The organism is Streptomyces venetus (assembly GCF_039540295.1).
Taxonomy (GTDB): domain Bacteria; phylum Actinomycetota; class Actinomycetes; order Streptomycetales; family Streptomycetaceae; genus Streptomyces; species Streptomyces venetus.
Genome location: NZ_BAABET010000013.1, coordinates 57137 through 113567 on the forward strand (window position 1 = coordinate 57137; position 56431 = coordinate 113567).

General features: G+C 69.9%; 49 protein-coding genes, 2 pseudogenes and 1 riboswitch (2 of these 52 cut by a window edge). Of the genes and pseudogenes, 29 read left to right on the forward strand and 22 right to left on the reverse strand.

What is annotated here, in order from left to right; genetic code table 11:
* Both ABEA82_RS33835 and ABEA82_RS33840 read right to left on the reverse strand, forming a co-directional pair.
* Positions 1–514 carry the 5' portion of a bifunctional 5,10-methylenetetrahydrofolate dehydrogenase/5,10-methenyltetrahydrofolate cyclohydrolase gene (locus ABEA82_RS33835; protein WP_345665737.1) on the reverse strand. Its footprint begins 353 nt before the window's first position, so only the first 514 of its 867 coding nucleotides appear in the window; the start codon lies at positions 512–514; the stop codon falls past the left edge of the window.
* Between the two features lie 22 nt (positions 515–536).
* Positions 537–622: riboswitch (ZMP/ZTP riboswitch) on the reverse strand.
* Positions 623–809: 187 nt separating this feature from the next.
* Positions 810–1418 (reverse strand): TetR/AcrR family transcriptional regulator, encoded by a 609-nt coding sequence (locus ABEA82_RS33840; RefSeq protein ID WP_345665562.1) that lies wholly within the window; start codon positions 1416–1418, stop codon positions 810–812.
* A gap of 46 nt (positions 1419–1464) precedes the next feature.
* On the opposite strand from ABEA82_RS33840, the gene ABEA82_RS33845 reads away from it, so the two are divergent.
* Entirely contained in the window at positions 1465–1929 is a 465-nt protein-coding gene (locus tag ABEA82_RS33845; RefSeq protein ID WP_345665563.1) for an SRPBCC family protein, read from the forward strand.
* A gap of 638 nt (positions 1930–2567) precedes the next feature.
* A complete protein-coding gene (locus ABEA82_RS33850) occupies positions 2568–3119 on the forward strand; it encodes a phosphatase PAP2 family protein (protein WP_345665564.1) in 552 nt (183 codons plus the stop codon).
* A gap of 284 nt (positions 3120–3403) precedes the next feature.
* Here the strand turns inward: ABEA82_RS33850 and ABEA82_RS33855 are convergent, their stop codons facing one another.
* Together ABEA82_RS33855 and ABEA82_RS33860 are read right to left on the reverse strand one after the other, a co-directional pair.
* On the reverse strand, positions 3404–3523 hold the full coding sequence (locus tag ABEA82_RS33855) for a hypothetical protein (RefSeq protein ID WP_425588579.1): 120 nt from the start codon (positions 3521–3523) through the stop codon (positions 3404–3406).
* A 69-nt stretch (positions 3524–3592) separates the two neighbouring features.
* Entirely contained in the window at positions 3593–3961 is a 369-nt protein-coding gene (locus ABEA82_RS33860; RefSeq protein WP_345665565.1) for a gas vesicle structural protein GvpA, read from the reverse strand.
* A 398-nt stretch (positions 3962–4359) separates the two neighbouring features.
* Here ABEA82_RS33860 and ABEA82_RS33865 point away from each other — a divergent pair.
* The 4 genes and pseudogenes from ABEA82_RS33865 to ABEA82_RS33880 all read left to right on the forward strand — a co-directional run bounded on the left by ABEA82_RS33865 (position 4360) and on the right by ABEA82_RS33880 (position 6673).
* A pseudogene (locus ABEA82_RS33865) lies at positions 4360–5189 on the forward strand (DUF2382 domain-containing protein).
* 367 nt (positions 5190–5556) lie between these two features.
* Positions 5557–5928: a phage holin family protein gene (locus ABEA82_RS33870; RefSeq protein ID WP_345665566.1), complete on the forward strand. Its 372-nt coding sequence runs from the start codon at positions 5557–5559 to the stop codon at positions 5926–5928.
* Positions 5925–6407, forward strand: coding sequence for a DUF3618 domain-containing protein (locus tag ABEA82_RS33875; RefSeq protein WP_345665567.1), 483 nt, complete (start codon positions 5925–5927; stop codon positions 6405–6407). The genes ABEA82_RS33870 and ABEA82_RS33875 overlap by 4 nt, the downstream gene beginning before the upstream one ends.
* 14 nt (positions 6408–6421) lie before the next feature.
* Positions 6422–6673, forward strand: a complete 252-nt coding sequence (locus tag ABEA82_RS33880) for a DUF4235 domain-containing protein (RefSeq protein WP_425588580.1) — start codon at positions 6422–6424, stop codon at positions 6671–6673.
* A 288-nt stretch (positions 6674–6961) separates the two neighbouring features.
* Here ABEA82_RS33880 and ABEA82_RS33885 read toward each other — a convergent pair.
* Positions 6962–7077, reverse strand: a pseudogene (locus ABEA82_RS33885) (IS5/IS1182 family transposase); the annotation flags it as partial.
* 654 nt (positions 7078–7731) lie between these two features.
* Here ABEA82_RS33885 and ABEA82_RS33890 point away from each other — a divergent pair.
* Positions 7732–8583, forward strand: a complete 852-nt coding sequence (locus tag ABEA82_RS33890; RefSeq protein WP_345665568.1) for an RCC1 domain-containing protein — start codon at positions 7732–7734, stop codon at positions 8581–8583.
* A gap of 819 nt (positions 8584–9402) precedes the next feature.
* On the opposite strand, the gene ABEA82_RS33895 is transcribed toward ABEA82_RS33890, so the two are convergent.
* Both ABEA82_RS33895 and ABEA82_RS33900 read right to left on the reverse strand, forming a co-directional pair.
* Positions 9403–10251, reverse strand: coding sequence for an SDR family NAD(P)-dependent oxidoreductase (locus tag ABEA82_RS33895; protein WP_345665569.1), 849 nt, complete (start codon positions 10249–10251; stop codon positions 9403–9405).
* A 125-nt stretch (positions 10252–10376) separates the two neighbouring features.
* Entirely contained in the window at positions 10377–11816 is a 1440-nt protein-coding gene (locus ABEA82_RS33900; RefSeq protein WP_345665570.1) for a pyridoxal phosphate-dependent decarboxylase family protein, read from the reverse strand.
* Positions 11817–11989: 173 nt separating this feature from the next.
* On the opposite strand from ABEA82_RS33900, the gene ABEA82_RS33905 reads away from it, so the two are divergent.
* Complete coding sequence (locus ABEA82_RS33905; protein WP_345665571.1) at positions 11990–12478, forward strand: Lrp/AsnC family transcriptional regulator; 489 nt, start codon at positions 11990–11992, stop codon at positions 12476–12478.
* A 62-nt stretch (positions 12479–12540) separates the two neighbouring features.
* A complete protein-coding gene (locus ABEA82_RS33910; protein ID WP_345665738.1) occupies positions 12541–13356 on the forward strand; it encodes a phosphotransferase in 816 nt (271 codons plus the stop codon).
* Between the two features lie 84 nt (positions 13357–13440).
* On the opposite strand, the gene ABEA82_RS33915 is transcribed toward ABEA82_RS33910, so the two are convergent.
* A complete protein-coding gene (locus ABEA82_RS33915) occupies positions 13441–14892 on the reverse strand; it encodes an amidase (RefSeq protein WP_345665572.1) in 1452 nt (483 codons plus the stop codon).
* A 190-nt stretch (positions 14893–15082) separates the two neighbouring features.
* Between ABEA82_RS33915 and ABEA82_RS33920 the strand changes: the two genes are divergently transcribed.
* Both ABEA82_RS33920 and ABEA82_RS33925 read left to right on the forward strand, forming a co-directional pair.
* Entirely contained in the window at positions 15083–15979 is an 897-nt protein-coding gene (locus tag ABEA82_RS33920) for an aminoglycoside phosphotransferase family protein (RefSeq protein ID WP_345665573.1), read from the forward strand.
* A 533-nt stretch (positions 15980–16512) separates the two neighbouring features.
* Positions 16513–17424, forward strand: a complete 912-nt coding sequence (locus ABEA82_RS33925; RefSeq protein WP_345665574.1) for a hypothetical protein — start codon at positions 16513–16515, stop codon at positions 17422–17424.
* Between the two features lie 128 nt (positions 17425–17552).
* Here ABEA82_RS33925 and ABEA82_RS33930 read toward each other — a convergent pair whose 3' ends face one another.
* Complete coding sequence (locus ABEA82_RS33930; RefSeq protein WP_345665575.1) at positions 17553–18170, reverse strand: hypothetical protein; 618 nt, start codon at positions 18168–18170, stop codon at positions 17553–17555.
* A 422-nt stretch (positions 18171–18592) separates the two neighbouring features.
* On the opposite strand from ABEA82_RS33930, the gene ABEA82_RS33935 reads away from it, so the two are divergent.
* Positions 18593–19654, forward strand: coding sequence for a fatty acid desaturase family protein (locus ABEA82_RS33935; RefSeq protein WP_345665576.1), 1062 nt, complete (start codon positions 18593–18595; stop codon positions 19652–19654).
* Between the two features lie 101 nt (positions 19655–19755).
* On the opposite strand, the gene ABEA82_RS33940 is transcribed toward ABEA82_RS33935, so the two are convergent.
* The 3 genes from ABEA82_RS33940 to ABEA82_RS33950 form a co-directional block, all read right to left on the reverse strand.
* Positions 19756–20955 (reverse strand): S8 family peptidase, encoded by a 1200-nt coding sequence (locus ABEA82_RS33940; protein ID WP_425588581.1) that lies wholly within the window; start codon positions 20953–20955, stop codon positions 19756–19758.
* 562 nt (positions 20956–21517) lie between these two features.
* Complete coding sequence (locus tag ABEA82_RS33945; protein WP_345665577.1) at positions 21518–22834, reverse strand: phytase; 1317 nt, start codon at positions 22832–22834, stop codon at positions 21518–21520.
* A 225-nt stretch (positions 22835–23059) separates the two neighbouring features.
* On the reverse strand, positions 23060–24583 hold the full coding sequence (locus ABEA82_RS33950; RefSeq protein ID WP_345665578.1) for a PstS family phosphate ABC transporter substrate-binding protein: 1524 nt from the start codon (positions 24581–24583) through the stop codon (positions 23060–23062).
* Positions 24584–24734: 151 nt separating this feature from the next.
* Here ABEA82_RS33950 and ABEA82_RS33955 point away from each other — a divergent pair, with 151 nt between their 5' ends.
* Entirely contained in the window at positions 24735–26846 is a 2112-nt protein-coding gene (locus ABEA82_RS33955) for an acyltransferase family protein (RefSeq protein WP_345665579.1), read from the forward strand.
* A 7-nt stretch (positions 26847–26853) separates the two neighbouring features.
* On the opposite strand, the gene ABEA82_RS33960 is transcribed toward ABEA82_RS33955, so the two are convergent.
* Positions 26854–28107, reverse strand: coding sequence for an MFS transporter (locus ABEA82_RS33960; RefSeq protein WP_345665580.1), 1254 nt, complete (start codon positions 28105–28107; stop codon positions 26854–26856).
* A 135-nt stretch (positions 28108–28242) separates the two neighbouring features.
* Here ABEA82_RS33960 and ABEA82_RS33965 point away from each other — a divergent pair, with 135 nt between their 5' ends.
* A complete protein-coding gene (locus tag ABEA82_RS33965) occupies positions 28243–29160 on the forward strand; it encodes a helix-turn-helix transcriptional regulator (protein ID WP_345665581.1) in 918 nt (305 codons plus the stop codon).
* A gap of 40 nt (positions 29161–29200) precedes the next feature.
* On the opposite strand, the gene ABEA82_RS33970 is transcribed toward ABEA82_RS33965, so the two are convergent.
* Both ABEA82_RS33970 and ABEA82_RS33975 read right to left on the reverse strand, forming a co-directional pair.
* Positions 29201–29623, reverse strand: a complete 423-nt coding sequence (locus tag ABEA82_RS33970; RefSeq protein ID WP_345665582.1) for an SRPBCC family protein — start codon at positions 29621–29623, stop codon at positions 29201–29203.
* Between the two features lie 140 nt (positions 29624–29763).
* Entirely contained in the window at positions 29764–30300 is a 537-nt protein-coding gene (locus ABEA82_RS33975; protein WP_345665583.1) for a hypothetical protein, read from the reverse strand.
* Positions 30301–30573: 273 nt separating this feature from the next.
* On the opposite strand from ABEA82_RS33975, the gene ABEA82_RS33980 reads away from it, so the two are divergent.
* From ABEA82_RS33980 to rph, 4 genes are all read left to right on the forward strand, one after another.
* Positions 30574–30744: a hypothetical protein gene (locus ABEA82_RS33980; RefSeq protein ID WP_039931701.1), complete on the forward strand. Its 171-nt coding sequence runs from the start codon at positions 30574–30576 to the stop codon at positions 30742–30744.
* A 363-nt stretch (positions 30745–31107) separates the two neighbouring features.
* Entirely contained in the window at positions 31108–32229 is a 1122-nt protein-coding gene (locus ABEA82_RS33985) for an FAD-dependent oxidoreductase (RefSeq protein WP_345665584.1), read from the forward strand.
* Between the two features lie 265 nt (positions 32230–32494).
* Complete coding sequence (locus ABEA82_RS33990; RefSeq protein ID WP_345665585.1) at positions 32495–32986, forward strand: DUF2975 domain-containing protein; 492 nt, start codon at positions 32495–32497, stop codon at positions 32984–32986.
* Between the two features lie 341 nt (positions 32987–33327).
* The gene (gene rph / locus ABEA82_RS33995) at positions 33328–35922 is read left to right on the forward strand and encodes a rifamycin-inactivating phosphotransferase (RefSeq protein ID WP_425588582.1); all 2595 of its coding nucleotides are present in this window, start codon (positions 33328–33330) and stop codon (positions 35920–35922) included.
* Positions 35923–35975: 53 nt separating this feature from the next.
* On the opposite strand, the gene ABEA82_RS34000 is transcribed toward rph, so the two are convergent.
* The gene (locus ABEA82_RS34000; protein ID WP_345665587.1) at positions 35976–38987 is read right to left on the reverse strand and encodes an AfsR/SARP family transcriptional regulator; all 3012 of its coding nucleotides are present in this window, start codon (positions 38985–38987) and stop codon (positions 35976–35978) included.
* Positions 38988–39189: 202 nt separating this feature from the next.
* Here ABEA82_RS34000 and ABEA82_RS34005 point away from each other — a divergent pair, with 202 nt between their 5' ends.
* Positions 39190–39675, forward strand: coding sequence for a hypothetical protein (locus ABEA82_RS34005; protein WP_345665588.1), 486 nt, complete (start codon positions 39190–39192; stop codon positions 39673–39675).
* A 50-nt stretch (positions 39676–39725) separates the two neighbouring features.
* Here ABEA82_RS34005 and ABEA82_RS34010 read toward each other — a convergent pair whose 3' ends face one another.
* On the reverse strand, positions 39726–40442 hold the full coding sequence (locus ABEA82_RS34010; protein WP_345665589.1) for a TetR/AcrR family transcriptional regulator: 717 nt from the start codon (positions 40440–40442) through the stop codon (positions 39726–39728).
* 49 nt (positions 40443–40491) lie between these two features.
* Between ABEA82_RS34010 and ABEA82_RS34015 the strand changes: the two genes are divergently transcribed.
* Entirely contained in the window at positions 40492–41403 is a 912-nt protein-coding gene (locus tag ABEA82_RS34015; RefSeq protein ID WP_345665590.1) for an alpha/beta fold hydrolase, read from the forward strand.
* A 49-nt stretch (positions 41404–41452) separates the two neighbouring features.
* Here ABEA82_RS34015 and ABEA82_RS34020 read toward each other — a convergent pair whose 3' ends face one another.
* Entirely contained in the window at positions 41453–42772 is a 1320-nt protein-coding gene (locus ABEA82_RS34020; protein ID WP_425588583.1) for an MFS transporter, read from the reverse strand.
* A gap of 385 nt (positions 42773–43157) precedes the next feature.
* Here ABEA82_RS34020 and ABEA82_RS34025 point away from each other — a divergent pair, with 385 nt between their 5' ends.
* From ABEA82_RS34025 to ABEA82_RS34040, 4 genes are all read left to right on the forward strand, one after another.
* Positions 43158–44030, forward strand: a complete 873-nt coding sequence (locus ABEA82_RS34025; RefSeq protein WP_345665592.1) for a helix-turn-helix domain-containing protein — start codon at positions 43158–43160, stop codon at positions 44028–44030.
* A 234-nt stretch (positions 44031–44264) separates the two neighbouring features.
* The gene (locus tag ABEA82_RS34030; protein ID WP_345665593.1) at positions 44265–45371 is read left to right on the forward strand and encodes a DUF2235 domain-containing protein; all 1107 of its coding nucleotides are present in this window, start codon (positions 44265–44267) and stop codon (positions 45369–45371) included.
* 64 nt (positions 45372–45435) lie between these two features.
* Positions 45436–46305: a thermonuclease family protein gene (locus tag ABEA82_RS34035; protein ID WP_345665594.1), complete on the forward strand. Its 870-nt coding sequence runs from the start codon at positions 45436–45438 to the stop codon at positions 46303–46305.
* A gap of 29 nt (positions 46306–46334) precedes the next feature.
* Entirely contained in the window at positions 46335–47090 is a 756-nt protein-coding gene (locus tag ABEA82_RS34040) for a hypothetical protein (protein ID WP_345665595.1), read from the forward strand.
* 31 nt (positions 47091–47121) lie between these two features.
* Here ABEA82_RS34040 and ABEA82_RS34045 read toward each other — a convergent pair whose 3' ends face one another.
* The 3 genes from ABEA82_RS34045 to ABEA82_RS34055 all read right to left on the reverse strand — a co-directional run bounded on the left by ABEA82_RS34045 (position 47122) and on the right by ABEA82_RS34055 (position 49195).
* The gene (locus ABEA82_RS34045) at positions 47122–47358 is read right to left on the reverse strand and encodes a hypothetical protein (RefSeq protein ID WP_345665596.1); all 237 of its coding nucleotides are present in this window, start codon (positions 47356–47358) and stop codon (positions 47122–47124) included.
* A gap of 129 nt (positions 47359–47487) precedes the next feature.
* Positions 47488–48711 (reverse strand): acyltransferase family protein, encoded by a 1224-nt coding sequence (locus ABEA82_RS34050; RefSeq protein WP_345665597.1) that lies wholly within the window; start codon positions 48709–48711, stop codon positions 47488–47490.
* Between the two features lie 91 nt (positions 48712–48802).
* A complete protein-coding gene (locus ABEA82_RS34055; RefSeq protein ID WP_345665598.1) occupies positions 48803–49195 on the reverse strand; it encodes a zinc-binding dehydrogenase in 393 nt (130 codons plus the stop codon).
* A 447-nt stretch (positions 49196–49642) separates the two neighbouring features.
* Between ABEA82_RS34055 and ABEA82_RS34060 the strand changes: the two genes are divergently transcribed.
* From ABEA82_RS34060 to ABEA82_RS34080, 5 genes are all read left to right on the forward strand, one after another.
* Entirely contained in the window at positions 49643–51727 is a 2085-nt protein-coding gene (locus tag ABEA82_RS34060) for a SpoIIE family protein phosphatase (protein WP_345665740.1), read from the forward strand.
* Positions 51728–51769: 42 nt separating this feature from the next.
* The gene (locus ABEA82_RS34065; protein ID WP_345665599.1) at positions 51770–52168 is read left to right on the forward strand and encodes a nuclear transport factor 2 family protein; all 399 of its coding nucleotides are present in this window, start codon (positions 51770–51772) and stop codon (positions 52166–52168) included.
* A gap of 234 nt (positions 52169–52402) precedes the next feature.
* Positions 52403–52924 carry a DUF4232 domain-containing protein gene (locus tag ABEA82_RS34070; protein ID WP_345665600.1) on the forward strand — a complete coding sequence of 174 codons (522 nt, stop codon included), beginning with the start codon at positions 52403–52405 and terminating at the stop codon, positions 52922–52924.
* A 232-nt stretch (positions 52925–53156) separates the two neighbouring features.
* Complete coding sequence (locus ABEA82_RS34075) at positions 53157–53537, forward strand: hypothetical protein (RefSeq protein ID WP_345665601.1); 381 nt, start codon at positions 53157–53159, stop codon at positions 53535–53537.
* Between the two features lie 31 nt (positions 53538–53568).
* Positions 53569–56052: a tetratricopeptide repeat protein gene (locus tag ABEA82_RS34080; protein WP_345665602.1), complete on the forward strand. Its 2484-nt coding sequence runs from the start codon at positions 53569–53571 to the stop codon at positions 56050–56052.
* A gap of 40 nt (positions 56053–56092) precedes the next feature.
* Here the strand turns inward: ABEA82_RS34080 and ABEA82_RS34085 are convergent, their stop codons facing one another.
* Positions 56093–56431: the 3' portion of a 3-hydroxybutyrate oligomer hydrolase family protein gene (locus ABEA82_RS34085; RefSeq protein ID WP_345665603.1), read on the reverse strand. 1089 nt of this gene lie beyond the right edge of the window; only the last 339 of its 1428 coding nucleotides appear in the window; the start codon falls outside the window, past its right edge — the gene reads right to left on this strand; the stop codon is at positions 56093–56095.

Genomic DNA, 56431 nt, shown 5'->3' on the forward strand with positions numbered 1-56431 from the left:
TGCGACCCACCACGACGGCGTGCTTGCCTGCGAGTTCGACGTCGTACGCTTCCAGCAACCGCATGATCCCGCCCGGAGTGCAGGACACGAAGCCCGGCAGCGCGAAGCTCATCGCGGCGAAGGAATGCATCGTGACCCCGTCGACGTCCTTCTCCGGAGCGATGGCCTCGAACGCCGCTCGCTCGTCGATGTGCGGGCCGCAGGGGTGCTGGAGCAGGATGCCGTGCACTTCCGAATCGCTGGACAGGCCCGCGAGGGTGTCGATCAGTTCGGCGGTCGTGGTGGTGGCGGGCAGACCGATATGCCGGGACTTAATGCCCGCCTTCGCGCACCGCGCTCGTTTCATGCGGACGTACGTGGCCGACGCGGGATCCTCTCCTACCAGCACCGTCGCCAGACAGGGACGGGTCCCCGTGCGCCGTGAGATCTCCGCCGCCTTGGCAGCGGCCTCGTCGACGATGCGTTTGGCAAGGCTGGTGCCGTCCATGATCCGGGCCGTCTGAATCGGAGACATCGTTGCCCTCCAGGCGTTGCTGACCACTCGCCCAGGCGCACGGCATCGACGTCACGTCAGACCGCTCCCCGGTGGTGCTCCACCTCAGCGCCAGTCACGGCCCACGCTGCACTGTAGTAGACGCAGCATGCACACACCGATCAGCGCCCTCGGGTGGAAGCGACGCGCGAAGGGCCGCCCCTCCGCAATGACGCCAGATCACGTGAACACTCCTGACGCAGCCACACACGGCATCGACGCTGCGAAGCAGGTCGAGGGACGTCTGGCCCAGCCGCTTTGCCTGATCGGTGACTCGTCACTCCGAGCCGTAGTAGAGCCGGAGGAACTCCTCCATCGCCGCGTCGACGCCGGCGCGGTCACCGGTAGCGAGCAGGTCGAGCAGCAGACCGCGGACGGTGGCAAGTCCCAGCCTGGCCCGCTTCCGGGCCGCGTCAGGCTCCGCCCCCGCACCGACCTCAGCAGCTACGAGCGGCTCCAGCCAGTCCGTCACAAGGCCTTCGAGGACCGGGACGGCCTCGGGACGGCCGCGCAGCGCGTGCCCGCAGATTTCGAAGAAAAGCCGTTCCTGACCGGCCAGCCGAGGGTCCGTCAGTTGCCGCCACAGCAGCCGCGCGACATCGGCGGGCGAGAGACCGGGCTCCAGGCGCAGCCGGGACAGCACATCGCGCTGGCGCCGCTCCGACGTCCGGACGATCTCGACGAGCAACTGTTCCTTGGAGCCGAAGTAGTGGATCAGCATGCGGTGACTGACACCGATCGCGGCGCCCAGCCCGCGCAGGCTCAGGTCCGCGATGCCGTGTGCCGCGACGTGGTCGACAGCCGCGTCCACCAGTTGTGCGCGCCGATCCCCAAGCGCGCCTTGCTCAGCCTCGCCCTTGGGATGCGAGTCGTCCGTGGTCACCACGTCACGACTGTACCAATCGGTACATGCCGCATGTACCGTGTGGTACATGAAGCCTGTCACCGTGTCGATCGACGTGCCTCAGACTCCCGAGCAGGTCTACGGCTTCCTCGATGTCATGGCCCACCACGAGCGGTTCACCGACCACTACCTGACCAACTGGCGCTACAGCGGCCCCGCCCGGGGCATCGGATCGTGCGCCACGGTCACCGCTGCGCTGGGCGGCACGAAGACCGATGTCACTATCAAGGTCATCGAGGCCGAGGCGCCGCGGCGCATCGTCGAACACAACGTCAGCGCGGCCGGTCGGCGACTGGCTCACGGCACCTACGCCATCGAACCGCTGCGAACCGGTGGGACTCACATCTCGTTCACGTACACGTGGGTGCACGCCCCTCTCGCCGACCGGCTGCTGGCCCCCCTCGTGCGGAACACGATGCGGCACGCCAACCGCACGGTCATGCGACGCCTGGCCAGCGAGCTGGCTCGCCACGTGTCCGCCGCCGAATCCTGACGTCGACAGATGCTGCCCCTTCCCCCAGGCGCAGGCCTGACACACCCACGGGGCCCTGCCCTCGGGCACGGGCTCCTCTAGCCGGCACTGCGTCTTAACCAGTGCCGAGTGCGGGGCGGACGTCGCCCTCGGGGCGCTGGAATGAGGACGGATGTGCCCCGAGCGCTGACCGCCGCGGCGACGGTATCGACCGAGTACGGGACACACTGCTCGCGGCATGAGTGCGTGTTTCTGATCTGGGATGCTGCGGCAGGCAGTGGCTGATCGTCAGGGATAAGGTCGCCAGCAAGTCGAGAGCGCGTTCGGCGGATGGAGGCGGCGGGAACGTTCACTGCGTATGGCGGCCTTGACGGGAGTAGCGGTCACCGCGACGGGGTGCACGGGTCGTTCGCACGGGTGGGCCCGGGACACCACAAACAGCACCAGCCGCACGCCGAGCTCGTCCGCCACCCGGATCGATGCCAGCCTCTTACCGGTCCCCGTCGCCGACACGGACACCCCGCGTCCCCACACGCACCACCGACCAGCCCAAAAAGCTTCTGTCGCTGGTTGTTGGCAAAGTGCCGGTGTGGCAGGCCAGGAGAGGCTGATCCCGCCTCGCGCGGCTTACCTCGGCGCTCTTGGGAAACCTGCAGTTCATGAGGCTGATGACGGGATTGCGCGAAGCTGATCGAGTGGTGACGCAGAGGGTGGCCTTCCGCATCCCGCCCAGCGTCGGCAAGGTGCTTTCGGCAGTGGAGGAAACTGCTGAGAGCACCAAGCTGTGGTGCGGCGCCGCCGCCGCGATGGCGTCGCTGGGCGGGTGGCGCGGCCGTAAGGCGGCAGTCAATGGCCTGGCCGCTCTGGTTCTCGCACAGCTGATCTCGAACGGGCTGTGCAAGCAGGTGGCCGACCGGCCTCGGCCACCGAAAGAATGGTTCCCCCACGACGAGGTCGACGACCGCCCCGACTCCTCCTCCTTCCCCTCCGGGCACACCGCGGCCGCGGTGGCATTCACCGCTGCCGCGGCACCCGCATGGCCGGCCGCCGCCACGGCGTGCGCCCTGCCGACCGCCATGGTCGCCCTCGAGCGGGTGCAAAGCGGCTCCCACTACCCCACCGACGTTGCCGCCGGCGCCGCCATCGGCCTGGCCAGCGCCTGGCTCACCCGCCGTTCCCTGGGCCTGATCCTGCGCCGCTGGCTGATTTGAGCTGCGGGGAGTGGTCGCGGTTCCACAATCAGCAGACCGAGCATCCGGGAGCGCGTCAGCAAGTCGAACAGATGAGCCTCGTGATTGACGTCGCCGTAGAAACACGGTCTGTTTTCCCATCACCACAGCCTCCGGCTCGGGGAACGCTTCTGCGGCGGCCTCCGGGACGGGGCCGGCGACACGTAACTCATATCCGCGAGCCGTTGACACGCAGCTCGAGATGCGGGTGATCCTGGCGGATGTCGTCGACTGCTGCCAGGAACCGCTCCGCACGGCGGCGGCGATCATCTCCCCGAGCCGGATCTTCTGCGGAAGTGGTGCGCACGCTCGGTGAGCACCGTGGTCACCGTTTCCCCGTTCGGGGAGGCGCTGCCGAACCGCATCGGCAGGACCACAGCGCCCACTCCGGCTTCGTCCCGTACACGCTGGTGGGCGAGCAGATCACGGCGCTTGGCCGCATCTCCTCGGGGGCGTCACCGACGCTCCCGACCCTCGTCGCGTGACTTCTGGAAGGCATCCGAGATCGTCTCCGCTGCGCCGGACAGGGCCCCCTTGGTCTTGCCCCGGGCGCCGGACTCCGTGACCTGCCCCGTGAGCTCCGTGAGGCCGGCCGGCTTGCGCGGCCCCGCTTCCAGGTCGAGGCGGTTGCACGCCTCGGCGAAGCGAAGGTAGGTGTCCACGCTGGCAACCACGATCCGTATGTCGATCTTGAGGATCTCGATACCGACAAGGGAGACTCTCACGAACGCATCGATCACCAGCCCGCGGTCGAGAATGAGTTCCAGAACGTCGTAGAGGCCGCTGGAACCGCCCCCGCCACCCTGCTGCGTCGCCACCGTCATCGCGACCAACCCCTTGTTCGTCTGTCTCTGCGCGGTCCCGTCAGCGCTGCCCCTCGCTGCGACGCAGGCTTCCGGGTGCGAGTAGCCGCCACCGCCTTCGACCAAACGTACGTACGAGCTTGGCGAAGGCCTGCCGGACAGCCACACCGCAACCGCTACGAAGGCTTCGGCCCTGACCTGGCGGACGGCGCTCAGCCGCCCTTCCCTATGCCGCGCGATCACCGGCCCGGCTGCGGGGAGTGTTCCTGCACCACCAGCCGGTACGGTCCGGGGGACACGAAGACGCCCGAAATGCCCACTTCTTCATTAATTCACTGTCTTGTTCCGGTTTTGTGCGCAGTGGGGTGGTGAGCCGGAACAGAACGAGCCGCACGCGAGAGCGAGAGGGTGAGCAGTCAGTGATCACCCACGAGCAGATCCCCACCGTGCTCGACCACCCGGTCTACGACACGGACGGCAACAAGATCGGCGATGCCAAGCATGTTTCCTCGACGACACCACCGGCCAGCCCGAGTGGGTGAGTGTGAAGACCGGCCTCTTCGGCACCAGTGAGTCCTTCGTCCCCATCCACGACGCCAGCATCGTGGAAGACCACTTGGAGGTCCCCTACGCCAAGGACACGGTCAAAGACGCACCCAACGTCGACGTCGACGCAGGCGGGCACCTCTCCGAAGACGAGGAACACCTCCTCTACGAGCACTACCACATCGACTGGGACGCAGCCTGGCAACAGGCGAACCGGGCCGGCGAGGGCGGCTGGGCCCGCGCCGGCACGGGGACGTCAGTCCCCTCCGGCGACGAAACGGACGCCTTGGCGACGGCCGTGTCCGGCACCGCCCGCCCGGATGACGCCATGACGCGCTCGGAGGAGCGCATGCGCGTCGGCGTCGAGCGTCGTGAGGCCGGCCGGGCGCGGCTGCGCAAGTACGTCGTCACAGAAGAGGTGCAGCTGACGGTTCCTGTGCGCCATGAGGGAGTCCGTGTCGAGCGGGAGCCGATCACGGACGAAAACCGCGATGCCGCACTTTCCGGGCCGGAGATCAGCGACGCCGAACACGAGGTCATCCTCCATGAGGAACGCCCCGTGACGCAGACCGAGACCGTGCCGGTGGAGCGGGTACGCATGTCCACCGAGGAACACACCGAGGAGGAGACGGTGCGCGGCCAGGTCCGCAAGGAGCGGATCGACACCGAAGGCGTAGACGACGAAGGCGGGCGCGACACCTGACACAGCACCCACTTCGCGCTACGCAGGCCGGCCCGCTCGGAACCCGCTCGAGCGGGCCGGCCTTTGCCCGGCAGCCCCGACCACCAGGCGCACCCCGGGACAAGCCGGACAGGCCGCCGCACGCCGAGGCCGCGCCATACGGCTCACCCCTACATGCCCCGGTCAAACCCCGCAGACGTCCTGCTGGCCGGCAGGTCCCCTGCCCTGAACTCGTCTTTTCCGGGTACTCGCGCGCTCATCGGATGATCGGGCGCATGACGCAGCCCGGCTGCCAGAACTCACAGGGATAGGAGGTGACCGCCGTGTCGAGCAGGCAGCCGCACTATGCCGGATCCGACCGCACCACAGCCGCTCCGGGCTGGAGCCGGTGAGCGAGCTGGTGCAGCGGGCCTCGCAGCAACTGACCGAGGTGGTGCGCGGCGAGATGACACTGGCCCGAGCGGAGACGAAGGAGAAAGGCAAGCGCTACGGCAAAGGCGGTGGCCTGTTCGGCGGAGCCGGCATCGTCGGCTTCCTGATACTGCAGGCACTGGTCGCCACAGCGATCGCCGCGCCGGCGGTGCCGCTGCCGGTTTGGACGGCAGCCCTCATCGTCACCGCGGTGCCGGCCATGATCGCCGCGGGCATGGCCATGAGCGGAAAGAAGCCGGTCGAGCAAGCCACCACGCCCGCGCCCGAGCAGACGATCGAGAACGTGAAGGCCGACGTAGCCGAGATCAAGGGGAGTGCCCACCGATGACCCAGCCACCCCACGACGAGCCCACCGCCTCCAGCCCCGACGAGTTGCGCGAGCAGGTAGAGCAGACCCGCAACGAGCTCGGAGAGACGGCCGAGGCGCTCGCGGCCAAGACCGACATCAAGGCGCGCGCTCAGGACAAGACCGCCGCGGTCAAGGAACAGGCCGCCGCCAAGGCCGGCGAGCTGAAGGAGCAGGCCGCGGTGAAGGCCGGGGAACTGAAGACGAAGGCCGCTGACCTGGCGCACCATGCGCAGGACCGGCTGCCCGACCCGGTCAAGGACAAGGCCGCCCAGGCCGCCGGGCAGGCCCGGGCCACAGCCGCTCAGGCCGGTCAGCTGTGGCAGGACAAGGCGCCCGAACCGGTGCGGCAGAAGGCGGCCCAGGGGGCGCAACTGACGCGGGACAACCGCAAGGCGCTTCTGGCCGCGGCGGGGGTGGCCGCCGCGGTATGGCTGGCTTGCCGCCGCCGGAAGGGGTGAGCCGGCTTGTAGGCATGAGGATCGCCTCCGAGCCGGTCGGTCTGGACCTCGGCGCCGTAAGCGGCATGGCCGTGGGAGCGGTGTTCAAGCAGACCTGGAAGATGGTCGGCCATGACCAGGAGGCCCCGGACGGCACCGGCGAAGATCGGTCCTGGAGCGAGGTGCTGCTCGCCGCCGCGCTGCAGGGTGCGATCTTCGCCGGGTCAAAGGCGGCCGTCGACCGCGCCGGTGCCACAGCGAACTGCCGCCTGCCGCCCGCCGCTTGACAAGAACTTGGCCCGGCTGACGCGTATACGCAGGTGGAAGGCCGGTGCGAGACGGGCACCGGCCCTCCCGCTTCCCGACCAGTACCCGCACGAAGAGCCCTCGCAGCCGCCGCCGTCGGTGGGCTTCCCGTGCAGCCGCCCGTTCCGCTGACGCGCTGCTGGCCCGGGCCTTGACCAAGCGGCTCCGGAACCGGCTCCTGGTGCAGGCGACGCGTTGACCAAGGTCGCACTCCCGGTCATCGGGGTGTTGTTCGAGTACCTGGGCTGGCGAGGCGTCTCGGGACGCCGGGCGAGCCGTTCATAGTCCCGGGCATGCCGCGCCGGGCGTACAACATCCACTCGAGACTGCGCTCGACGACCCATCTGCGAGGGACCACGACGAGGCCGGAGAGGCCCTCATGTGCCGCCCCCGTCATCTCCCGGACCAGGGTGCCGACTTCGGAGAACGTGAGAAGTGGCAGACGCAACGTCAGCAGAGGAGACTTGAGCCCATGACATCACCATCCTCCACACGCGGAGAGCTGCTCCACGCGCCAGGCCCTCGCGACGCTCAACGCCCTCCGGTCATTTGACACCAGCGCCCTCGTGGATGTCCGTGTCGTCGGGGTCTACCGCGTCCTCGAGTGACCGACCGCCAGCGCAGACCCCGATCCTCACACCGTGCAGGAGAGGGGGCACGGATCGGACGTCATAGACGTGGCCGCATCGCCGCGCTCCAGGCCGGACGCGTCGCCGACGCTGCCGCCAAGCCGCAGTCCGCGCGTGGAAGTGTGTGAGGCGTTCGCCTCCCCGGTTTTTCGCCAGGGAGGCGCTGCGTGTTCGGGGTTCAGAAACAGGCTCCTGCTTCGCGCAGGGCGAGGGTAGGGCGGTGACGGGCGTCCGGCGGCGCGCGAAGGGTGTGAGTCGGCCGTGGTGTCCACGGTGACGGCCAGCCGGTAGCAGGTGGCCTGGGTACCGTGCCGTCATCTGCTGGCGAAGACTGAGGTCTCACTCTGATTCCAGTCCAAAGTAATGTGGAATTTCATGTCGCGAACTCGCGCCAAGGACAAGGAGGCGGCATGCTCGCTAACTCGTCGGCGCTGGCGGCCGGAAGGCGTCATTCGGTCGGACGACGCTGGGATGGAACCGTTCTTGCCGTGGGCCATGACGCAGCCGCTGAATGTCGTGTCGAGCGATGGGAAGACGTCGTCGCGGTGGCAGCCGGCAACGTCCATGCCGCGACGAACACGGGCAGGTCTCATACGGTGGGACTCCGGTCGGACGGCACGGTGCTGGCGACGGGGTGGAATGGCGATGGGCAGTGCGACGTCGCCGGATGGCGAGGCGTCACGGCTGTGGCCGCAGGCTGGCGCCGCACGCTCGGGCTACTCGCGAATGGCCGCGTGCTCGCGGTTGGCCGGAGTTCAGAAGGACAGTGCGACGTGCAGTCCTGGCGCGAGATGGTCGCCCTCTCGTGTGGTGACTGGCACTCGGTCGGCGTCCGGTCTGACGGTTCTGCACTGGCCGTGGGGAACAATCGACGACGGCAGTGTGCCGTTGAAGGGTGGCGTGATCTAGCCGCCGTTTCGGCCGGGTATCTCCATACCGTCGGCCTCAGAACCGACGGGCGGGCAGTAGCGACCGGAGACCGGGCAACCGGGGCGTGCGAGGTCGACACGTGGCAAGACGTGGTGGCGCTCGGCGCGGGCAGTTACCACACCGTCGGGGTCACCGCGTCCGGACGGGTCCTCGCAGTGGGAGACAACAGCAACGGACAGTGCGAAGTCGGTGATTGGCGCGACATCGTCGCCGTGGCGGCCGGTTCAACGCACACCCTTGGCCTGCGCGCCAACGGCACAGTCGTGACCGCAGGTAACAATGCCGACAGACAGTGCGAAGTCGATGACTGGTCCGGAGTCCAGCTTGCCTAGGCCTCCAGGAAATCGCGCCAACGCCAACTGACAAGCCGGTATTTAGGAGCCCCAGGGGTTTCATTCTGATTCCAGACCTTCGCGGCGGAAACGACAGGACCTGGGGCCGGGCCGTCCGGGGCATGAGTCGGACACCGAGCGCTCCGCCGCCCGGCGCCATTGGGTGTGGGGGAAGAATGGCTCCATCAGCAGTGGCAAGGCCGGGGTCTTCTACTCCAAGTAGGACCGCGCGCCGCCGACGCGGGCTCCTGCTGGGGCTGGCCGGCGCCGCCGGCCTGACCGGTCCGGCCGTGTGGTTTCTGCCCGGCGACGTCCTGCCCGGCGGCGTTTCCGAGGGGGGCTACCGGGTCGGCACGGCACTCGACGGTGACATCCAGGCCGGCATGGAGGTGACGAGCCCTCATGCGCAGATCGGGAAGGAGTGCTGGGTCGCCCTGCCCACGGCCGACAACATCTCCGATCGGCCGCTGACGCTGTTGCGCGGCGAGATCACGCGGATTCCCAAGGGGCTCAAGATCACGGGGTACAAGGCCCTCAGCCACGAAGACACCGACGGGCACCCGCTGCGCGCCTCCCCGGGTCGAAGGCTCACCCGGCATTCCGGACCTCACCACGCTGCCCGACCACTGCGTATCCAGGATCCGTCTCGGGCCGCCCCTGAAGGTCCAGGACTGAGGTCCTTCACGCCCCGGGCCCGCATCGCACGCCCTGTTCGGTGCCGGGCGCGGTGGTGGCCGGGCGTGGATCGAGCGTGGTCACCGTCGCGATGAGCCTGAAGTCGGCGCGGCTGAGCCGGGGTCGGCCCTGGCCGACTGCGGATTACTGCTGGGCGGCGTTCTGGTATCGCGGGGCGAGTGTGCTGGTGGACGAGGAGCGGAGTCCGAATTCCGCCGCGGCGATGCGCTCCACCGCGTCGCCGTCGACCAGTCCGGGCACGCACACGACCTCGCCGGTTTCCAAGGCCCTCAGCGAAGCGGTCACCACGTCCTCGACGGGCATGCCTCCGTCGTCGTGTACTCGCGCCACATCACCGGCCACCGGATCCTGGCCCTGGGTGAGATGGAACTCGGTTGCCGTCAGCCCGGGGCACAGGACCTGCACGCGGACCGGCGCACCCTCCAACTCCGCGGCGAGGGTTCGACTGAAGGTGACGACGTACCCCTTGGTCCCTCCGTAGACCGCCCGCACCGGCAGAGGGTCCGGCGGAAGCGAACCGGCGAAGGCAAGTGTGGACGCCACATTCACCACGGCGCCGTGGCCGCGTGCCAGCATGCCCGGCACGGCTGCCCGAGCGAGCCGGGTGAGCGCCACCACGTTCACGGCCAGCACCTTCTCCAACAGTGCTGTATCGGTCTCGGCGAAGGGGCCGTAGCCGTTGATGCCCGCGTTGTTCACCAGCAGTTCGACGTCGTCCTCGGCGGTTCGCCGGGCAACCCGGTCCAGGTCACCGGCATCGCCCAGATCCGCGACGACGGTTTCCACTCGTATGTCGTGCTGCCCGGTCAGCTCCGCGGCAAGTGCGCGCAGACGCTCTGCGCGACGCGCCACCAGCACCAGATCATGACCACTTGCAGCGAGCCGACGTGCGTAGGCCGCGCCGATGCCCGAGGAGGCACCGGTCACGACGGCTGTTCCCCTGGCGGGAACGGATTCGGGATGGATAGTCATGAAGTCCTCCTAAGTATTGGCGACTCGACGTATTCGCGATTCGACGTATTCGTCATTCGACGTATTCGTCATTCGACGGTGGCATCCCTCAGGTGGACGCCACCCGGGTCCAGGGCCGTCGCCGGCTACACGGCGGGGGCGTTCCTGGCTTCGCCAGTGATGATCTTCAAGGCCTCGGTGATGTGGTCGTGGTGGGTGCGGTGGGAGACCACGCAGACGCGCAGGGTGTAGCGGCCGTCGACCACCGTGCTGGAGAGCACGATGCGTTGGTGGCCGTTGATCCGCTCCAGCAGACGGCGGCTCGCCTCGTCGGCCCGCTCGGCGGCGGCCGGGCCGGGGGCAGAGGGACGAATGCGGAAGATCACGGTGGACAGGTCCGGGCGCTGCGGGACCTCCAGTTCCGCGACGCCGGACAGTGTGTCGTGGACCTGTTCGGCCAGGTCGAGCTTCTCGTCCAGAGCCGCGCGGAAGGCGTCCACCCCGTGCAGGTGCAGGGGAAGCCACGCCCGCACACCCCGGATCTCGTGGGTCAGCTCGGGCCCGAGCCGACCGGAGTCCGGGACGCTCCCCGCCGCCCCCATGTCCTGGAGGTAGCTGCCGGTGCCGTCGTGCGCGGCGTGCAGGGCGGTGACGTCGCGGACGACCAGGGCGCCGGTGCCGAACGGCATGAACAGGGTCTTGTGCGGGTCCAGGGTGATCGAATCGGCCTCCTCGAAACCGGTGAGGCGCTCCTCGCCGCGTGCGGTGAGCCGGAAGAAGCCTCCGTAGGCCGCGTCGATGTGGAACCACATGTCCTCTCGGCGGGCCAGGGCGGCCAACTGCGGCAGCGGGTCGATGGTGCCGGTGTCGGTGGTGCCTGCGGTGGCCACCAGCAGGAACGGCCGCAGCCCGGTTTCCCGGTCGGCGCGGATCATCGCGGCGGCGGCGTGAGGGTCCATCCGCAGGTCCGGGGTGTGCGGCACGGTTCGTATGTGAGCCGCGCGGATGCCCGCGAGGCGGGCGGCCTTGGCGACGGAGTGGTGGGCGAAGGCGGTCGTGTAGACAGTGCCGTCTGCGAGTTCCTCGCCGAGCCTGTCGTGGCGGGCGGCGATCGTCGCGGAGAACGTGGCCATCGAGCCGCCGCTCGTCAGCAGGCCGCCGCTGCCCTCCGGCAGGCCGCACACATCGCGGGCCATCCAGCGGATCACGCTCTCCTCCAGCGCGGCGAGGGCCGGGGCCACCGAGGCCAGACCGCCGTAGCGGTTGACGGCACGGTTGTAGAACTCGGCGAGCGCGGCCGCATACAGGCCGCTGCCCGGGATGTAGGCCAGGTGGCCCGGCCCGGCGGTCTCCAAAGCGCAGTCGGCGGCCTCATCCAGGCGTGCGAGCAGAGCCTTGATGTCGCCGCCCTGGTCGGGCGGTGGTGCCAGGAAGGACTCCACGAGCTCGGCCTCGGCCCGCGGAGACAGGGGGCTGGTCGCGGGGCGTGCCGCGAGGTTCTCAGTGCGGTCGACGACACGGTCCAGGACGAGGCGGCCCATTTCGGTCATCGTGGCGCGGTCGGGTTCCAGGGGGAAATGGCGCATGAGGCAATCCGAAAGATGTGAGGGGGTGGCAGTGCGTGTGTCCGGCGTCCGGCGTCCGGCCGGAGCATGTGACCAAGATGCGCCACCAAGTGCGGCATAGGATGGCGTATCCAGTAGCCAGTCGGGCCCGGAGCGCAGGATTGTTCGTCGGTCTGGCCGTTACGCTGCATTTCATGCCACGACCTTTGTACGACCGCATCGACCGGTCGATCCTTGACCATCTTCAGCGCCACGGACGCACCCCCAACGTCGACCTCGCCGACGCCGTACGGCTGTCGCCCTCGTCCTGCCTGCGGCGCACCAAGGCTCTGGAGGAGGACGGAGTCCTGGCCGGCTACCGGGCCGATCTGGACCGTGAGCGCCTCGGCCTCGGGCTGACGGTGTTTCTCTCCCTCAAGGTCGAGCACTCTCGCACCACCTCCCAGGTGGTCGAAGAGGCACTCAAGGCGATCGAGCATGTGGTCGCTTGCCACGTGGTCTCCGGTGACGCCGACTTCTTCGTCGAACTCGCCGTGCCGGACCTGCGCACCTTCGAGAGAGTGCTCACCGACCAGATTTTGGCCATCGGCCCTGTCCGCGACGCCCGCAGCACCTTCTGCATCCGCACCGTCATCGACCGCGGCCCGCTCCCCCTCACCTCCTGGCCTGCCCCACGCCCATGACCGCCCACACCTCGCTTCGGGACTGTTCCGAGCTCGGCCGACCTGACGGTAGCGTGATCGACATGACGGCTGGTGGCGAGGCAGCAGGGGGCGAAGCCCTGGTCGGGGGCATGGTGAACGCGGGCGCGGTCTTCCGCCACGGTGTCCTGGTGGAACGCCCAGCGCCGCGCACCGCACGCGCCCTGCACGCCCATCTCCTCGCGCTCGCGGAACACGGGTTCGACGCGGCTCCCAGGCCTGTCCGTCTCACCGAAGACGGCCGCGAGCAGCTGACCTTCATCCCCGGCGACGTCCCTCTGCCACCGTTTCCGCACTGGGCCATGACCGAGACCGCGCTGAGATCGGTGGGAAGCCTGCTGCGGCGTCTGCACGACGCCAGCGCGGCCATCGCGGTCGACGGGGGTGTCGATTGGCCCCGATCCCTGGCCGACCCGGCGGGAGGAACGACGCTGTGCCACAACGATGTGTGCCCGGAGAACGTCGTCTTCCGCGACGGCTGTGCCGCAGCACTGATCGATTTCGACCTGGCAGCCCCTGGCCGGGCAGTATGGGACGTTGCCATGACCGCCCGCTACTGGGTTCCCATGCTCGATCCCAGATCCGCGGCCGGTATCTATCCCGCAGGGCTGGACGCCCCGAGACGACTGCGGATCCTCGCCGACGGCTACGGCCTCTCCCCACAGGACCGCGCTGAACTCCCCGGCGTCATCGAACAGGCCACCGCGTCCTGCCGGGCCTTCGTCGCTGACCGAGTGGCCGACGGTGACCCTGTCTACACCCGGGCACTGTCCGAACGCGGTGGCTGGCAGCGTTGGGACCGTATCCAGGAGTGGCTGGTGACTCACCATGAGATGTTCACGGCTGCGCTGCTCAGATGATGGGCCCTGTCGTTCGCTGGCGGCAACGCTGCACGGTGGCACGACGCCCGTGGGCCGCCTCGGCGGATACCCAGGCAGTACGCCCTACCGCGGCGCCTGGAAGCCGCCGATCTCGTGCTCGAGCAGTTCGGCCAGCCGAAGCGGAGTGCGATCCTCGAACATCGGGCCGATGAGCTGCACTCCCACCGGCAGGCCCTCGGGGGACCGGCCCGCGGGCACGGCGGTGGCGGGCAGGCCGGGCATGGTGGCCACACCGGCCCAGACGAGCTGGTCGAAGTACGGGTACTCGACGCCGTCGATGTCGATCCGGCGTTCCAGCGGATCGGGGTTGTGGTCGTGTGGGAACGCGGGAGTGGGCGTGATGGGACACACCACGGCGTCGAACTCGGCGAACAGCTGCCGCCAGCCATGGCGGTGAAGCTCGCGACGGTTGTTCGCCTCCATCCAGTCGCGGTGGCTGAACACCATGGCGCGCAGCCGCGCCGCGTCGAGGCTCTGGTCGTCCGAGCTCAGTCCGGCGGCGCGGGTCCGCAACTGCTCGTAGGAGTCGACGGGAAAGCGCGCAACGGTGCTCGAAAACAGCAACTGCGTGTACAGCGTCGCGGATTCGGTCAGATCGGGCAGCAGCGGACTGTGCCGTTCGACACGGGCGCCGCCGCTGACGAGGGCGTCGGCCACCCGGTTCACCCCCGCGCGCACAGCGGACCCGTTCGGAATGAGCGGATGCTCGTCGACGACCAGGACCCGGAAGTCGCCGAGCCGCTCGTGGCGCGCGGGCGGCAACGCCACGTTGTGCGCCACACCGAGCGTCAGCGGGTCCGGTCCGGCCATGACGTCGAGGAGGAGCGTGAGGTCGCGGGCACTGCGCGCCATCGGACCGACGACGGCGAGGTCGAGGTCGACCGGCAATGGCGGTGCCGGCGGCGCGACCATGCCGCGGGGTGCCGCCAGTCCGAGTGTCGGCTTGTGCGCGTAGATGCCGCAGAAATGCGCGGGGGTGCGCAGCGAACCGGCGAGGTCGGAGCCGATGGACAGCGCGCCGAATCCGGACGCCAAAGCCGCCGCTGATCCGCCGGAGGATCCGCCCGGCGTGCGATCGTGATCCCACGGATTGTTCGTGGTGCCGTAGATCTCGTTGAAGCTCTGGATGTCCTGCAGCCCCAAGGGCACATTGGTCTTGCCGAGCACCACCGCGCCCGCGGCCTTGAGCCGCGACACCTGTACGGCGTCCTCGGCCGGCACGTAGTCCCGGTGTTGTGGCATACCCCAAGTCGTGGGCATACCGGTGATGTTGTAGGACTCCTTGGCCGTCACCGGAATGCCGAGCAGCGGCCTGTCCTCACCGTGGGCGCGCGCCTGGTCGGCGCGGCGCGCGGCGGCCCGTGCACGGTCGAAGTCCGGCACACAGATGGCGTTGATCGCCTTGTCGTCCCGCTCGATACGGGCGATCGCCTCGTCGGTCAGTTCTGCCGAGGTCACTTCACCGGCGCGCAGGGCGGCCGTGATTTTCTCGGCCGTCGCAAAAATCTGCTCCATGGATCGGACCGTATCGGCCCCCGGAGGAGGGCAAAAAATGTCGCTTCGCACAACCGGTTGGATGTCTCCATACTCATGGCTTCGCCCGCGGCCGCGGGCCCAACCGAGTCGGTGATGCCAGAGGCATCACAGCGTGATGTTCCGGATTGCGAGAGCCGTTCCGCTCGCCGCCTCAGTACTGTGACGTCGCATGACCGACACCGAGATCGAGATCACTGCAGACCTGGTGCGCGACCTGCTGGAGGAGCAACATCCAGATCTTGCAGGGCTGGCCATCCGCGAAGTGGCGGGTGGCTGGGGCAACCAAATGTGGCGTCTCGGGGACGAGTTGGCCGTGCGCATGCAGCGCATGGACCCCACCCCGGAGCTCCAGCTCAACGAGCGGCGGTGGCTGCCCGTGCTGGCTCCGCGCCTTCCGCTCCCGGTGCCGACTCCGGTGCGGTTCGGCGAACCGTCCGAGCGCTTCCCCAAGCACTGGACCGTGATGACGTGGGTTCCAGGCGAGCCGCTGGACCTCTGCTCGATCAGCCGCGGTGCCCACGCGGCCGACACGCTGGCCGGCTTCCTCCGGGCGCTGCATGTGGAGGCGCCCGCCGAGGCGCCGATCGCTACGGACCGCGGTGCGCATCCCAGGGACTGCACGGACGGCTTCGAGAACTTCTTCCAGGCCGTTGTCCCCGGCGGCATCGCTGCCGACGTCCGAGCCGTCTGGGACGACGCGGTTGCGGCCGACGCGTGGCAGGGCCCGCCGGTGTGGGTGCATGGCGACCTCCATCCCGCGAACGTCGTCGTCTCGGACGGAACGCTCTCGGGCATCGTCGACTTCGGCAGCATGTTCGCCGGCGACCCGGCGTGGGACCTCGCCGCCGCATGGGTGCTGCTACCCGCGGGCACGGCTGCACGGTTCTTCGACGTGTACGCGTGTGCAGACGAGTCGGCGATCCGGCGTGCCCGCGGGCTGGCCGCGATGAAGAGCCTCTTCCTGATGCTCATGGGGCAGAACGGAGATCGGGGTCTTCCCGGCGGCAAGCCGAACTGGGGACCTGTTGGCTGTGCGGCGCTTGATCGTGTTCTGAGGGGCGTTTGATCCGCGGTTCTTCGAACTTGTCTCGATCTTGGTTGAGGGCTGTGCGGCAGTCCGCCTTCGCTGGTTCATCGATCACCACGCGTGGTGGGGGTGGGGTATGCGAAGCACCGTCCTGGCCCGCGCGATCAAGCTCGAGCCGGAGCCGGTCGCGGCCGTGGTCGAAGTGGGCTACCTGCGGAGGCGGGCGATGCGGCCGGTGTCGTCGGACATGGATGAATGGTCACAGCCTTGCAGCCGGACATGGCGGGCGCCGGGTAGGAGCCGGGCCGCGCGCTCGGCCTGGTCCGCGGAGTCAGAAGGTCGCGGGTACCTCAGGCGACCGGCGCCGGCGGCCACGCCTGCCCGACTTGCGACGCTGACACCAGGTGTTGACTGAAACGTCAACTCATCACGCCTGAAACACAGTTGTCGCACCTCCCTCTGATTGGCAAACTCACCTCGCCGACAGAAACACGCGGACAAGCGTGCGAACGCGCGCGCGGAAGCATCGCGTCGGTGGACGGACTTACGTCATCTCACCAGGGGGAACATTCGTGAATCTCAGCCTGCCCAGACGCGTCCTGGCCCGTGCCACCGCCACCCTCGCGCTGGCGCTGGCCATGGCCACCGGCACCACCGGACTGCTCTCCGGCGCCGAAGCGCACGCGCTGCCGGTCACCCAGGGCTCCTTCAGCTTTGGCGGCGACGAGGACGACTACATCAGCGGCGGCCGGTCCTACGCCTACGCGACGGCGTCCCAGGACCGCATGAGCGTCTCCGGCAACTCCGACAACAGGGTGGTCACCGTCTCCGTCGACGGAGCGAACGGCGACTGGTGGACCCTGGACCTCGCGGCGCCGTCCGGCAAGGCCCTGACACCCGGGACCTACACGGGGGCCACCCGCTACCCGTTCAACGACGGGACCGAACCGGGCCTGTCCCTCAGCGGCAACGGCCGCGGTTGCAACCAGCTCACCGGCACCTTCACCGTGTCCGCAGTGGAGTTCGGCCCTCAGGGCTACGTGAAGAAGCTCGACGCCACCTTCGTGCAGCACTGCGAGGGAGGCACCCCGGCCGCGCGCGGCGAGGTCCACATCGAGAACCCGGCCCCGCCGGCCGAACTCGGCCTGGGCCTCGACATCGCCCTGGACGGCACCGCGAGCTCCCTCAACGGCAAGGCCGCCTTCCACGGCACGGTGAGCTGCAACAAGCCGGTGCAGGTGACTGTGGCGGGCGACGTCACGCAGGTGAAGAAGCGGGACCTCATCCGCGGTTCCTTCTCCACGTCGGTGTCCTGCACCCCCGGCGCCCCGGTCGCCTGGAAGGGTACGGCCGTGCCCACCGGCTCGGTCCCCTTCCAGAAGGGGGACGTCGAGGTCGAGGGCCGCGCGACGGCGACGGACCCGGACTACGACCAGCCGGTATCGGTCAGCGAGACGGTGGCGGTCCGTCTCACCCGGGTCTGACGCCCACGTCCTGACGCACAGCCACACCGTCCGGCCCGGGCCATGTTCCTCTCGAGGAGCGGGGCCCGGGCACCCCTGCTCCGGTCAGACCCAACGGCTCCGGTCGGGCCCCGTGCTTCAGGCTGCGGTCAGGACCCGTCGCACTGGGGTGCGTCCCGCGCCGACAAGTTCCATGCCTCCGAGCTCACCAGGTTGGGCCGCACTGACGGCCCCCAGGCGTCCATGCGCGCCAGGGCCCCACCGCTGTTCCGGATCCAGGCCTTGTTCATCGGGTCCATGAACTCAAGCCGGAGCTGGGCCAGGTCCCCCTCCGTCAGACTCACCGACGGCTGCTCCACGGCCATGGAGTCGAGCAGTGCCTTGTTGGGGACGGCGATCTGCTTGCAGGGCTGGAGGAGATCCAGGTCCCATCTCACCTTGTTCGCGGGGAGCGTGAGCCGCATCGCCATGACGCGGGAGCTTCCGTTCACCACGATCACCTCCGAGCCCATCCGGTAGAAGTCGACGAGATTCGCGTACGCCTTCTCCCGGTCCTCCTTCGACCGGCGCTCCTCCGCGGCCGCCCGCTGCTCCGCCTTCTGCGCGCGCTGGTCCTCCTTGCCGGCGTACAGCTCGGCCCGAATGCCGAGGACGAGCCCGACCAGCGCCGCCACCACCGTGACGGCGCCGACCGTGAACCGTCCGAGGTCCAGCACGGTGACGCGGTACGGGCCGGTGCCGGAGTTCTCGGGGGCGTCCGCGTCCACGGCTGGTGCGGACTCCGGCTCCGATGAGGTCTGCGCTGCGGCGGGTCCCGTTTCGGGCCATGACACGTTCTCCGGTGTGCTGCTGCCGTCACCGGTCCCGGACGTCTGCGCGAGGGCGGCAGGCGGACCGGCGCAGGCACTCGCTCCTCCCTCGGGCTCCGACGGACTCGCTGCACCTTGATGTGGGGCCATGGGGACAAGAATGCCCAGACTTCGCTGCTTTGGGAGGTAGTTGCCTGAGATGGTCCGGGTGGGGCCGCCGGCCTGCCCGGCCACCGACCAGCGCATCGGCTCGATCTCCAGAGGCATGCCGCCGACCGTGAACTGCGTTTTCCCCCTGGTCAGGGGTGGGGCTAGCTACACCCCCGTTCAGGGGGCGGACGCCATTCTGCCACCGGAGAAGTGGTTGGACACTGAGGCCCATGACCAATCCTGTGGTGCTTCCCGTGGACCAGCCGATGCAAGGAGAACGAAAGGAGCGACGCAGTGGGAGTGACTTCTCGGAATTGTCACGACGTATAACCGAGGCCGGGCTTCTACGGCGTCGTCCGCTGTATTATTCGGTGCGTTTCGGGCTGGTCGCTTTCGCTCTGGCGGGGTGCGTCGGCGCGTTCGTCGCTCTGGGGGACAGCTGGAGTCAGTTGTTCGTCGCCGTCGCCCTGGCTGTGGTCTTCGGCCAACTCGGGCTGGCTGCCCACGATCTGGCCCACCAACAGGTCTTCTCCCGTCGGCGACCCAGTGAGATGGGTGGGTTGCTGGTGGCGGACCTGCTGCTGGGCATGAGTTACGGGTGGTGGATGAACAAGCACACCCGGCACCATGCGAACCCCAATCACGAAGGCAAGGACCCGGACGTCGCGCCGGACATTCTCGTGTGGTCACGTCGGCAGGCGCGCAACGCCAGAGGGCTGCCGCGTTTCGTCGGAAAGCACCAGGCCGCGCTCTTCTTTCCGCTGCTGACCCTGGAAGGATTGAACCTCAGCTTCAACAGTTTCCGGGCCCTGAGGAATCCGTCGACGAAAAGGCCGGTCCTCGAGGGCACGCTGCTCCTTGCCCACTTTCTGGTGTATCTCGGCGGCTTGTTCGCGGTCCTCTCCCCCGCCAAGGCGCTCGTTTTCCTCGCTGTCCACCAGGGCCTGTTCGGGATCTACCTCGGTTCGGTGTTCGCGCCCAACCACAAGGGGATGCCCATGATCGAGGAGGGGACCCGGCTGGACTTCCTGCGCCGCCAGGTCCTCACCTCGCGCAACGTCCGGGGAGGCGTACTGGTCGACATCTTCATGGGCGGGCTCAACTACCAGATCGAACACCACCTCTTCCCCAGCATGCCGACTCCGGCGCTGGCCAAGGCGCAGGTCATCACCGAACGGTACTGCGCTGAGCTGGGCGTCCCCTACCACCAAGCCGGACTGATCGACTCGCACCGGGCGGCACTGCGCCACCTCAGGAGCGTCGGTGAGCCACTGCGCGCCGCGGAACGCTGACCCGGCCAGGGCAACCGTCCACCATGGGCGCCGACCGCGCACAACGGCCGGCGCCCGCCGTGCCTCGTCAGGACAGCACAGCGGACGCCGGTCACGCATGACTACTCGACGACCCTCAACAGCTTGTTCGCGGTGCCCTGCGAGGGGTTGGAGATCTTGCCGGCGGTGGCTCCGTCGGTGAGAGCCTTGGCGACCTGCTCCGGCGTGGCGTCCTTGTGGCCCGCCAGGTAGACGGCCGCGGCGCCTACGACGTGCGGCGTGGCCATGGAGGTTCCCGAGATGGTCTTGGTGCCTTCATCGCTGTCGTTCCATGCGGAGGTCACATCTGTGCCGGGGGCGTACACGTCCACGACCGAGCCGAAGTTGGAGAAGTCGGACTGCTTGTCGTCCTTGGTCGAGGAGGCGACGGTGATGGCTTCCCTGACGCGGGCCGGGGAGCCTTGCCCGGCGTCCGAGGAGTCATTGCCGGCGGCGACGCCGAACGTGACACCGGCCGCGACGGCCTTCTTGACGGCTTCGTCGAGGGCCGGGTCCGCGCCACCGCCCAAGCTCATGTTCGCGACGGACGGGCCTCGATGGTTCTTGGTGACCCAGTCGATGCCCGCGATGACCTGCTCGGTGGTTCCGGAGCCGTTGTCGTCGAGCACTCGAACGGCGACGATCTTCGCCTTCTTGGCGACACCGTGGGCCGCGCCGGCGATGGTGCCGGCGACATGGGTGCCGTGCCCGTTGCCGTCACCGGCGTCGCCGTCGTTGTCCACGGCGTCGAAACCGGAGGCGGCCCGCCCCTGGAAGTCCTTGTGCGAAACCCGCACGCCGGTGTCGATGACGTACGCGGTCACGCCTTCACCCGCGGTGTCGGGATAGGTGTACTTGCTGTCGCCGGCCGTGTCCGCCTGGTCCAGGCGGTCGAGGCCCCAGGAGGGCGGGTTGTCCTGAGTGGCTGTGATGCTGAACTTCTTGACCTGGACAACCTTGGAGACGGACGGGTCGGCGGCGAGGCGCTTGGCTTCGGCCGACGAGAGGTCGGTGACGGAGAAGCCGTTGAGGGCTGCCGTGTACGTGCGCTGGAGCTTGCCGCCGTATTCCTCGGCAAGCGCGGGCTTGTTCACCTTCTCGTCCAGCGTGACGACGAAGCTGCCCGGCACGGCTCCCTTGGCGCCGAGGCCGTATACGGTGCCCGCGGTCGAAGCGGGTTCGGGAACCATCTGTGCGTGTGCCGTCCCGAGGGTCGTCAGGGTTATGACGACGGTCGTGGCGGTGAGGAGCTGCATTCTGCGTGTGAATGCGCGAGCCGGCATGTGAGGGTTCTCCTCGTCAGGTTTGTGGGGGGTGTGGGAGTTCGGACCGAACCTGTGTCGGGTCCGCCACGAACCTGACGCATTGACGTGCCCAGATCAATACCTTGATGCCGATCAGCGCAGTACCAGCAGGTCAGCTGTGCACGAACCGGCCACCCTCTCCGACCCGTTCCTTCATCACGCGCTTGCGGCTCATGCGGATTTTGTGTTGAGGGTATGTGCCCATGCGCCCGGCACAGATGTGGTCTCGGGAAATCTGGGTAGGCACGGTCGGTTTCACAGCAAGCGATTGCGGGCCCGCACTCAGCCGAGCCTGGAATTCGCAGCAGACCGCGCCCCGCAGCAAGAACCAGGCCGATTCGTTACCCCGATCTGCCGCTCCCGCGCGATGCCGACGACTTCAGCTGTTCGGCGCCCCACATAGGTGAAGTGAGAGGCGATTGGAGCACCCCGTCGTCATCGTGCGGCGCGTCGGCGTGCGGAGCCGGCCTGGTCCAGCGCCGGCGCCGCACGCGGTGCGGCCCGCAGGGCCGGCGATTCCTCGTCGCGGGCCCTGCGGGGCTCAGAGGTCGGCTGCCTCCACCACATCGCCCAGGTCGACGAACTTGAAGCCGGTCGCGGTACGCGTGCCGCCCTCGCCGTCAGGGACGTCAGGGGTCTCGTGACCGTCCTGGACAACAAGCAGGCCGTTCGGGTAGTCGCTGCCGAGCGGGGCGTTCAGGACGGCGGCGCCGTCGCACTCCTCAGAACCGTCGAGGGTCGCCGAGGCCGCGCCGACACGGAAGCCGCCCTCGTACTCGTTGTCCTCGCTCACCTCACGGTCGTACAGGGCGAAGGTGTCGTCGCCCTGGCTGGAGGCGAAGAGGTAGCCGTCGCCGTCCGACTGCTGGAAGAGCGTCAGGCCCTCGACGTCCGCGGCCAGCCGTTCACCCCCGTAGCCGGGGTCGGCGCCGAGCGTGCACTCCTCGGTAGCCTCGTCGTAGACGCCGGGGACGCCGTACTCGCGGACCTTGTCCACGAGGACCGGCTTGATGGTGAGGTCGGCGCGCATCCGCCAGATGCCGATGTCCTCCTGGCCGGCGTAGAGCGTGCCGGTGGTCGGGTCCACCACCATGCCCTCGACCTGCGGGAGCTCGCCGGGTTCCGCGCAGGGGGACCATGTGGTGCCGTTCGGGAGGCGGAAGGACGCCGGCAGGTCGAGGCTGCGGACCTTGCGGTACGTGACGGTGCCGCTCGCGGTCGGTTTCAGCTCCACCAGCGCGAGGCTGGTCCGCTCCCGCCGGCTCACCAGGGCGTAAGTGCGACCGGTGGACTTGTCCTGCCAGGTGGCGAGGCCGTAGGCGGTGCGCTGGTCGTTGATCTCGCTCTGGTCGGTGGAGAAGACCGGGGCGGCGGCCGGGTCGGTGATGTCGGTCAGTGGGGCGCCGGGCTTCGACGGGTCGATGCGGTAGATCCGCAGCCGGTCGTTGCCGCGGTCGCTGACCACGGCGACATCGGCCCGGCCGGTGGAGGTGCGCAGACCGGTCACGAGATCGACGTTGTTGTACCGGCCCGGTGCGTCGTCCTCGGCGGGCGGGCGGGGAGCGGGGAGCGACTGCACCAGGCCGGCGTCCAGGTCGTACACGCGCAGGCCGCCCTCCTTGGCGGTCGCGATGACGAGACTGCGGCCGGGGTCGGCCGCGTTGCGCCAGATCGCCGGGTCGTCGGCGTCGGAGTTGCCGCCCGCCTCGTCGTCGTAGAGGGCGGGGGTCTCGCTGACGGGTGTGACCGTCGGCAGGCTCCCGTCGTCGGCCCCGGCCTGGGCGGAGGGCAGGAGGGCGAGCACGGTGGTGGCCAGGGCGAGGGCGGCGGTTCTGTACGGAGTGCGGTGCGTTGTCACAAGCACTTCCTTTGTCGATGTCGAGGACATGCCGATGGTGCGGCGAGAACTTTGCGCGCAGGAGACGGTGTCCTGTACACGTGATCGCAGAAGAGGCGTTTGCACGTCAACTTCCGTTCAGCTCAGAGCAGTAGGGGGCAGTTCGGCACGTGTGGCAAAGGCGCCGGCCGTTTCGCGTACACGGATCGATGCCGGATCAGGCGTCCGGCAGGAAGGGCCGAGGCATCACCGGCACTGCTCCGGCTCCCGCAGGCACGGCAGGTGTCCCTTGCCTCGGATGACGTTCTGGCTGGTGGATTCGTCGAGGTAGGCGAGGAATCCGGCGGCCAGGGAACCGGGGCGAGGGGGGCCGTAGGTGTAGGCGTACTCGATGTCCTTGTACGGGTAGGGGCCGGCGCCCAGGTCGATGTGCCGGTCGTCGGGCCAGTCGCCCGCCAGGGGCACCGCGTTCACCTTGCCGCCTCGCTGCCTGGCGAGGCCGACCTCGCTGTAGCCGAGGGCGCCGGGCCGTTCCTCGATCTTGTTCAGTACGGCTGTGGTCGAGGCGAGTTCGCAGCGTGTGACGGTGTCAGCGGCCCGTGCGGGCGGCCTGCAGTCCAATGACGTGCTGGGCGCCTGCTCCCACCCCTTGAGCACGCGGTCCTGGAAGATCTGCCGCGTACCCGACTCGTCCCCGCGGCTGACCAGGACGATCGGCAGGTCTGCGATCTCCTTCCTGCCGGGGACGACCTGGCCCCAGCGTTGGTACCTGCCCGCATAGATGTCCCGCACCTGTTGAAGGGTCAGGCCGTGCGGGCCGAGGTCGAGATCCTTGTGGGCCACGAGAGTGAAGAAGGAGAGCGCGACCTGCTTCCCCGCCAGGTCCCAGCGCTCCCCCATCGGTCCGTCCGAGAAGGCGATCACGGACCGGGCGGCGTTCGCCGACCGCTCACCCAGCTCCGCGAGTTCGGACACACCGTCCTCGCTGCCCCGCGCCTCGACCGAGATGTCGGCGCCCTGGCACTTGTTCTCGTACTGCTCGGCCAGCGTCCGGACGACGGGTTCGAAGGCGGTCGAGCCCGTCAGGGTCAACTCGCCCTGCTCGCACCCGATCGGGTTGCCGACGCGCAGCACGATGATGCCAGCGAGGGCGAGCACGGCGAGGGCCAGTCCGCCGCTGAGCAGCCGGGCCGGGAGACTGAACGTGCGCAGCTTCTCGTCCGGCTTGGGGGCGCTGTTGCGGTGGACCCGGCCGTCCCGGAGGCCGCCGATCAGCTTGACCTCCCCTTCGGCCGGGCCGCCGGAGAGCAGTACCAGCAGCTTGAAGTGGTCGCCGGGATTCAGGGGGACGCGCGGGATGGTCACCGTGCTGCCGACGTGTTCGAACCCGTTGGCGCTGGTGAAGTGACTGTTCAGGTGTTCGATGCCCGACGGCTGGGTGACCGCGACGGCCTGGACCGTTCGGCCGGTGAACTCGGCGGTCAGACCGTGGACTTCGGACGAGGTGTAGTCATTGTCGGCGACGCTCTGCGATCCGTCGTTCTCGATGCGCAGCAGCACGAGAGACGCGTCGGCCATGTTCGGAACGTCGAAGTCGCCGAGGCGAGGGTTGGACGATCCGTCGCCTATGGGGCTGTCCATCTGTACGCGGTAGCCGATCAGCTTGCGGCGTGGCACCCGGCGGTCGTACAGGAACATCGCGATGGGCACGAGCAGACCGAGGACGGACGTGCCGATGGCGATGACGTTCTCGATGCTCAGCCACTCCACTGGTGGTCCCCCGCCACTCCCAGAGCTCAGATGGTGGGGTCACCGTAAGTCCGCCCGAACGGCCCGTCAGGTCTCTGACCCCAATGTTCGCTCTACGTTCAACTGACCCGGTCAGCATGGGGCGTCCGCCCCTCCGAGGAGTCATTCCCTGATGTCCAGCATCATGTCCGCCGAGGTACGTCCCGTCCCGGTGGCCGGCAGACCCGTACCCCACCGAGGCCACGCCCTGCGTCTCGACATCCAGGGGTTGCGCGCGGTCGCCGTCGGGCTGGTGGTGCTCTCCCACGCCGGCGTGTCCCAGGTCAGCGGCGGTTACATCGGTGTCGACGTCTTCTTCGTGATATCCGGCTTCCTCATCACCTCGCTGCTGCTGCGCGAACTCGCCACCACCGGCCGGGTGTCGGTCCGTGCCTTCTACGCCCGCCGGGTACTGCGGCTGCTGCCCGCGTCGTCCCTGGTCATCGCTGTCACGCTGGGTGGGGCGTGGCTGTTCCTGTCGAAGGCGCGGCTCGCCGAGTACGCGGGCGACGCCCTCGCCAGTGCGCTGTACGCGGTCAACGTGCGGCTGGCGGCGGCCGGTACGGACTATCTCGCCCAGAACAGCCCGCCGTCTCCGTTCCAGCACTTCTGGTCGCTCGCCGTGGAGGAGCAGTTCTACCTGGTGTGGCCGCTGCTCCTGCTGCTCACCTGGCGGATCGCCCGCGGTCGGCGCCGACTGGTCGCGGTGCCGCTCGGGATTCTGTGCCTGGGGTCGTTCGCGGCGGGCCTTCTGGTGACGAACTCCGCTGCGTCCTGGGCGTACTTCGGCTCCCTCACCCGCGCCTGGGAACTGGGCGCCGGTGCGCTCCTGGCGCTGGGCGCAGGACGGCTGAAGCGGCTGCCCGCCGCCCTCGCGGCCCCCCTGACCTGGCTGGGCCTGGCCTGCGTCGTGCTGGCAGCGGTCCGCTACGACGACGCGACGCCTTTCCCCGGCTACCACGCTCTCCTGCCGGTCGCCGGTACCGCGCTCGTCATGGCCGGCGGCAGCGCGCCCACCCCGCACGGCGCGAGGTGGCTGCTGGAGCGGCGATCCCTGGTGTGGCTCGGCGGACTGTCGTACGGCTGGTACCTGTGGCACTGGCCGCTCCTGGTCATGGCCCCGGCGGCGCTGGGCCGCGCCGACGGCACGGCCGGCGTGCCGCTCGCGCTCGGGCTGTCCGCGGCGGCTCTGGGCCTGGCGTGGCTGACCCTGCGCCTCGTCGAGAACCCGGTCCGCTTCCACCGGGCCTTCCGCAGGCGCCCCCGCCGCGCCCTGGTTCTCGGGGCCGGACTGTCGGCCGGGGCCTCGGCGCTGTCCCTGACGGCGACGGCGGTCCCGCCGACGATCGAGGTCGGCGGCCCCGCGCCCGCGCTGGCGCAGGCTCTCTCCCACGCACCGGCCCCGAGGGCCCGCCTCACCGGATTCCTGACCTCGTCGCCCACCGCCCTGCCGAGCAACCTCGCCCCGCCCCTGCAGAAGGTGAAGTCCTCCCGCTCCGCGGTCTACCGGGACGGCTGCCACGTCGACGAAGCCGCCACCCGCGCCCGGCCCTGCGTCTACGGCAACCGGTCGTCCTCCCGCACCGTCGTCCTCTTCGGCGACTCCCACGCTGCCCAGTGGTTCCCGGCCCTGCGACGGATCGCGACCGCCCGCGGCTGGAAGCTGGTCTCGTTGACGAAGGCCTCGTGCAAGGTCGCAGACGTGACCATCATCAGCGGCCACAAGCCGTACACCGCCTGCGACACATGGCGCTCCGACGCCATGGCACGGATCAAGGCTCTGCGTCCCGCGCTGGTCGTCGTCTCCTCCTCGGACGCCGGAGACCCGGCCCGCCCCGCCGCCGACCCCCTCAACCAGTGGACGACCGGCTTCGAGCACACCTTCCACGACGTGAGCGCCTCCGGTGCCCGGGTCGCCGCCCTGCTCGACACCCCATGGCCCAAGGGGGATCCCATCGACTGCGCCGCCAGGAACTCGTCGCAACTACGCGCCTGCGCGAACCACTTGCCGGATGCGACCCGCGACGCGGTCCGGGGCGCCGCCATCCGCACCGCCGCATCCACGACGGCCACCGCAGTCATCGACCCCACCCCTTGGCTGTGCGCCCCCCGCACCGGCATCTGCCCTGTGGTCGTCGCCAACAGCGCCGTCTACCGCGACGACAGCCACCTCTCAGAGGCGTACGCCGAGGCGCTCGCCCCGGTTCTGGCGCCGTCGCTTGATCGCCTCGTGGGGGCGCATTGAACATCGGTCAGGGGTGGCTCAGGCGGCTTGCTGCGGAGCGGTGACGCCGGGTGAGGGCGATGGCGGTGGTCGGGATCAGGGTGAGGGCGGAGACGGCGGTGCCGACCACGGCAGGGCCGGTGCTGCCGAGCGGGGTGTCAAGGGTGAGGCCGGCGAGCCAGGAGCCGATGGCGGTGCCGAGGTTGAACGCGGAGACGGTCAGGGCCGAGGCCAGGGCGGGTGCCTGGCGTGCGAATCGGACGGCCAGGGACATCAGCACCGGGTTGGCGCCGAGGCCGAAGAAGCCCAGCAGGGCGACCAGGATGATGGTGGGCACCGCGTAGCCGGCCAGCACGGAGATCGCGAGCAGCAGGAGGGTTGCTCCCGCTGCGGCCACGAGGGTCACGGTGTGCGGGCGGCGGTCGCCCAGCCGGCCTCCGACGAGCGAGCCGGCCAGGGCACCGAGGCCGAAGCCGACCAGGACCAGCGGCACGATCCCGGACGCGAGCCCCGACCGGTCGGTCAGCAGCGGCGAGATGTAGGAGTACGCCGCCAGGACACCGCCGGTCGTGGTGGCGCAGGCCGCCAGCACCAGCCACAGACGGCCGGAGCGCAGAGCGGTCAGCTCGGACCGGATCGACACGGCCTGCTGGTCGCCACCGTCGTGGGGAACGGTACGGGCGATCAGCACGACGGCCGCGGCGGCGAGGACCGCCAGCACCCAGAACGGTCCGCGCCAGCCCATGAGCTGTCCGGCGAACGCGCCCAGCGGCACACCGACGACGTTGGCGAGCATGGCTCCGGCGCCGACGATGCCCAGCGCGCGGGAACTGGCGGCAGGGCCCGCGGCGCGTGCGGCGGCCACGTTGGCCACCGCCCAGAACGCGCCCGTGGCGATCGCGGTCAGGAACCGTGCCGCCAGGACCAGAGTGAAGTTCGAGCCGAGGGCGACGATGACGTGCCCGGCGGCGAAGACGCCCAGGGCGAGCATCAGCGTCAGCCGCTTGGGCAGCCGCAGCGTGAGCATCGCCATCAGCGGCGCGCCGACGATCATTCCGACCGCGAAGACGGTGATCATCAGTCCGGTCCGGGCGACGCTGACCTGGAGGTCGCCCGCGATCTCCGGCAGCAGACCGGCGACGACGAACTCAGTGGTGCCCATCAGGAACGTGCCGAGCGCGAGCACGTACACGACGAGCGGCAGCCGGGCGGACGGAGGCTGGGGGTCTTCAGCCCGTACGGTCTCGGCAGGAGCGTGGAGGGTTACTCCTCGCGTACTCAAGGTTCATCTCCCTGGAGGTCGTGATCGGGGTACGTCACCCAGGGAACAAGCCGCCCCACGCTTGAGGAAGGTCGCGTTTATGGGGGGTACAAACTCGACCTCCCTCTGTGCGAGCAGGTGGTTACCGTGGAGGACATGGACCCGAGCCCCGACGACCGCACCGATCACCGCACGCAGATCCGTGATTTCCTCGCCAGCCGCCGCGCGAAGATCCCCCCGGAGCAGGCCGGGCTGCCCACCAGCGGCCGGCGCCGGGTGCCCGGGCTGCGGCGCGAGGAGGTCGCCGTGCTGGCCGGGGTGAGCACCGAGTGGTACACCCGCCTGGAGAAAGGCCACATCAGCGGCGTCTCCGAGGACGTGCTCGCCGCGGTCGCCCAGGCCCTTCAGCTGGACGAGGACGAACGTACCTACCTGTTCGACCTGGCCCGCGCGGCCCGGCCCGCCAGCCGCACACCGTCGCGCCGCAAGGATGTCGCGGTCCCGCCCCGCGTCCAGTGGCTGCTCGACTCCATGACGCTGTCCTCCGCCTTCGTGCGCAACGGCCGCCAGGACGTCATCGCCAGCAACCCTCTGGCCCGCGCCCTGCACGCGCCGGTCTTCGAAAGCGAGACCACCGGCCAGCACGGCCGGCCCAACATCGCCCGCTACATCTTCCTCGATCCGGGCGCCCGGCGGTTCTTCGTCGACTGGGACGCCGCCGCCGTCGCCACCGCCGCGCTGCTGCGCGCGGAAGCCGGACGCGAGCCGCACGACCGGTCCCTGCGCGGACTCATCGGTGAGCTGTCCACGCTCAGTCCCGACTTCCGCAGCCAATGGGCCGCGCACGACGTCCGCATCCGCCACGACGGCGTCAAACGGCTGCGGCACCCCGAGGTCGGCGACCTGGAGCTGACCTACCAGTCCCTGGACCTGCCCTTGTCCCACCGGGCCATGCACGACCTGACCCTCTACACCGCCGAACCGGGCACCACCTCCGAAGACCGGCTCAAGCTCCTCGCCAGCCTGGCAGTCACTCCCGTCCAGGCGACGGAGTCCACCGACCAGCCGCGCTGAACGGCGCCGTCATCGCTCGCGCGCCGTGGACAGAACGTGGCTACACGGTCTTCAGGGGTTCCTTGAAGGACTTGCGGAACACCGGCCCGGCGAAGGGAATGATCGGTGAGAGCATTTTCGCCTTGAACGAGCTGGGATGCCGTTCGAGTTCGACGTCGACGCGGGTGCCGTCGTCCGTGGGCGTCATCTGGAAACTCCACCCACCAGACCCGAAGGGCGTCGAGTCGTGCGTGGTGACGGTGACCCTGTTCTGTGACGGGTCCCATTCATAGCGTGCGTGCTCCCACGACTTGTCGTTCCCCTCAGTTACCTCAGCCCAGGTCTCGCCCCGTTCATGGACCTGGAAGTGCTCGGCGTCGATGGAAGGCCACTGCTCGACTCGTGAGGGGCTGAAGTTGGTCAGTACCCCCATCACCTCTGAGGGGCTCATCGAGGAGTTCACATGGAAATGCAGGGAGGGCATGATCTGCTCCTGGGTTCTGGAAGGCGGAAGCGGAAAGGCCCCGTCTCTCAGCATGCGCCTCGGACTGCTCCTGCGCACGGGCATGCCCTTGCCGCACCGAGCGCTGTTCGACAGCGAGTTCCGTGCACCCTACGGCCGCACTAATGGATCAGAGAATTCGCCAAGATGATCACTAGGCCGATCAGCATGTCGAGGGCACCTGCCAGACACGAGGACGGCCATCCGTGCCCAGCGGTGCGGGCGGCCCAAGTGCCCAGGGCGAACAGCGCGGTGGTGTTGAACAGCAAGGCCGCGTCTGCGGCTGCCTCCTCCGTCCACCACCCTGCTACCGAGGCAAGCAGCAGCCCCACCGTGGGCAGCACGGCGACGACCAGTGGCCACTCGGTGAGCACCGACCGCAGTCTGCTCGTGGTGGCTGCCCCGTCACCGGACGCACGCTGGGCGATCACGTGCGCGTACCCATGGGCGGCACTGGACGCCAGCGCGGTGAGCAGCAGCCACAGTGTGTCCGCACCGGGGTCGGCTTCCTCGCCCCCGGCGTCCAGCGCGGCCACCAGGGCGCTGGCCAGCACCAGTCCGTAGATGCCGCTGAACAGCCACTGCTCAGGTGGCTGACGCCGCACGACTGCCCTTGGCGCGACGCCGTCGGGGCCGCCACTGTCAGCGCGGTCGGGCATCGCATCGCCTCGTGCGGGAAGGGGGCTGGGTCCGCACATGCTCACCCGCCTGACGTCATGGAACACGACGCCACGCGGGTGAGCGTCAATCTTGCGCCCGAACAGGGGGCTGGGCGCCATGCCGGTAACGGCCGGCCGGGCGCTCCCCGCTCGCGGGGTGAACGGTGGTGACGAAACTGGGCCCAGTTCCCGCAAGAAGAGTGAAGAAACCAGGTAGATCGGCTGTATGTTCTCCGAATCGACGGGCACGAGGACCGACGGAGGTTGATAACTATGGTTCCCCTGCTTCTCGTCCTGCTTCTGGCGCTGGTCCTCTTCGGTGCGGGCTTCGCGCTGAAGGCACTGTGGTGGCTCGCCGTCATCGTGCTGGTCGTCTGGCTGCTGGGCTTCGTGATGCGCAGCGCGGGCACAGGCGGCCGCAAGGGCCGCTGGTATCGCTGGTAACCCACTCATCAGCAGTCAGTCTGTGGGCCCCGGGGGCACCCGGGGCCCACAGGTGTGTGCGACTACGCGGTGGCCACCATCGACGCCGCCGGGTGTGGTGACGGCCCCGGTCCGCCGTCGAGCCGTCGATGGGCGGGCGCGCGCGGACCTCCGCCGGGCGAGCCAGTCCCACCTGCGTACGCCTTCAGCGGCGGCATCTGATGGGGAGGCCTTCCCCGCTGACCGGACCACGCAGAACGAGCTGTGTCGGTGCCCTGTCGGGGGATGTCGGTCGGATGTCGGTGACTCGTCAGCGGGGGCTGGCACCTTTCCGGAGACGGCCGGCCGGAACGCACCGGGCGGCCCGATTCCGAAGGAGCCACCATGCACACCCCAGTCACCATCATCGGCGCCGGCCTCGGCGGACTCACGCTCGCCCGCGTCCTGCACATACACGGGATCCCGGTCACGGTCTACGAGTCGGAGTCCTCCCCCTCGGCACGCGCGCAGGGCGGATTGCTCGACATCCACGACTACAACGGGCAGCTCGCGCTCAAGGCCGCCGGGCTGATGGACGAGTTCCACGCCATCGTTCTGGAGGGGCGACAGGCGCTGCGGGTCCTCGACCGGGACGGGACCGTCCTGCTCGACCAAGCCGACGACGGCACAGGCGGACGCCCCGAGGTACAGCGCGGCGACCTGCGACAGGTGCTGCTCGACTCACTCCCGGCGGGCACCGTGCGGTGGGGGCACAAAGTCAGCCGCACCCGTGCCCTCGGGGAGGGGCGCCACGAGGTGACGTTCGCCGACGGCGGCACCGTCGTCACCAGTCTGCTGGTCGGCGCGGACGGCGCGTGGTCGCGGGTCCGGCCGCTGCTGTCGACCGCCACCCCCGAGTACATCGGTAAGTCGGTTGTCGAGACCTACCTGTTCGACGCCGGCACGCGGCACCCGGCGGCCGCGAAAGCGGTCGGCGGCGGGATGATGATCGCGCCTTCGCCGGGCAGGGAGATCTTCGCTCACCGGGAGAAGGACGACACTCTGCACGCCTACCTGGGGCTGTCCGGGCCGCAGGAATGGTTCGCCGCCATCGACTTCGCCGATGCCGCCTCAGCCACCGCGCGGATCGCGGAGGAATTCGACGGCTGGGCGCCGGAGCTCACCGCTCTGATCACCGACAGCGACGTCGCGCCCGTTCTGCGCCCCCTCTACGCTCTGCCGCCCGGGCACCGGTGGGAGCGGGTGCCGGGGGTGACGCTGCTCGGCGACGCCGCCCATCTCTCGGCTCCCAACGGCGAGGGCGCCAACCTGGCCATGCTCGACGGCGCCGAACTCGGTGAAGCCCTCGCCGCGCACCCCGACGACGTCGAGACGGCGCTCACCGAGTACGAGCAGGCCATGTTCCCCCGCAGCGCCGAGACCGCCACCGACGAGATGCCCGGGATCGACTCCGTCGACAACACGGCCCACGGTCTGATCGACTTGGCCGCCGAGAAGGGCCGGTGAGCCGCTCGATCCCGAACCTGACGCCCTCCTTAGCGCCCTCCGGGCCGCCTGAGCGCCTGAGCGCCTACAGGACTCATGGAGACGTCGCCTTCTGAGCGATCGCCCTGCGAGGCCGTCCGGGCTTCGCAGGGCCTCCTCAATCCGTCCTGAGCATCTCAGCAGCCCGTGCGCCTGCCCCGAGCATGAAGCCTCCGTCGCGTGCGACTCTTGCTTGGTCTATCGAAATTCGATAGATTCCCATCGCGAGTCGATTGAAGGATGGCCCATGGGAAAGCTGACAGTGCGTGCGCTGCGCGCCGTGCTCGTGGTGGTGCTCGTCGGCACCGTGTTCGTACAGGCATCGATGGTGTGGGCGTTGGTCAGTGGGAACGACCCGGAGGACGGATCGCTCCCACTGACCCCGCTGCGCGTGATCACGATCCTGGGCATGGCGTCGGTCCAGGTCACCGTGGTCTGCGTAGGGCGACTGGTGGCGATGGTGCGACGCGGAACCGTGTTCTCCCACGCCGCCTTCCGGTACGTGGACGGCGTGATCGGCGCGATCGTGACGGCAGCCCTCATGTGGTTCGCGGTCACCATCCTCAACGCGCCGGGCCAGCGGGACGATCCGGGTGTCACCGTCATCATGGGCGGCATCGGCGTGGCCATCCTGGGAGTCGCGCTCATCGTGCTCGTGCTGCGGATGCTGCTCGCCCAGGCCGTCGCGCGGGACGTCGAAGCGGCGGAGATGCAGGCCGAGTTGGACGACGTGATCTGATGCCGATCGCCGTCGGCCCCAACGTGACGGGGTCCGGCGGTCGTGCCGGAGTCGACATCGACAGAGCTCGGCCAGGCACCGGATCCGGTTGGACGCGGCCAAAAGACAAAGGCAAGGAGAGACCTCTCCTTGCCTCTCTCAACGTATAGCGCGCCGGGGGGCTTGCCGCAAGGCCCGGGTCGTCGCGCAGAATCCTCCGCCGAGGCCGCAACCGACGGAAAGTGGGGGCACGACGTGCGTGTGTCGTTGTCGACGCATGGGCGACGCGGTGACGTCGAACCAGTGATGAGGGCAACCGGTGCAGGGCGATCGAGCACGGCCGGCACGGAGGTGGCGCAGTGATGGACCGGTACGTGTTGGATCTTCAGGAGATCGACGAGACGCAGGTCGCGGTCGTCGGCGGCAAGGGTGCGCATCTGGGCGGGCTGTCGGGGATCGAGGGCGTCCACGTGCCGGGGGGCTTTTGCGTGACGACGGCCGCCTTCCGGCGGATCATGGCGGAAGCCCCGTCGGTCGACGATCTGCTCGACCGGCTCTCGCGCTTGAACCCGGATGACCGGCAGGAGATCCGCACGCTCAGCGCGCGGCTCCGCCGGGCCGTCGAGGCGGTTGCCATCCCGGACGATCTGGCGGCGGCGATCACCCGGGCACTCGCCCGGTTCGGTGAGCAAGCCGCTTACGCCGTCCGGTCCAGCGCGACGGCAGAGGACCTGCCGACGGCCTCGTTCGCCGGCCAGCAGGACACGTACCTGAACATCGTGGGATCGACGGCGATCCTCCGGCACGTCAGCCGGTGCTGGGCCTCGCTGTTCACCGAACGGGCCGTGACCTACCGTCAGAGGAACGGCATCGACCACCGCGCTGTTCATATGGCCGTCGTCGTGCAGCGGATGGTCCTCCCCCGTGCGGCCGGCATCCTGTTCACGGCCGACCCGGTGACGGGCAACCGGAAGGTCGCCACCGTGGACGCCGGCTTCGGGCTCGGCGAGGCCCTGGTCTCCGGCCTGGTGAACCCGGACGTCTTCAAGGTGCGAGGCGGCGAAGTCGTCGCCAAGGCGATCGCCGCCAAACAGCGTGCCGTCCATGCCCTGCCGGCGGGCGGGACCCAGGAAGTGGCGGTCGACTCACGGCGGCAGGAGCAGCCCGCGCTGACGGATACGCAGGTCGTGCAGCTCGTGCAACTCGGACGGCGGATCGAAGCGCACTTCGGCCGTCCGCAGGACATCGAATGGTGCCTGGCCGAGGACGGCTTCCAGATCGTTCAGAGCCGGCCGATCACGACGCTGTTCCCCATCCCGGAAACCGGCGATCAGGAGAATCACGTCTACGTCTCCGTCGGTCACCAGCAGATGATGACCGACCCCATGAAGCCCCTGGGGCTCTCCATGTGGCAGCTGACGGCCATGGCGCCGATGCACCAGGCCGGCGGGAGGCTGTTCGTCGACGTCACCCGGCGCCTGGCCTCACCCGCGAGCCGGGCCGGCCTCCTGGACGTCGTGGGCAGGGGCGACCCGTTGGTCAGGGACGCTCTGGAGACGGTCCTCGAACTCGACGATTTCGTCCCGGCTCTCCCGGACGCGGATCCGGGCGGGCCGCCGGTCGGCACCGCGCCCACCTCGATCGAAACCGATCCGGCCATCGTCACCGAGCTGATCGAACGCAACGAGGCGTCCGTCGCCGCCCTGGAACGCGACATCCGGACGAAGTCCGGACCCGCGCTGTTCGACTTCCTGCTGGAGGCCTTCGACGAGCACAAGCGCGTCCTCAGTGACCCTCTGAGCATGCAGGTGATCATGGCCGGGATGCAGGCCACCTGGTGGCTCAACGACAAGCTGCATGCATGGCTGGGCGAGAAGAACGCGGCTGACACACTCACGCTGTCCGCTCCCGACAACATCACGTCGGAAATGGGTCTGGCGCTGCTGGACGTCGCGGACGTGATCCGCCCTCATCCGGACGTGGTGGCGTTCCTGCAAAGCGTCGAGGACGAAGGCTTCCTGGACGAGCTGGCGAAGCTCGCGGGCGGGACCGAGGCACGCGACGCCATCGAGGCCTACCTCGACCGGTACGGCATGCGCTGCGTCGGCGAGATCGACATCACGAGGCCCCGTTGGCGCGAGCGCCCCACCACGCTCGTGCCCGTGATCCTCGACAACGTCAGGAACTTCGAGCCGGGCGCCGCCGGCCGACGCTTCGAACAAGGGCGTGAGAAGGCGCAGCAGAAAGAACAGGACGTGCTGGCACGCTTGCGGGCCCTGCCGGACGGTGACCGGAAGGCCGACGAGACCAAGCGGATGATCGACCGGGTCAGGACCTTTATCGGGTACCGCGAATACCCGAAGTACGGCATCGTCAGGCGCTATTTCGTGTACAAGCAGGCCTTGCTGAGGGAAGCCGAGCGCCTCGTGCAGGCCGACGTGCTTCCTGAGAAGGAGGACATCTTCTACCTCACGTTCCAGGAGCTCCACGACGTGGTGCGCTCACACCGGGTGGATGACGAACTCATCCGGCAGCGTAAGGACGCGTTCCGGTCGTACCAGGCGCTCACACCGCCCCGGGTCCTCACGTCGGAGGGTGAGGCCGTCACGGGGTCGTACCGGCGCGACGACGTGCCGGCCGGCGCCCTGGCCGGCCTTCCCGTTTCCGCCGGGACCGTCGAAGGAAGGGCGCGGGTCATCCTCGACATGGCGGATGCTGATCTTGAAGCGGGCGACATCCTGGTCACGGCCTACACGGATCCCAGCTGGTCGCCCTTGTTCGTCGGGATCACCGGCCTGGTGACGGAGGTGGGCGGCCTGATGACCCATGGCGCGGTGATCGCCCGGGAGTACGGTCTGCCGGCCGTCGTGGGCGTGGAGCAGGCCACCCGGCTGATCCGGGACGGGCAGCGGATCCGCGTGCACGGAACGGACGGGTACGTCGAGATCCTGGCTTAGGGATCCTGGTCCGGCCGTTGGGCACGTCTCCCCCGGCGAAGAGGCGGGCTCGCTCAAGCCGTCCGTACCTTCTCGGCCTCGGCGCGGGCACGGTCCGCGGCCGTGTGATCGCCGGCCAGGGCGTGTGCCTTGGCCAGGGTGTCGAGGCCGACGGCCAGCCACCTGCTGGAGCCGATCTGTCTCCAGAGGCTGACGGCGGCTTCGGCGCGTCTGCGGGCGGCTGCCGAACGGCCCACCGCGAGGTGGGCCTCGGCGAGCGCGTACAGCGTCGCCGCCTCGCCCCAGAGGTTGCCGAATTCCCGGTAGCTCCACAGGCTTCTGGACAGCAGGCGGCGGCCTTCCCGATGCTCGCCCTGCCGGACCAGGACGTCCCCGAGCCAGCACGTGGCGTGTGTGGCACTGAGGTGGTCTCCGAGGTCCTCACTGATCGCCACGGCTTGCCGGTACGCTTCGGCGGCAGCCGGGTAGGCGCCGAGTGCGCGATGGCTCTGGCCCAGACATCGCAGGGCTTGGGCCTCCCCCGGCCGGTAGCCGGCGACCCGGCTGACCCGAAGGCACTTCGTGAACCGGGCGGCAGCGGCTTCGACACGGCCCTGCTCGAGGTCGATGACGCCGAGGCCGTTGGTCGCGTAGACGAGACAGTTGACGTTGCCTGCCGATTCGGCCAGCTCGGCGGCCTCCTCGAAGTGGAACACGGCCGAGGTGTACTGGCCGAGGAGCCGGTGCACATAGGCCAGTCCGGCCGTGGCACTGGCCCGGTACGTGGGTCCCTGCCCCTCGGCGAGCCGCAGGGCCTGTTCGAAGTGGTCCCGTGCTTCCGGATAGCGGTCGAGGATGGTGGTGAGTTCGCCGAGGCAACGGTGGACCTTCGCGGCGCTGTGCCGGTCGCCGCTGCTCAGGGCCGCTTTGAGTGCCCGGTTCTGGAGCCTCTCCCAGTCGTCGAAGTGGCTGCCGACCTGGAAGAGGGTCGTGAGGGCGGTGGCCAGTCCGGCCGCGGGTGCGACGCCGTCCGTCTCGTCCAGCGCCTGCTCTGCCACGTCGATGAGGAACTGGCGTTCGTCGTTGAACCAGGTCAGCGGATCGGCGAGCAGTTGATCGGCCTCGGCGGCGGGCAGCCGCCAGGAGGCCAGGTCCAGCTGTGAGATGCCTTGGAAGTCGACGCTGAGGGTGTCCGCGGCGCGGTCGGCGAGGTGCAGGCTCGCGCCGAGCAACCGGGTGAGCGCGGCCGTGCGGTCCTGCTCCGGGAGGTCCTGCTCCGCGCGCTCCCTGGCGAACAGCCTCACCAGGTCGTGCAGTTGGTAGCGGATTCCGGTGGCGTTCGCCGAACTGATCTGCACCAGGTGTACTTCGACCAAGTCGTCGAGGACGGCCTCCGCCTCGGGCAGGCCCGCGTCCAGCAGCGCTGCCAGTGCCCAGGCGGCGAAGCTCGGCCCGGGCAGCAGGGCGATCATCCGCAGAGCGCACTGTGTCGCCGGGGTCATCTGCTGGTAGGTCAGTTCGAGGCTGGCCCGCACAGCGATGTGGCCGACGGCCAGTTCGTCGAGCTTGCGCTGCTCGTCGGCGAGGGCGCGCGCCACCTTGGCCAGGGGCCAGTGCGGTCGGGCGGCCAGCCGGGCACCGGCGACCCACACCGCCAGGGGAAGGCCACCACAGGTCTCCACGATGGAGCGGGCCGGGTCCAACTCGGCGTCGGTCCGGTCCCGGCCCAGCATCTCGCGCAGCAGGTCGAGCCCCGTCGCGCTGTCCAGTACGCCCAGGGGGAGCCGGCGTCCGCTCACCTCCGCCATGGTCGTCCGGCTGGTGACGACGGCGGCACAGCCCACACCGCTGGGCAGGAGGTCACTCACCTGCTGGGCACTGGCGGCGTTGTCCAGGACGACGAGCATCCGCCGCCCTGCCAGCAGGGTGCGGTAGAGGTGGACACGGTCGGTCAGCTCCGCGGGCACGGTGCCGCCGGGGATGCCGAGCGCGCGGAGGAAGGTGCCGAGGACCGTGAACGGCTCGGCCGGCTCGTCACCGAAGCCCCGCAGATCCGCGTGGAGCTGACCGTCCGGGAAGCGGGAGGCGAGCAGGTGCCCCGTACGGACCGCGAAGGCGGTCTTGCCCACCCCGGCGGCGCCGGTGACCAGCAACGTCACGGGACCGGGCCGTTCTTCGCCGAGCAGTCGGCGCGCCTCGTCCACCTCGTCCTCGCGGCCGACGAAGAGTGACAGGTCCGCGGGGAGGAGCCGGGGTACGAGCTGGCGTGCCATCGGCGGGGCCGCCACCGTGCCGCTCTTGGCGGCCGGTTTCGCGGTGGCGGGCGGTGCGGCGGAGCGGGGCGCGGCCGGCTCCGGGTCGCCGGCGAGGATCCGTTCGTACAGCCGCCGCAGCGCCGCCCCGGGGTCGACACCGAGCTCGTCGGCGAGCCGGCGCCGGGCGCGCTCGTACGCCTCCAGCGCTTCGGCCTGCCGTCCGCACCGGTACAGGGCCAGGATCAGTTGCCCGATCACCCGTTCGTCGAGCGGATACGCCTCGGCCCGGGCGGCCAGCTCGCTCACCATCCCGTCGTGCTGTGCCAGGCGCAGCCGCACATCGACCAGCTCCAGCTGGGCGGCCAGCCGCTCGCCGTCGAGGAGGTGGCGCTGTGCGTTGAACCACGGGGTGTCCACCCCGGCGAACGCGCTGCCTCGCCACAGAGCCAGGGCTTCCCGCCACAGAGCCTCGGCCTGCCCGTCACTGCCCGCCTTTCGGGCCCGGCCCGACAGTTCGCGGAAACGGTGCACATCGACCACCGACGGTTCGACCGCGAGCCGGTAGCCGCCGCCCCGCTCCCGCGTGATGGACGTACCGTCGGCCGCCAGTGCACGCCTCAGCCGGGAGACGTATCCGTACAGCTTCCGTCGGCCGTACACCGGCTCGGCGTCTCCCCACACCCGGTCCACCAGGGCGTCGGCCGACACCGCCTGGTCCGCGTCGACGAGTAACGCCGCCAGCACTCGCCGCTGCATCGCATGTCCCACATCGATGGCGACCCCGTCCCGCCGTGCCTCGATGGTCCCCAGGATTGCGAAGCGGATGGCCATCACACCTCCTGCGACGCCCCGATCGTCTCCACGCCACACTCTGGGCGCCACCCACCTGCGATTCCAGACGGAATCAAGCTATTCCGAAGGTTTGCCGACACCCCTTCCGGCACCGTGAACAGCACGTTCCCGTCCGACGCGTTCATGGGCCTCGCCCGCTTCCAATGCGACAGCGAGACCACTGCCGAAGGAGAGACAACGAATGAGGAAGCTCCCCATACGCCGGCAAACGAAGGTGGCGGCGTCTGCGGCCGTGCTGATGGCCGGCGCTTCGCTGATGCTGACGGCACCGCAGGCCAGTGCCAGGACGATCTGCTACGACGAGGTCGACTACGTGCGGAACTCCTCGGGCGCGAACGGCGCGTCCGGGCGGGCCAGCTTCTGCTACGACGAGGACAGCGGCTACTTCGAGACCAACACGGGACAGAACTGGGTCAAGGACCTGGTCAACGGCGACGGCGTGGCAGCGCGGTTGTGGGTGGTCTACGAGTACCCCGGTGAGGGCGTCGACCGTCAGATCCTGCGTGCCACGGACACGGTCAGCACCTCCGGGGCCACCTCGTGGGCGTGGTCCGGCTATGTCGACTACGCCGGGGCCTATGTGTGCCTGGGCACGACCGCGCCTCTGACCAGCACGGCCCGCTGCAACCTGTTGTACGACACCTTGGGCTTCTCCGGAAATGACTGACGCATGGGCTGCGCCCCGGCGCTGGGGCCGCCCGCGAGCTGTTGGGTGGTTCAGCTGGTCAGACCGACGAGCACTCGGTGCAGGAGCGGCATGAACTGGGTCTGGGGCCGGGAGGCGGCGTCGGAGGCCGCTTGGCCGGTCAAGGCCTCGGCTACGAGCGGGTGGCGTCCCGTGGCGGCCGCCTTCATCAGGTAGGCGGCCTGGGCCCTTTGTCGGTCCGTGGGAGAGCGTCGCCCGCCCAGCTCGGCTCGGGCGAACTGGGCCACGAGTGCGTTCAGCAGGCCGATGGTCTGCATTTTCGACTGCTCGGACAGGGACGTGGGGGCCAGCGCGCACAGAGCGTACTCGAGGTGGTCGAGGCCGTTGGGTCCGAGGCGGAGCGGTTCGGTGGGGATGTCCAGAAGCCACGGGTGGCGCAGGTGAACCTCCTTTGACCGGACGGCGAGGGCCAGCAGATCCTCGACGGGGTCACCGCTGAGCGGGGTGGTGAGGTCGACCTCTCCCGCCACGGCGTCCGTCATGAGGTCCAGCAGTTCGTCACGGTCGGCGAGATAGCGGTACAAGGAGGCCGGTCCGGTGGCCAGTTTGGCGGCCACCTGCCGCATGGACACCGCCGCGAGGCCCTCGGCGTCGGCGAGTTCGACAGCGGCTGCGGCGATCTGGGCGCGGCTGCGCTCGGGTGCGGGCCCACGGGCTCCGCGTTCGGGCCGTTCCCACACGGTCACCGGCTCTTCGGCCACCGGGTCTCCTGTTCTTCGCCTCGTCACGTGGCCTATCCTAATAGTGCGAACACCGATCGCAGTATCAGGAGGCGCCATGAATGAGCCGTCGTCACCGGCCTGGACCCCCGTCCGCTGGGCCGAGAACGGCAAGGTGCGGCTGGCCTACGACCAACTGGCCGCGGGCGGCGACGGGGACCCCCTGCTCCTGGTCGTCGGTCTGGGTGCCGCGCGCCAGTGGATTCCGGACGGGTTGTGCCACATGCTCGCCGAGCAGGGGTTCGCCGTGGCCCGCTACGACCAGCGCGACGGCGGCCAGTCCACCCACCTGCCGCCCAGCACCACCCGCAATCCCTTCGCCGCGCTGTTCGGGAAACGCGGTGAGGCCTACACCGCCGAGGACATGGCCGACGACGCCATCGCCGTCATGGACGGCCTCGGCTGGGACTCGGCCCATCTGTTCGGAACGTCCTTGGGCGGCGCCATCGTCCAGCGCATCGCGATCCGCCACCCCGAACGCGTCCGCAGCCTCACCTCGATGTCGGCCGTACCGGGCGACGCCAAGGGGCTGGCCACGCTGCGGTATCTGCGCACGGGGACGCTGGCGAAGCTGTCGCGGATGAAGTTTCCGGCGACACCGGAGGGCGCCGTCGAGGCGAGCGTCGCCCTGGCCCGGCTGATCTCCTCGCCCGGCCACCCGTTCGACGAGCGGGCCGCGCGGGCGACCGCCGAGCGGATCGCCGACACCGGCATCCAGGACGCGGAGGCGCAGAGTCGCCAGATCGGCGCCCAGTGGCACGGTCCCGCGATCAGTACCATCGCCAAGCCCACCCTGGTGCTGCACGGCGACGGCGACCCGCTGATCAAGATGAGCGCAGCCCGCGCGACCGCGGCCCGCATCCCCGGCGCTCGCCTGGTCACCCTGCCCGGCGTGGGCCACGATCTCCCCGAGCCCATATGGGGCGAGGTGGCCACCCGGGTCCGCCAACTGGCAGATGCCGCGCAATAGCCGCCGCTGAGGCCCTTACCTCATGGGAGTCCCACGACGGGTGGTGAGGTCAGCCGCGGGGCAGGAGGAGGCGAGCCAGGGCTGCGGTGGCGACGAGGAGGACTGCGACGGTGAGGAGGCCGATGCGCATGCCCGGGAGGGAGAAGTCGCCGCCGGGGCCGGAGAGCAGGCCGCCGAAGAGGGCGACGGCAAGCGCACCGCCGGTCTGGCGAAGGGAGTTGAGCAGTCCGGAGGCGGTTCCGGCCCGCTCCGGCGGAACGGCGTCCATGAGCAGCGCGGTCAGCGCGGGCACCGCGAGCGCACCGCCGATGCTCAGGGGCAGCAGCAGGACGAGCACCAGCCATACCGGGGTGTGCGCGGCCAGGGGCAGCATGGCCAGCATCGCCGAGATGAAGACCAGTTGCCCGGTGACGATCACCGGACGTCGCCCGATCCGCTCCGACAGGCGCGGGGACACCAGGTTGGTGGCCGTCACCACTGCCGACATGGGGACGAACATCAGCCCGGCCGCGATGGCCGACATTCCGCGCAACTGCTGGTAGTACAGCCCGAGCAGGAAGACCCCGCCGTAGAAGGCGGCGTTGACGGCGAAACCGACCGCGAGCGCGACGGCCACGCTGCGGTCCCTCAGCATGGCCGGGGGGACCATGGGGTGGCGGTGCCGGGCCTCCACCACGCAGAAGGCGCACGCGGAGGCGAGGGCGAGCGCGGCGGCGGCCAGCACAGGGCCGCTGGTCCAGCCCAGGTGGCCGCCCTCGATCACCGCGAAGGCCAGCCCGGCCAGGGCCAGTACGGCGGTGAGCTGGCCGCCGCCGTCCAGGGCGGCGGGCCGGCGCGGGGAGCGCGGTACCCGGATGAGCAGGGCCAGGATCACCGCGCCCACGGGGAGGTTGAGCAGGAAGACCGCCCGCCAGCCGGCCAAGTCGGTGAGCAGCCCGCCCAGTACCGGACCCGCGGCCATCGCCACCGAGCCGCCGACCGTCCACAGCGCGATGGCGCGGGCCCGCGCCCGGGGGTCCGGGTAGGCCTGCCGGATCAGCGCCAGGGATGCCGGCATCACGACCGCCGCGGCGGCGCCCTGCGCCACGCGCGCGCCGACCAGCACGCCGATGCCGGGTGCGAGCGCACAGCCGAGCGAGGCGAGGGTGAACAGCGCGACACCCCAGGCGTAGGCGCGTCGGGCGCCGGTGCGGTCGGCGAGGGCTCCCGCGGAGAGCATCCACGCGGCGAACATCAGGGTGTAGGCGTCGACCACCCACTGCAACCCGGACATGTCACTGCTGAGAGAGTCCCGGATCGTGGGCAGCGCGATGTTCACGGCTGAGACGTCGATGGTGATCACGGTGAAGCCGAGAAGCGAAGCGAGCAACGCGACGCCACCGTGCGGTGGCGCGGAGGGGGTCCGGGCGGGCTCGGCAGTAGGGCGGGCCTCGTCCGGCTGTCGTCGCCGCGCGGGCGGTGAGGGTTTCGGGCCGTGCTCGGAAGTGGAGGCCGGGAGCGGGGCAGGGGTGGTCGGCATGGTGCGACTCCTGGGCGAGTGACGGCTTATCAGAGAGACCGGGCGGGCGGCCCCGCGCGCCGGGCCGCGGTCCGGTGTCTCGCACCCCCTGGGCTCCGGCGGGCAGGCCGCCCGCTCCGGAAGTCACTCTGCGCCTTTCCGCGGCGACCGGGCAGACCGCACTGGACCCGGGGTGCGGCGTTCCGGGCCCTGACACGGCCCCCCACGCTCCTTGACCACCTGCGACAATGGCCGTATGGCAGCAGTGGGCACCAGGGGCACCGAGCTCGGCCGATACCTCAAAGCCCGCAGGGCGCAGGTGCGTCCGGAGGATGTCGGTCTCCCGGCCGGTGCGGGCCTGCGCCGCACCCCCGGTCTGCGCCGTGAGGAACTGGCCGCGCTGGCCGGTGTGAGCGTCGACTACTACATCCGCCTGGAGCGCGGGCGGGAGACCAACCCCTCCCCTGCCGTCGTGGACGCCCTCGGCCGCGCCCTGCGGCTGCGTGGTGACGCCTACGAGCGTCTGCACGAGCTCGCGGAACTGGCCTCCGGCCGGTTCTCCGAGCTGCCGGCCTGCCCTCAGAACACCGTCCGCGACTCGGTCCTGCGGATGCTGGAGTCGGTGCGACCGCTGCCCGCCTATGTGGTGAGCCGCTACAACCGCGTACTTGCCGCCAACCCGCCCGGCCGACGGCTGCTGCCCGGGCTCTGGGGCTGGCCGGAGGACCAGCGCAACCTGACCCGCTACGTCTTCCTCCACCCGGTCGGCCGGACGCTCTACGAGCCGTGGGAGGACACCGTCGCCCTGTCGGTGGCGCATCTGCGGGCGGTCGCCGGGGCCGATACCGATGATCCCGAACTGACCGCACTCGTCGGCGAACTGATGCTGAAATCACCGCAGTTCGCGCGACTGTGGGAGCGGTACGACGTCTGCGAACGCGGTGGCGGGCAGAAGTCCTTCCGGCACCCCAAGGCCGGACCGATGACCCTGACCTACGAGGTGATGCGGCTGGCCCGGACCGGCGGCCAGCGCATGGTGGTCTACCAGGCGGCCCCGGGCAGCCAGGACGAGAGGGCCATGCTCAGCCTGGAGTCCGCGGACAGCCGAGCGGAGTCCGCGGACGCGTGACCGAGCGGGCGGTGTCTCCCGAGCGGCTCACGCCTCGACGTGCTCATCTCGTCCTGGATCTCGTCGTATGGCGAGGTCCACGGTGCGGTGGAAAAATGGAACTGGCGCCTGTTGGACGGACAGCGCGGCGCGTGACCCGGTGAAGAGGTCGCGTTCTGTCCACAGCCACGCGTCGGCTCTGTGCGCTCTCGACGGGACGGGAGTACCTCCTTCACTCCTGTAGGAGGGGTGGTCATGGCCAAGCGTCTGGTCGTCGCTTGCGACGGAACGTGGAACTTCGCCGACCAGCCCAGCAAGACCAACGTCAGCAAGGTCGCCCTGTCCGTGCACTCGGGGCCTGCCGGCGGGAAGGACCAGCGCGTCTACTACCACGGCGGTGTCGGTACCCGCCGGACGGAGCGTCTGCGCGGCGGCGCGTTCGGCGTCGGCCTGTCCCGGAACGTCATCGACGCGTACCGCTTCCTCGTCGAGACGTACGAACCCGACGACGAGCTGTTCCTCTTCGGCTTCAGCCGGGGCGCGTTCACCGCTCGCAGCCTGGCGGGCCTGGTGCGCAACTGTGGCGTCCTGCGCCATGACCAGGCCGCCCGGGTCGAGGAGGCGTGGGCCCTCTACCGCGACCGAACCGAGAGGCCGAGCGGCGCTGCCTCCGCGTTGTTCCGCCGCTCGTACGCGCACGAGACGTACATCGACTTCATCGGAGTGTGGGACACGGTCGGTGCCCTGGGCATTCCGGCTTTGGGCCCCGGATGGCTCGGGCCGGTCGTCAAACAGTTCAACCACCGCTGGGAGTTCCACGACACCACGTTGAGCAAGTGGGTCAAGGGGGCCTTCCACGCGCTGGCCATCGACGAACAGCGCTCGGCGTTCCAGCCGACGCTGTGGCACCAGCAGCCCGGCGCCGCCGAGCAGGGCCAGGAGCTGAAGCAGGTGTGGTTCGCCGGGTCGCACTGTGATGTCGGTGGCGGATACAAAGAGACAGGGCTGTCCGACATCGCCCTGCTGTGGCTGGTCGAGCAAGCGCGCGGCCGGGGGCTGGAGTTCGATGTCGAGGCGCTCAGCGCGCCCGGGCCGGGCGAGGTGGAACCGGGCGAGGTCATCGACTTCCGTGTGCAGCCGGACCCCATGGGCGATCTGCACCCCTCGCGGACGGCGCTGTACCGACTCGCCAAGCCGCTGCACCGGCCCATCGGCCGGGCGAAGGACGACAAGGGCCGGCTCGACGGGAACGAGTTCCTGTCCGTGCAGGCCAAAGAACGCTACGACAAGGATCCGGAATACCGGCCGCCGGAACTCGAGCTGTGTCTCAACGATCCGGTGCCGGACCGGCTGGAGCCGTGACTTCCGCCAGGAGGGGCGCACTTCGGCGACGGATTCCGCACATGGCCGGGAGGAGAGTGTCACCATGCCGATGCTGCTGATCAAAGGTACGTACAAAATCAACGGGGCGAGTCCTGACGGGGACTCCGTTCGCTTCTACCCCGACAACCCCGACCAGTGGGATCTCCTGCGCGGGCGGCGCGTACGGCGCAACCGCAGCGGTGGCGCTCAGCTCCGGCTCGACGGCATCGACACCCTGGAGACCCACTACCGCCCGCCCCGCGGCCCCGAGTTGCACCAGCCGGCACCCTTCGCCGGCCGGGCCGCGGACGAACTGCTGTCCTGGCTGGGTTTCGAAGACGTACAGCGCGACACCCACGGCATCGTCACCAGCAGCAACCCCGACTCCCGGCCCGGCTACATCTTCACCCGCAACGCGGACGTCCACGGGCGCTGCGTCGCCCTCGCCGGCCGCGGCACCGATGCTCCGGGCTCGAGCGGCGAGTTCGTCACCGTCACCACGGAGCATCTGCGGGAGACGGTCAATCACCACCAGCTCGCGGAAGGCCTGGCCTATCCCACCTTCTACCGCAAGCTGTTCGTCGATCTGCGGCAGGAGATGACCGCGGCGGCCAAGCAGGCCAGGGAGGCCGACAAGGGCCTGTGGCCCAAGGACCAGACCCTCAGCGGAGTGAAGGTGGAGGGGATGTCCACCCTCACCGACAGCGCGGTGCTGCTGCCCAAGCTCTTCCGCCGGCTGGCCGACTACCTCCAGCTCAACGACGGTGACCCTTCGCTGGAGGGCCTGCCCGCCTACCTCGAGCAGCGCGAGGATCGGCTGTTCATCCTCTCGACCGGGCAGTGGACCGGTTTCGACACCGTCGTCCAGGCCAGCAACGGGAACACCGTGCGGCTCACTCACGACCCCGAGGACCTCGTCTTCGACGAGAAGTAGCCGGTCGAGGAACGTGCAGGAGCGCTGCGATGAACCTCTTGCCTGTAGAGATCAAGGTCAACGTCGAGAGCGACGTGAGAGCGGCGCTCGCGGTCCTCCGCGGGCCGCACGGGGGCGCGACGGCGACACGCCAGATCTGGTTCGCCGAGGACCGGGGCGGCGTCGCCGAGGGGCGCGTTCCTCTGCTGGAGAGTGGCGTGATCCTACGGTTCAGGAGCGGGGGCGGCCCGGACGAGCTGACGGTCAAGTTGCGTCCGTGCACCAGGGAGCAGCTGGTCGGCCGGTTCTCCGGACCGTTCGACGCGGATCCTCTCACGTACAAGATCGAGCACGACTGGTCGGGGAACCAGCATGTGCTGGCTGCGTCGCTGACGCACGGTCACCCACCGGGGACCCTGTCGGACGCGGTGGCGCCGGGGGCCGATCCCGGCGCTCCGATCGACGCGGTGCAGGACCAGTTCCTGCACGCCTGCAAGCCCACCGTCCGGATCGACGGGCTGATCGCGCTGGGGCCGATCCTGTCGACGAAAGTCGACGACGTGCCGCTCGACGACCTGGAGGTGGACCTGGAGGCCTGGTCGGTGGCCGGTATGGACTTCCTGGAGGCCTCGATCCGGGTGAAGCCCAAGGACGAGGACGACGCCGAGAAGCTCGACAAGCGGGCCGAACGCAAGCAGCGAAAGCTGGAGGATGCGGTGCGGGAGCGCGGAGTGGTGCTCTCCGAGCACCCCGGGAACAAGACCGGACGCGTCCTCACCGCCTTGGCGGCAGCCTGGCAGAACTGACGAGGCCACCGCCGTTTCCGCCGCCCTGCTCTCAGGCGTCGGCGTGGCGGCGCCAGGCCATCCTTCGCGGAGCGGCATGGTGCACGGGCTCACCCCAACGGGCAGACTGCTGACGCCACAGGCACACGTACGTCATGGACAGCAGAGCGGTGAACACCGCCAGCAGCACCACCGATACCCACATCTGCCGGCTTCCGGGGTCGTCCCAGCCCGCCACCAGGGCCGAAGCGGCCCACAAGACGGCACCCCCGGCGTAGAAGGTGCGCATCCTGCGCAGTTGCCGCAGGGCTCGGACGGACTCAGCGTGATCATTTTCGGGTGCCATGCCGACGCAAGTACCCCGAAACACGCACTCCATCAGCCCTCGGCGAGCCGCATGACGACTCGGCGTCTTTCCTCAGGACCGCATGCCGAACAGGAAGCGTGTCACGCGTGTGTGGCGTACCAACACCTCGTACGCGGCCAGGGTCAGGGCGAGGGAGATGGTCACGAGTACCGCGTACTCGACCGGGATGGGTGCCGACCAGCCCACGACGAAGTAGGCGACGGCGACGACGATGGGCTGGTGGAGGACGTACAGGGGGAGGACGGCGGTGGCGAGGTAGCCGTGGAGGCGACGGCTTCTTGTGGGGGGTGGTGGGGCTGTCGGGGTCGGCGACGTGTGTGGCGGGTGGGGGCGCGGGCGGTCGAGGAGGCCGGGGATGGCGATCACCAGGCACCAGCCGGCCGCCCCGAACAGGGCCCGGGAGGTCACGGCCAGGGGGGTCATCTGCGTGAAGGGGTCGTCGGCCGTGGTGAAGCCGGGGGCGGTCGCCGTGAACAGGAGGACGCCGAGGCAGGCCGCGAAGCGGGCGTCGCGGCGCATGGCGGTGCGCAGGCGGCCGTCGGTGGCGAGAGTGAAACCGGCGACGAAGAAGAGGAGGTAGGCCCAGCGGTGCCAGCCCGCGTAGCCCTCCTCCATGCCGACGAAGGCGCAGATCGCGGCGAAGGCGGGAGCCGGGAGGAGGATGACGCCTCGTCGGTTCAGGGTCACGGTCGCGACGCGGTCGGTGAGGTGACGGAAGGGCTCGTGGGGCAGGCAGCGGTGAAGGAGGGCCAGCATGAGGGAGAAGGTCAGCAGGAGTACGACGAACCAGAGGTGACCGGTCTCGAAGTGCTCGCCCTGGAGGAGGAAGGGGAACTCGTCGGGTTCCACGTGTGTGTCGAAGAAGTGGGGCAGGAAGTCGATGTACGACTCGTGGTAGTGAGGGTCGGACGAGCGTTGCCGGAGCCATTGTGGCAGCGGGTTCAGGAGGAGGGTTCCCAGGAGGAGGGGGACGCCCAGGCGTAGCAGGCGTTCCTTGGTGAAGGTGCCCGCGCCGCGGCGCTGGAGCGAGTGCCGGGCGCCCAGGCCCGAGATGAGGAACAGCAGCGGCATCGCCCAGACGACCCCGAACCCGGCGATGACGGTGATGACTTCGGTGGTCTCGGTGTTGGTGACGTAGAAGTCGCCCTCGGTCACGAACACCAGCGCCGAGTGGAAGAAGATCAGCCCGATGACCACCAGCATCCGTAGCGCGTCCAGTTCCGGCCGCCGCTGTTCCGGTAACGCCGGTCGGGGTGATGCTGTCTGACTCGCCATGCTGCGCCCTCCCCCGGCTCGCCCGCACCCCACCAGTGTTGGCGGGCCAGCCCGCCGGGGCCATAGCCCGCAGCTGTCCTCTTCGTCCGGATCAGTCCCGAACGTAGACGATCTTGCCGCGTACGCGACGGCCGGAGAGTTCGATCAGCGCCTCGGGGACGTCGTCCAGAGCGACGGTGCGGGTCGGCATCGCGTCGAGACGGCCCTGAGCGGTCATGGCGAGCAGGTCCGTCAGCATGGCGGCAAGTCGTGCGCGGGCCCGCTCGTCGCCGAGGGTGTACGCGGCCCCACTGGCTGGCGCGTCGGGGACGGCGGCGAGGGTGGTGGCGTCGGCCAGGGTGCACTCGGCGAAACGACCCCGTGCGCGGACGTCGCCCAGGTGCGCGACGCGTCGGCCGACGCTCACGTGCCGCACCCGCTCTCCGACGGTGTCCACGGTGCCCACGACGTCCAGGCCGAGCGTGGCAGGCCACTGGCAGAGCACACCGGCAGCACTCTGTCGCGGCTGTCCAACATGGCGAGTCGACTGGAGAAGCGGGGCTGGCAGCGCCGTCGCCCCGACCCCGCCGACGGCCGCTACACGCTCGCCACCCTCACCGACGGGGGCATGGCCAAGGTGGCAGCGGCGGCCCCGCCCACGTCGACGAGGTACGCCGCCTCGTGTTCGATCCGCTGCCCCGGACGCAGCAACGTCAGCTCGGGGTGGTCTCACAGCGCATGCTCAAGGTGCTCCAGGTGCCCTGCCCGACGGATCCGGAACCGGCCGGGGGCAGGCCGTCCCGTTCCGGCCGGGCGCCGGGGCGGGGCTGACCTCGCCCTGCTGCCACTGCGCGCCAGGCTCGACACACAGATCTCCGCACCGACTCACCACAGGTCGCATATCGTCTGATATGTGGCAGATGACGGTGATGGGATCAGTGGCGAGACGTCGATGGAGGAGGCGCTCAGTGCCACGGTGCGCCGCACCGGGGCCTCGGCGGGAGGCGTGTACCTGTTGTCGGCGGCGGAACCGGTCCTGGGGCTGGCGGCGGTGTGCGGGATGCCGGTGGCGGCCGCGTCGCCGTGGTGGCGGGTGGCGGTGTCGGCCGCGGGCCCGCTGTCGGAGGCGGTGCGGGAGGACCGTCTGGTGTGGGTGGGGCGACAGGAGGATCTGGCTCGCCTGTATCCGAACGCCGCGGCGGGGCTGCCCTACCAGTTCGCGCTGGCCTTCGCCCCGCTGCACGGAGCCCGCCGGTGGGGAGCGCTGGCGCTGGTGTGGTCCGCGAGCCACCCGCCGTCCCTGACCCGGCGCGAACGCGGGCACATTCAGTCCAGTGCCCGCCGCATCACGCAGGTACTGGACGAATCACCGGTGCCGTGGAGCATTCCGGACCAGCCCCGGGCCGTCCCCCTGCGCCATCCGGGCCCGGACGCGGCGCAGACCGGGCTGGCCGCCGCCGACCTGGTCCAACGGCTGCCCATCGGCACCCTCAGCCTCGATCTGGAAGGGCGCATCACCTACCTCAACGCCGCCGCCGCGCGACTGCTCGGCCGCAGGGCCGAGCGTCTCCTCGGCACCCTGCCGTGGCAGGCCGTGCCCTGGCTCGACACCCCGGTCCACGAGGACCACTACCGCACCGCGGTCTTCAGCCGTGAGCCCGTCGCCTACACCGCGCTGCGCCCACCTGACGTGTGGCTCGACTTCCAGCTCTACCCGAACGCCAGCGGCATCAGCGCCCTCATCTACCCCCGCCACCAGCAGCACCCCCCGGACACATCACCGCCTCGCCCCACCGCACCCCTCGGCACCGCCCCCAAGGGCGCCAGCACGGGTCGGATCCACCAGCTGACCCATCTGGCAGCGGCCCTGAGCCAGACCGTCACCGTCGCGGACGTGATCCATGTCGTGGCCGACCAGATCGTGCCCGCTTTCGGCGCTCAGGGCATGGTCATCTCCACCAACGACGCCGGACGCCTGAAGATCACCGGGCACCGCGGCTACGATCCGCGCAGCGTCGCACGCCTGGACGGTCTGCCCCTGGACACCGACGTGACACCCGCCGGCCACGTCCTGCAGAGCGGCATCCCCGCCTTCTTCGCCGACCCCGGCGAGATGGCCCGCGCCTACCCGCAGGCGCCCGCCCTCAGCGGCAAGCAGGCCTGGGCCATGCTGCCCCTGGTCGTCTCCGACCGCCGTGTCGGCTGCTGCGTGCTGTCCTACGACCATCCGCGCCGGTTCAGCGCGAGCGATCGTGCCGTACTGGTGTCACTGGGGGGCCTCATCGCCCAGGCCATGGACCGGGCACGCCTGTACGACGCCAAACACGACCTCGCCCACAGCCTGCAGCAGACCCTCCTGCCGGTGACCCTGCCCCACATCCCCCAGCTCAGCGTCGCCGCCCGTTACCTGCCGGCCGCCCACGGCATGGACATCGGCGGCGACTTCTACGATCTGATCCGCCTCAGCGACACCACCGCCGCCGCCGTCATCGGAGACGTGCAAGGACACAGCATCAACGCCGCCGCCCTCATGGGGCAGGTCCGCACGGCCGTCCACGCCACCGCCGGTACACGCCCCGGCGATGTCCTGGCCCGCACCAACCGCGTCCTGCTCGACCTGGAGACCGACCTGTTCGTCTCCTGCCTCTACATCCACATCGACCTCGCGGAGCGGCGTCTGCACCTGGCCAGCGCCGGGCACCCTCCCCCGATCCTGCGCACCTCCGCCCCCACCCCGCGCACCCGCGTGCTGGAAGTGGAGCCAGGGCCGCTGCTCGGGATCGACACCGGCTCGGACAGCCACTACCCCGTCACCACCGCGCCGGTGCCCCCAGGGTCGCTCCTCGTCCTCTACACCGACGGCCTCGTCGAAAGCCCCGACACCGACATCACCGAGTCCATCGCCACCCTCGCCCGCCATCTCACCAGCAGCGGCAACCAGTCCCTCGACGCTCTCGCCGACAGCCTCATCCACCACGCCCTCCCCCAGCACAGCCACACCGACGACATCGCCCTGCTGCTGCTCCACATCCAGTGACGGCGGATCGCAGCCTCCTCACCGCTGACGCAGACTGAAGACATGACCGACCGTGACGGCTTCCTGGCGTGGGTCAGGACGGCCCTGTACGAGGCGGAGCTCGCACTGCACAACGGCGACGCGGCCCCCCGCCGGGCGCTCTGGTCGCACAACGAGCCCGTGAGCGTCCTCGGGGCGTGGCGCAGCGCCCACGGCCTTCGGGAAGTCGGCACCCTCTTCACCGCCCTGGAAAACAGCTTCTCCGACTGCACGTCGTACAGGTTCGAGATCCAGGCGTACGGCGTTTGCGGGGACATGGCCTACACCGCCGGCCTCGAGCACACCTCCGCCTCCGTCGACGGAGAGCCGCGCACGTACACCTTGCGTGCCACGCAGGTGTACCGCCGCGAGGACGGCCAGTGGAAGGTGGCCCATCGCCACGCGGACGCCCTCACCCAGTGACGCGCGACGGTGCGGCGCGAGCTGCCGGACGTGCCCTCGCCGAACCGGGTCAGTGGCTCCACCGTCCCAGCGGCCCGTTCCAGGCTGCCGGCGTCTGTGCAGATCAGCGTAGGTTTCGGCGTTCCAGCGTCCCGCGATGACCGCCACTGGTGGTGGGCGGGACGGATCGCGGAGCAAGCTGCGGTCGGCCCAGCAGACCGCTGGGCGACCCACTTCTGCACGATGGAGATCTCGATGCGTTCGCGCTCTGCCGCCCGCTCCGCCCGCCTCGCCCTGATCGCGGTCGCCGCGGCGGCCCTCACCGCCACCGCGACCGTCAACGCCACCGCCGACAGCCGGAGCAGCACCGCACGGGCCTGCGGAACGAAGGACCTGACCTTCAAGGTCAGTTCCGAGACGCAGGCGGGTGGCTACCTTCTGGTCACCGCCAAGGCCAAGTCCGGCGTCACCTGCTACCTGGAGGGCGTCTTCCCCTCCGCGTCCTTCGGTTCCTCCGCCGACACCGAGGTGGCGCCGGCCGAGCACGCTGCGAGCGAGAACGTCACGCTCTCCGGCTCCACCGCCGCCTACGCCGGCATCAACCCCAAGACCACCGGCAACGACTTCGGCAGGGAGTTCGAGCGGCTCCACCTCTCCGTCGCGGGCGACGAGATCAACTCCATCACCCTCAGCCTCCCCGAGGCGGTCAAGGTCGACCGGCCCATCGCCACCAACTGGCACGCCGATCCCGCCGATGCGGTCCCCTTCTCCGACTGACGCACGCTTCCTCGCCCCGGTCGACGGACACACCGTCGGCCGGGGAGCCTGCTGTACGGCAGGCGCGTTCGACCGGCCTGTTGTGGTGGATCACCCGCTGTGGCGCGTGTGCCGTAAATGGTGCCGACTGTCGGGGAAGTGGTTTTTCGGAAAGTGGCGCAGCCGCACCGACGGGTCTGGTACTCCTGGGCCTCACCTGGCGGCCGGGGGGCCGCCGTAGGAGGGGGATCTGATGTCGAGGAGCAGGACGGCAGGGGTGCTGACCGTGGCCGTACTCGTCATCGTCTCGACGCCACTGGTGTGGTTGCTCGGCAGCCCGGACGCGGGGCAGTTGGTCGGTGCGTCCGTGCAGGCGGCCACAGGGGTGGCGGCGTTGGTCTGGGCCGTGTTCCGACGGGTGTCGGACGATTCCGGATCCGCGCGGCGATCCCGGGACCAGAACGTCGCGGTGGCCACTGGGCGGGCACAGGCCGAGGGCGGCGCCATCGCTTCCACCGGTGTGCGTCGACCGGCCCGGGCGCCGGGCGGATCGGCGCGGGCCGAGCGGACCGGTGACGCTGTCGCACGTGGTGAGGGCAGCCGTGCGAGCACGGGCGTCGACTTCGGCGAGTAGAGCGGGCGGTGGATCGGCGAGGGGGAGGCACATGGGACGCGGGACCGGTGGCCGCAAACGCAGGCAGGGCGGCAAGGCGGCGGGCAAGGGACGATCGTCCAAGCGATCCGCCGTCCCGCCGGACACATCCGGCGGGCCGTCCGCCGTGGCGGCACACACAGGAGACGCACGGGCCACGGACGGTGCCAGCGCCGTGACGGGTCTGCGGGGCCCCGGGGCCGGCCGGGGGGCTTCGGTCCGCCGTACCGGGAACGCCAGCGCGAACGGCCCCAACTCCCTCGCCGTCTCGGGTGCCTTCACTGTGGTGCAGGCTCCGTCGGAGCCGCTTCAATGGCCGCAGGTGGTGGGAAACCCGCCGACGCCGGCATCGCCCTTCCAGGAGCGGGCCGAGGTCCGGGAACGCATCGAGTCGGCGCGGAACCGGCACGCCACGGTGGTTCTCACCCAGGTGCTGCGCGGCGGTGGCGGAGTGGGCAAGTCCCAGCTTGCCGCCAAGCTGGCCTGGGAGGCGCTCGACGGGGGCGCCGACCTGGTGGTGTGGGTGAACGCGGCCTACCCCGGCCAGGTGGTCGCCGAGTACGCCGCTGCCGCCCGCCGGGTGGAGGCACGCGGTGCGGACGGGCAGGACGCCGAGGTCGACGCCCGGGCGTTCCTGGACTGGCTGTCCGCCACCCGGCGGCGGTGGTTGGTCGTCCTGGACGACGTGGCCGACCCGGAGGGGCTCGCCGCCTGGTGGCCGCCGGCATCGTTGCGGGGCCGTGGCCGTGTGCTCGCCACCACCCGGCGCAGGGACGCCGCGCTGTTCGGTGGCGGCCGCGCGGTGGTGGACGTCGAGGGCTACACCTCAGAAGAGGCCCTCGCCTATCTGGAAGGCCGGCTGGCGGAGGCCGGTGCCGACCACTTGCGGGACGGGACGCAGGCCGACCTCGTGGCCGCGTTGGGGTTGCTGCCGCTGGCGCTCTCGCACGCCGCCGCCTACATGGTCAACGAGGATGTGCCGTGCGGACAGTACCTGCGGCTGTTCCAGGATCGTCACCGGCTGCTGGACGAGGTGCTTCCCGCCAGCGCGGACACCGAGGGGTACGGGCGACAGGTCGCCGCGGCGCTGCTGCTGTCCCTGGACGCCGCCCAGGCCTCCGCCCCGGTCGGGCTCGCGGTGCCCGCGCTGCGCCTGATCGCCCACCTCGACCCCGCGGGCCACCCTCACGAGTTGTGGGACAGCGAGCCGGTGCTGCGGCATCTACGCGCTCATCGTGGATCGCGCCGACGCTTCCTGCGGCCCCGGACCGGTCCGGAACAGGCACGCGCCGTGCTGCGTCTGCTGCACCGCTACGGGCTGATCACCGACGACTCGGCGCACGGCAGGCGGGCGGTTCGGCTGCATGCGCTGACGGCCCGGGCGGCGCGCGAGACGGTACCCGGCCGGGACCTGCCCGCGACGGTGCGGGCGATCACGGCAGGGCTGGAGGAGTTGTGGCCGGAGCTGGACCAGATCGATTCCGACCTCGCTGCCGTCCTGCGTTCCAACACCAGTGCCTTGGCGGCTTGTGCCGAGGACACCGTGTGGGCCGACGACGATGCCCGGCTGCTGCTGTGGCGTGCGGGCAAGAGCCTGCTGGACGCGGGCGCGTTCAGCACCGCGTTCGCCTACTGGGAGGAACTGACCGAACAGGCCGGAAGACGGCTGGGCCAGGGCCATCGGCACACCCTGCTGGCCCGCAACAACCTGGCCTCCGCCTATGGGCAGGCCGGCCGCATCAAGGAAGCCATCGCCCTTCAGGAGCGCGGTCTCGCCGACTGTGAGCGGGAGCTCGGCAGCCGGCACCGGGCCACTTTCATCGCCCGGGCCAATCTGGGTGTCTCCTACCAGCAGGCCGGTCGTATCAGCGAGGCCCTCGCCATGCTGGAGCAGGTGGCTGCGGACCGCGAGCGGCATCTCGGCACCGGCCATCCCGACTTCGAGAACTCCCTGTTGAACCTCGCTCCTTGTTATTGGCATGTCGGCCGCACCGACGAGGCGATCGACATACTGGAGCGCATCGACCGGGGCCGGGGTCGCGCCGACGACCCCAACACGCTCACGGTGCGTTACGTCCTGGCCCAGTCGTACCACCTCGCCGGGCGCACCCACGAGGCGACCCGCCTGATGCAGAGGGTCATCGCCGACCGTGAACGTCAACTGGGGCCCGACCACCCGGAGACACTCGCCGCACGCGACAGCCTTGCCGCGTGCTACTTGGAGGATGAGCGCAGCCGGGAGGCCATCGCTCTGCTGGAGCCCAACGTCGATGACTGGACGCGACTCCAGGGGCCCCGGCACCCCAGCACCGTCTCCAGCCGGGCTCATCTCGCCAACGCCTACTGGAAGGCGGGCCGTCGAACGGAGGGGATCGCCCTGCTGGAGACGGTCGTCGCCGATCGCCGGCGGCTGTTTCCCCGGTCGCATCCCGAGACCGTGAAGATGGCTGCCATGCTGAGGCAGTGGCAGAGGGAACACAGGCCACGCCGACGCTGATCGGCTTCCACGCACTCCGGGGTCTCCGAGGGGCGAAGCGCTACCGCGAGCCCAGCGAGCAGTTGTTCGCGAGGGTCGCCGGATTTCGTCCGGCCGGCAGGAGGACGGTGCGGGAGGCGGGCGGCAGGTGTCCTGATCCGAGCCAGTCTTCCAGGGCCGCGAAGGCCGTACGGTGGCACGGCGTGAGCGGACGCAGTCGGTCCGGGTAGGTGTCGACCAGAGCGTCGGTGTGGGTGCCCCCCTCGATGCGGTAGTAGCGGTGCAGGTGGCCACGCCCGGCCTCGCGCACCATGCGGGCGTAGACGTCGGAGTCCCGGCCGATCGGCAGCAGGACGTCCAGGGTGCCGTGCAGGGTGATCAGTGGTTTGCCGATGCGTCC

Excerpts from the sequence above, each read along its gene's own strand:
- ABEA82_RS33970 (WP_345665582.1), bottom strand. The coding sequence starts at position 29,623 with ATGCCCTCCCTGCATTTCCATGTGAACTCCTCGATGAGCCCCTCAGAG.
- ABEA82_RS33935 (WP_345665576.1), top strand. The coding sequence starts at position 18,593 with ATGACCAATCCTGTGGTGCTTCCCGTGGACCAGCCGATGCAAGGAGAA.
- ABEA82_RS33895 (WP_345665569.1), bottom strand. The coding sequence starts at position 10,251 with ATGACTATCCATCCCGAATCCGTTCCCGCCAGGGGAACAGCCGTCGTG.
- ABEA82_RS34045 (WP_345665596.1), bottom strand. The coding sequence starts at position 47,358 with ATGCGCACCTTCTACGCCGGGGGTGCCGTCTTGTGGGCCGCTTCGGCC.
- ABEA82_RS34065 (WP_345665599.1), top strand. The coding sequence starts at position 51,770 with ATGACCGACCGTGACGGCTTCCTGGCGTGGGTCAGGACGGCCCTGTAC.
- ABEA82_RS34000 (WP_345665587.1), bottom strand. The coding sequence starts at position 38,987 with ATGGCCATCCGCTTCGCAATCCTGGGGACCATCGAGGCACGGCGGGAC.
- ABEA82_RS34070 (WP_345665600.1), top strand. The coding sequence starts at position 52,403 with ATGCGTTCGCGCTCTGCCGCCCGCTCCGCCCGCCTCGCCCTGATCGCG.
- ABEA82_RS33985 (WP_345665584.1), top strand. The coding sequence starts at position 31,108 with ATGCACACCCCAGTCACCATCATCGGCGCCGGCCTCGGCGGACTCACG.
- ABEA82_RS34080 (WP_345665602.1), top strand. The coding sequence starts at position 53,569 with ATGGGACGCGGGACCGGTGGCCGCAAACGCAGGCAGGGCGGCAAGGCG.
- ABEA82_RS33980 (WP_039931701.1), top strand. The coding sequence starts at position 30,574 with ATGGTTCCCCTGCTTCTCGTCCTGCTTCTGGCGCTGGTCCTCTTCGGT.
- ABEA82_RS33905 (WP_345665571.1), top strand. The coding sequence starts at position 11,990 with ATGCCACGACCTTTGTACGACCGCATCGACCGGTCGATCCTTGACCAT.
- ABEA82_RS33955 (WP_345665579.1), top strand. The coding sequence starts at position 24,735 with ATGTCCAGCATCATGTCCGCCGAGGTACGTCCCGTCCCGGTGGCCGGC.
- ABEA82_RS34075 (WP_345665601.1), top strand. The coding sequence starts at position 53,157 with ATGTCGAGGAGCAGGACGGCAGGGGTGCTGACCGTGGCCGTACTCGTC.
- ABEA82_RS34050 (WP_345665597.1), bottom strand. The coding sequence starts at position 48,711 with ATGGCGAGTCAGACAGCATCACCCCGACCGGCGTTACCGGAACAGCGG.
- ABEA82_RS34040 (WP_345665595.1), top strand. The coding sequence starts at position 46,335 with ATGAACCTCTTGCCTGTAGAGATCAAGGTCAACGTCGAGAGCGACGTG.
- ABEA82_RS33845 (WP_345665563.1), top strand. The coding sequence starts at position 1,465 with ATGAAGCCTGTCACCGTGTCGATCGACGTGCCTCAGACTCCCGAGCAG.
- ABEA82_RS34030 (WP_345665593.1), top strand. The coding sequence starts at position 44,265 with ATGGCCAAGCGTCTGGTCGTCGCTTGCGACGGAACGTGGAACTTCGCC.
- ABEA82_RS33850 (WP_345665564.1), top strand. The coding sequence starts at position 2,568 with ATGAGGCTGATGACGGGATTGCGCGAAGCTGATCGAGTGGTGACGCAG.
- ABEA82_RS33915 (WP_345665572.1), bottom strand. The coding sequence starts at position 14,892 with ATGGAGCAGATTTTTGCGACGGCCGAGAAAATCACGGCCGCCCTGCGC.
- ABEA82_RS34015 (WP_345665590.1), top strand. The coding sequence starts at position 40,492 with ATGAATGAGCCGTCGTCACCGGCCTGGACCCCCGTCCGCTGGGCCGAG.
- rph (WP_425588582.1), top strand. The coding sequence starts at position 33,328 with ATGGACCGGTACGTGTTGGATCTTCAGGAGATCGACGAGACGCAGGTC.
- ABEA82_RS33975 (WP_345665583.1), bottom strand. The coding sequence starts at position 30,300 with ATGCCCGACCGCGCTGACAGTGGCGGCCCCGACGGCGTCGCGCCAAGG.
- ABEA82_RS33965 (WP_345665581.1), top strand. The coding sequence starts at position 28,243 with ATGGACCCGAGCCCCGACGACCGCACCGATCACCGCACGCAGATCCGT.
- ABEA82_RS33940 (WP_425588581.1), bottom strand. The coding sequence starts at position 20,955 with ATGCCGGCTCGCGCATTCACACGCAGAATGCAGCTCCTCACCGCCACG.
- ABEA82_RS34060 (WP_345665740.1), top strand. The coding sequence starts at position 49,643 with ATGGAGGAGGCGCTCAGTGCCACGGTGCGCCGCACCGGGGCCTCGGCG.
- ABEA82_RS33910 (WP_345665738.1), top strand. The coding sequence starts at position 12,541 with ATGACGGCTGGTGGCGAGGCAGCAGGGGGCGAAGCCCTGGTCGGGGGC.
- ABEA82_RS33875 (WP_345665567.1), top strand. The coding sequence starts at position 5,925 with ATGACCCAGCCACCCCACGACGAGCCCACCGCCTCCAGCCCCGACGAG.
- ABEA82_RS33990 (WP_345665585.1), top strand. The coding sequence starts at position 32,495 with ATGGGAAAGCTGACAGTGCGTGCGCTGCGCGCCGTGCTCGTGGTGGTG.
- ABEA82_RS33900 (WP_345665570.1), bottom strand. The coding sequence starts at position 11,816 with ATGCGCCATTTCCCCCTGGAACCCGACCGCGCCACGATGACCGAAATG.
- ABEA82_RS33920 (WP_345665573.1), top strand. The coding sequence starts at position 15,083 with ATGACCGACACCGAGATCGAGATCACTGCAGACCTGGTGCGCGACCTG.
- ABEA82_RS34025 (WP_345665592.1), top strand. The coding sequence starts at position 43,158 with ATGGCAGCAGTGGGCACCAGGGGCACCGAGCTCGGCCGATACCTCAAA.
- ABEA82_RS33860 (WP_345665565.1), bottom strand. The coding sequence starts at position 3,961 with ATGACGGTGGCGACGCAGCAGGGTGGCGGGGGCGGTTCCAGCGGCCTC.
- ABEA82_RS34035 (WP_345665594.1), top strand. The coding sequence starts at position 45,436 with ATGCCGATGCTGCTGATCAAAGGTACGTACAAAATCAACGGGGCGAGT.
- ABEA82_RS34005 (WP_345665588.1), top strand. The coding sequence starts at position 39,190 with ATGAGGAAGCTCCCCATACGCCGGCAAACGAAGGTGGCGGCGTCTGCG.
- ABEA82_RS33890 (WP_345665568.1), top strand. The coding sequence starts at position 7,732 with ATGCTCGCTAACTCGTCGGCGCTGGCGGCCGGAAGGCGTCATTCGGTC.
- ABEA82_RS33880 (WP_425588580.1), top strand. The coding sequence starts at position 6,422 with ATGAGGATCGCCTCCGAGCCGGTCGGTCTGGACCTCGGCGCCGTAAGC.